The sequence below is a fragment of the Psychrobacter sp. NPDC064578 genome, assembly GCF_044901245.1.
GTDB lineage: Bacteria > Pseudomonadota > Gammaproteobacteria > Pseudomonadales > Moraxellaceae > Psychrobacter > Psychrobacter cibarius_C.
The window spans coordinates 230,686-288,356 of record NZ_JBJDPI010000002.1 but is presented as its reverse complement, the minus strand read 5'-3'; the positions used below and the strand labels follow the sequence as shown (position 1 = coordinate 288,356).

Annotated in this window: 47 protein-coding genes and 3 tRNA genes (2 of these 50 only partly in view); 30 read left to right on the top strand and 20 right to left on the bottom strand. The window is 41.2% G+C overall.

Translation table 11 applies throughout. The features are described 5' to 3' along the window. The 3 genes from ACI2JM_RS03120 to ACI2JM_RS03110 form a co-directional block, all read right to left on the bottom strand. A protein-coding gene (locus ACI2JM_RS03120; protein WP_404642029.1) for a hypothetical protein crosses the window boundary here: on the bottom strand, window positions 1-361 show its 5' portion. The gene continues 2,189 nt to the left of window position 1, outside the view; only the first 361 of its 2,550 coding nucleotides appear in the window; it begins with the start codon at window positions 359-361; its stop codon lies off the left edge, out of view. Window positions 362-479: 118 nt separating this feature from the next. Further along, window positions 480-1,655, bottom strand: a complete 1,176-nt coding sequence (locus tag ACI2JM_RS03115; protein ID WP_404642027.1) for an Arm DNA-binding domain-containing protein — start codon at window positions 1,653-1,655, stop codon at window positions 480-482. A gap of 2 nt (window positions 1,656-1,657) precedes the next feature. Continuing rightward, entirely contained in the window at window positions 1,658-1,873 is a 216-nt protein-coding gene (locus ACI2JM_RS03110) for a hypothetical protein (RefSeq protein WP_404642025.1), read from the bottom strand. A 124-nt stretch (window positions 1,874-1,997) separates the two neighbouring features. On the opposite strand from ACI2JM_RS03110, the gene ACI2JM_RS03105 reads away from it, so the two are divergent. Both ACI2JM_RS03105 and ACI2JM_RS03100 read left to right on the top strand, forming a co-directional pair. Beyond that, on the top strand, window positions 1,998-2,219 hold the full coding sequence (locus tag ACI2JM_RS03105; RefSeq protein ID WP_225735171.1) for a helix-turn-helix transcriptional regulator: 222 nt from the start codon (window positions 1,998-2,000) through the stop codon (window positions 2,217-2,219). A 224-nt stretch (window positions 2,220-2,443) separates the two neighbouring features. After that, window positions 2,444-2,722, top strand: coding sequence for a hypothetical protein (locus ACI2JM_RS03100; RefSeq protein ID WP_404642023.1), 279 nt, complete (start codon window positions 2,444-2,446; stop codon window positions 2,720-2,722). Window positions 2,723-3,205: 483 nt separating this feature from the next. On the opposite strand, the gene ACI2JM_RS03095 is transcribed toward ACI2JM_RS03100, so the two are convergent. From ACI2JM_RS03095 to ACI2JM_RS03080, 4 genes are all read right to left on the bottom strand, one after another. After that, entirely contained in the window at window positions 3,206-5,887 is a 2,682-nt protein-coding gene (locus tag ACI2JM_RS03095) for a DEAD/DEAH box helicase (RefSeq protein ID WP_404642021.1), read from the bottom strand. A 3-nt stretch (window positions 5,888-5,890) separates the two neighbouring features. After that, window positions 5,891-7,432: a site-specific DNA-methyltransferase gene (locus ACI2JM_RS03090; RefSeq protein WP_404642019.1), complete on the bottom strand. Its 1,542-nt coding sequence runs from the start codon at window positions 7,430-7,432 to the stop codon at window positions 5,891-5,893. Window positions 7,433-7,727: 295 nt separating this feature from the next. Then, window positions 7,728-9,236 carry a hypothetical protein gene (locus tag ACI2JM_RS03085; protein WP_404642017.1) on the bottom strand — a complete coding sequence of 503 codons (1,509 nt, stop codon included), beginning with the start codon at window positions 9,234-9,236 and terminating at the stop codon, window positions 7,728-7,730. 34 nt (window positions 9,237-9,270) lie between these two features. Then, window positions 9,271-9,588 carry a hypothetical protein gene (locus ACI2JM_RS03080; RefSeq protein ID WP_404642015.1) on the bottom strand — a complete coding sequence of 106 codons (318 nt, stop codon included), beginning with the start codon at window positions 9,586-9,588 and terminating at the stop codon, window positions 9,271-9,273. Window positions 9,589-9,880: 292 nt separating this feature from the next. Between ACI2JM_RS03080 and ACI2JM_RS03075 the strand changes: the two genes are divergently transcribed. The 4 genes from ACI2JM_RS03075 to ACI2JM_RS03060 are packed head-to-tail and all read left to right on the top strand — an operon-like array spanning window position 9,881 to window position 14,735. Further along, on the top strand, window positions 9,881-10,903 hold the full coding sequence (locus tag ACI2JM_RS03075; protein WP_404642013.1) for a cyclic GMP-AMP synthase DncV-like nucleotidyltransferase: 1,023 nt from the start codon (window positions 9,881-9,883) through the stop codon (window positions 10,901-10,903). Between the two features lie 8 nt (window positions 10,904-10,911). Next, the gene (locus ACI2JM_RS03070; protein WP_404642011.1) at window positions 10,912-12,603 is read left to right on the top strand and encodes a HesA/MoeB/ThiF family protein; all 1,692 of its coding nucleotides are present in this window, start codon (window positions 10,912-10,914) and stop codon (window positions 12,601-12,603) included. Beyond that, a complete protein-coding gene (locus tag ACI2JM_RS03065; RefSeq protein ID WP_404642009.1) occupies window positions 12,588-13,100 on the top strand; it encodes a Mov34/MPN/PAD-1 family protein in 513 nt (170 codons plus the stop codon). The genes ACI2JM_RS03070 and ACI2JM_RS03065 overlap by 16 nt, the downstream gene beginning before the upstream one ends. Window positions 13,101-13,103: 3 nt before the next feature. Continuing rightward, window positions 13,104-14,735, top strand: a complete 1,632-nt coding sequence (locus ACI2JM_RS03060) for an SAVED domain-containing protein (RefSeq protein ID WP_404642007.1) — start codon at window positions 13,104-13,106, stop codon at window positions 14,733-14,735. Window positions 14,736-14,822: 87 nt separating this feature from the next. Here the strand turns inward: ACI2JM_RS03060 and dpaL are convergent, their stop codons facing one another. The 3 genes from dpaL to ACI2JM_RS03045 all read right to left on the bottom strand — a co-directional run bounded on the left by dpaL (window position 14,823) and on the right by ACI2JM_RS03045 (window position 17,180). After that, window positions 14,823-15,998 carry a diaminopropionate ammonia-lyase gene (gene dpaL / locus ACI2JM_RS03055; RefSeq protein WP_404642005.1) on the bottom strand — a complete coding sequence of 392 codons (1,176 nt, stop codon included), beginning with the start codon at window positions 15,996-15,998 and terminating at the stop codon, window positions 14,823-14,825. 62 nt (window positions 15,999-16,060) lie between these two features. Further along, window positions 16,061-16,444, bottom strand: coding sequence for a RidA family protein (locus ACI2JM_RS03050; protein WP_404642003.1), 384 nt, complete (start codon window positions 16,442-16,444; stop codon window positions 16,061-16,063). Window positions 16,445-16,499: 55 nt separating this feature from the next. Next, window positions 16,500-17,180, bottom strand: coding sequence for a transcriptional regulator (locus tag ACI2JM_RS03045; RefSeq protein ID WP_404642001.1), 681 nt, complete (start codon window positions 17,178-17,180; stop codon window positions 16,500-16,502). A gap of 403 nt (window positions 17,181-17,583) precedes the next feature. Here ACI2JM_RS03045 and ACI2JM_RS03040 point away from each other — a divergent pair, with 403 nt between their 5' ends. The 7 genes from ACI2JM_RS03040 (at window position 17,584) to ACI2JM_RS03010 (ending at window position 25,433) form a co-directional block, all read left to right on the top strand. Beyond that, the gene (locus ACI2JM_RS03040; protein WP_404641999.1) at window positions 17,584-18,750 is read left to right on the top strand and encodes a M24 family metallopeptidase; all 1,167 of its coding nucleotides are present in this window, start codon (window positions 17,584-17,586) and stop codon (window positions 18,748-18,750) included. 18 nt (window positions 18,751-18,768) lie between these two features. After that, the gene (locus ACI2JM_RS03035; RefSeq protein ID WP_404641997.1) at window positions 18,769-20,370 is read left to right on the top strand and encodes a BCCT family transporter; all 1,602 of its coding nucleotides are present in this window, start codon (window positions 18,769-18,771) and stop codon (window positions 20,368-20,370) included. A gap of 4 nt (window positions 20,371-20,374) precedes the next feature. Further along, window positions 20,375-21,202, top strand: coding sequence for an aspartate/glutamate racemase family protein (locus tag ACI2JM_RS03030; protein WP_404641995.1), 828 nt, complete (start codon window positions 20,375-20,377; stop codon window positions 21,200-21,202). 71 nt (window positions 21,203-21,273) lie between these two features. Continuing rightward, window positions 21,274-21,855: a TRAP transporter small permease gene (locus ACI2JM_RS03025; RefSeq protein ID WP_404641993.1), complete on the top strand. Its 582-nt coding sequence runs from the start codon at window positions 21,274-21,276 to the stop codon at window positions 21,853-21,855. Next, window positions 21,845-23,122, top strand: a complete 1,278-nt coding sequence (locus tag ACI2JM_RS03020) for a TRAP transporter large permease (protein ID WP_404641991.1) — start codon at window positions 21,845-21,847, stop codon at window positions 23,120-23,122. The genes ACI2JM_RS03025 and ACI2JM_RS03020 overlap by 11 nt, the downstream gene beginning before the upstream one ends. Window positions 23,123-23,149: 27 nt before the next feature. Then, a complete protein-coding gene (gene dctP, locus ACI2JM_RS03015; RefSeq protein WP_404641989.1) occupies window positions 23,150-24,190 on the top strand; it encodes a TRAP transporter substrate-binding protein DctP in 1,041 nt (346 codons plus the stop codon). Between the two features lie 94 nt (window positions 24,191-24,284). After that, window positions 24,285-25,433: a M20 aminoacylase family protein gene (locus ACI2JM_RS03010; protein WP_404641987.1), complete on the top strand. Its 1,149-nt coding sequence runs from the start codon at window positions 24,285-24,287 to the stop codon at window positions 25,431-25,433. 524 nt (window positions 25,434-25,957) lie between these two features. Here ACI2JM_RS03010 and ACI2JM_RS03005 read toward each other — a convergent pair. Next, a tRNA-Asp gene (locus ACI2JM_RS03005) sits at window positions 25,958-26,034 on the bottom strand. Window positions 26,035-26,099: 65 nt separating this feature from the next. Next, window positions 26,100-26,175 (bottom strand) — tRNA-Val (locus ACI2JM_RS03000). A 296-nt stretch (window positions 26,176-26,471) separates the two neighbouring features. On the opposite strand from ACI2JM_RS03000, the gene ACI2JM_RS02995 reads away from it, so the two are divergent. The 7 genes from ACI2JM_RS02995 to ACI2JM_RS02965 all read left to right on the top strand — a co-directional run bounded on the left by ACI2JM_RS02995 (window position 26,472) and on the right by ACI2JM_RS02965 (window position 36,965). Beyond that, the gene (locus ACI2JM_RS02995; RefSeq protein ID WP_404641985.1) at window positions 26,472-28,109 is read left to right on the top strand and encodes a cardiolipin synthase; all 1,638 of its coding nucleotides are present in this window, start codon (window positions 26,472-26,474) and stop codon (window positions 28,107-28,109) included. Window positions 28,110-28,213: 104 nt separating this feature from the next. Next, window positions 28,214-29,671, top strand: coding sequence for a tetratricopeptide repeat protein (locus ACI2JM_RS02990; RefSeq protein ID WP_201553558.1), 1,458 nt, complete (start codon window positions 28,214-28,216; stop codon window positions 29,669-29,671). 222 nt (window positions 29,672-29,893) lie between these two features. Continuing rightward, complete coding sequence (locus ACI2JM_RS02985) at window positions 29,894-31,492, top strand: 3-deoxy-D-manno-octulosonic acid transferase (protein ID WP_238035323.1); 1,599 nt, start codon at window positions 29,894-29,896, stop codon at window positions 31,490-31,492. After that, a complete protein-coding gene (locus ACI2JM_RS02980) occupies window positions 31,489-32,214 on the top strand; it encodes a 16S rRNA (uracil(1498)-N(3))-methyltransferase (RefSeq protein ID WP_404641982.1) in 726 nt (241 codons plus the stop codon). The genes ACI2JM_RS02985 and ACI2JM_RS02980 overlap by 4 nt, the downstream gene beginning before the upstream one ends. Window positions 32,215-32,504: 290 nt before the next feature. After that, the gene (locus ACI2JM_RS02975; RefSeq protein WP_404641980.1) at window positions 32,505-33,629 is read left to right on the top strand and encodes an extracellular solute-binding protein; all 1,125 of its coding nucleotides are present in this window, start codon (window positions 32,505-32,507) and stop codon (window positions 33,627-33,629) included. A gap of 173 nt (window positions 33,630-33,802) precedes the next feature. Next, the gene (locus ACI2JM_RS02970) at window positions 33,803-35,500 is read left to right on the top strand and encodes an ABC transporter permease (RefSeq protein WP_404641978.1); all 1,698 of its coding nucleotides are present in this window, start codon (window positions 33,803-33,805) and stop codon (window positions 35,498-35,500) included. Window positions 35,501-35,612: 112 nt separating this feature from the next. Further along, window positions 35,613-36,965 (top strand): ABC transporter ATP-binding protein, encoded by a 1,353-nt coding sequence (locus ACI2JM_RS02965; RefSeq protein WP_404641976.1) that lies wholly within the window; start codon window positions 35,613-35,615, stop codon window positions 36,963-36,965. A 157-nt stretch (window positions 36,966-37,122) separates the two neighbouring features. On the opposite strand, the gene ACI2JM_RS02960 is transcribed toward ACI2JM_RS02965, so the two are convergent. Then, window positions 37,123-37,995 (bottom strand): methyltransferase domain-containing protein, encoded by an 873-nt coding sequence (locus ACI2JM_RS02960; RefSeq protein ID WP_404641974.1) that lies wholly within the window; start codon window positions 37,993-37,995, stop codon window positions 37,123-37,125. Window positions 37,996-38,318: 323 nt separating this feature from the next. On the opposite strand from ACI2JM_RS02960, the gene ACI2JM_RS02955 reads away from it, so the two are divergent. The 8 genes from ACI2JM_RS02955 to ACI2JM_RS02920 all read left to right on the top strand — a co-directional run bounded on the left by ACI2JM_RS02955 (window position 38,319) and on the right by ACI2JM_RS02920 (window position 48,460). Continuing rightward, entirely contained in the window at window positions 38,319-40,016 is a 1,698-nt protein-coding gene (locus ACI2JM_RS02955; protein WP_404641972.1) for an alpha/beta hydrolase family protein, read from the top strand. Between the two features lie 491 nt (window positions 40,017-40,507). Then, window positions 40,508-43,327, top strand: coding sequence for a DNA gyrase subunit A (gene gyrA, locus ACI2JM_RS02950; RefSeq protein ID WP_404641970.1), 2,820 nt, complete (start codon window positions 40,508-40,510; stop codon window positions 43,325-43,327). Window positions 43,328-43,686: 359 nt separating this feature from the next. Next, the gene (gene rarD, locus ACI2JM_RS02945; RefSeq protein WP_060490672.1) at window positions 43,687-44,757 is read left to right on the top strand and encodes an EamA family transporter RarD; all 1,071 of its coding nucleotides are present in this window, start codon (window positions 43,687-43,689) and stop codon (window positions 44,755-44,757) included. Window positions 44,758-44,998: 241 nt separating this feature from the next. Next, window positions 44,999-45,400 (top strand): hypothetical protein, encoded by a 402-nt coding sequence (locus tag ACI2JM_RS02940; protein WP_404641968.1) that lies wholly within the window; start codon window positions 44,999-45,001, stop codon window positions 45,398-45,400. 84 nt (window positions 45,401-45,484) lie between these two features. Further along, window positions 45,485-46,069 carry a hypothetical protein gene (locus ACI2JM_RS02935; RefSeq protein WP_404641966.1) on the top strand — a complete coding sequence of 195 codons (585 nt, stop codon included), beginning with the start codon at window positions 45,485-45,487 and terminating at the stop codon, window positions 46,067-46,069. A gap of 199 nt (window positions 46,070-46,268) precedes the next feature. Further along, complete coding sequence (locus ACI2JM_RS02930) at window positions 46,269-46,937, top strand: glutathione S-transferase (RefSeq protein WP_045444962.1); 669 nt, start codon at window positions 46,269-46,271, stop codon at window positions 46,935-46,937. Between the two features lie 93 nt (window positions 46,938-47,030). Next, window positions 47,031-47,300, top strand: a complete 270-nt coding sequence (locus tag ACI2JM_RS02925) for a hypothetical protein (RefSeq protein ID WP_404641964.1) — start codon at window positions 47,031-47,033, stop codon at window positions 47,298-47,300. 32 nt (window positions 47,301-47,332) lie between these two features. After that, window positions 47,333-48,460: a ribonuclease Z gene (locus ACI2JM_RS02920; protein ID WP_404641962.1), complete on the top strand. Its 1,128-nt coding sequence runs from the start codon at window positions 47,333-47,335 to the stop codon at window positions 48,458-48,460. Between the two features lie 39 nt (window positions 48,461-48,499). Here ACI2JM_RS02920 and ACI2JM_RS02915 read toward each other — a convergent pair whose 3' ends face one another. Then, the gene (locus ACI2JM_RS02915; protein ID WP_404641960.1) at window positions 48,500-49,462 is read right to left on the bottom strand and encodes an ATP-binding protein; all 963 of its coding nucleotides are present in this window, start codon (window positions 49,460-49,462) and stop codon (window positions 48,500-48,502) included. 69 nt (window positions 49,463-49,531) lie between these two features. On the opposite strand from ACI2JM_RS02915, the gene ACI2JM_RS02910 reads away from it, so the two are divergent. Next, window positions 49,532-50,554 (top strand): serine/threonine-protein kinase, encoded by a 1,023-nt coding sequence (locus ACI2JM_RS02910; protein WP_404641958.1) that lies wholly within the window; start codon window positions 49,532-49,534, stop codon window positions 50,552-50,554. Window positions 50,555-50,640: 86 nt separating this feature from the next. On the opposite strand, the gene ACI2JM_RS02905 is transcribed toward ACI2JM_RS02910, so the two are convergent. The 6 genes from ACI2JM_RS02905 to ACI2JM_RS02880 form a co-directional block, all read right to left on the bottom strand. Continuing rightward, a complete protein-coding gene (locus ACI2JM_RS02905; RefSeq protein ID WP_060490678.1) occupies window positions 50,641-51,066 on the bottom strand; it encodes a hypothetical protein in 426 nt (141 codons plus the stop codon). After that, window positions 51,063-51,593 carry a hypothetical protein gene (locus tag ACI2JM_RS02900; protein WP_060490679.1) on the bottom strand — a complete coding sequence of 177 codons (531 nt, stop codon included), beginning with the start codon at window positions 51,591-51,593 and terminating at the stop codon, window positions 51,063-51,065. Before ACI2JM_RS02900 ends, ACI2JM_RS02905 begins: the two co-directional genes overlap by 4 nt. Before the next feature lie 11 nt (window positions 51,594-51,604). Then, window positions 51,605-52,000 carry an outer membrane protein assembly factor BamE gene (locus ACI2JM_RS02895; RefSeq protein WP_201539591.1) on the bottom strand — a complete coding sequence of 132 codons (396 nt, stop codon included), beginning with the start codon at window positions 51,998-52,000 and terminating at the stop codon, window positions 51,605-51,607. 341 nt (window positions 52,001-52,341) lie between these two features. Continuing rightward, window positions 52,342-52,426: transfer RNA gene (locus ACI2JM_RS02890), tRNA-Leu, on the bottom strand. A gap of 215 nt (window positions 52,427-52,641) precedes the next feature. Next, on the bottom strand, window positions 52,642-54,480 hold the full coding sequence (locus tag ACI2JM_RS02885) for a sigma 54-interacting transcriptional regulator (RefSeq protein ID WP_404641955.1): 1,839 nt from the start codon (window positions 54,478-54,480) through the stop codon (window positions 52,642-52,644). 83 nt (window positions 54,481-54,563) lie between these two features. Beyond that, window positions 54,564-56,006, bottom strand: coding sequence for a nitrogen regulation protein NR(II) (locus ACI2JM_RS02880; protein ID WP_404641953.1), 1,443 nt, complete (start codon window positions 56,004-56,006; stop codon window positions 54,564-54,566). Between the two features lie 135 nt (window positions 56,007-56,141). On the opposite strand from ACI2JM_RS02880, the gene rimO reads away from it, so the two are divergent. Next, window positions 56,142-57,671: the 5' portion of a 30S ribosomal protein S12 methylthiotransferase RimO gene (gene rimO, locus ACI2JM_RS02875; RefSeq protein ID WP_404641951.1), read on the top strand. Its footprint extends 78 nt past the window's final position; only the first 1,530 of its 1,608 coding nucleotides appear in the window; its start codon is at window positions 56,142-56,144; the stop codon falls past the right edge of the window.

The window sequence follows — 57,671 nt, the reverse complement described above, 5'->3', positions numbered from 1 at the left end:
GAATAGTATTTATCTTAGATGAGTCTGCTCGATGGACTAAAAAGGTAATAAGATAAAGATCTTTCAGATAAAGACGACGCTCTTTAAATTTTTCTAAAAACACTTGATGATCGATGCCTTTTTCATATATTTGTGACTTCTTTAACTCCATTAGAGAGCCTTCAACCTCTACTGTTTCTATCCACTCAGCCAATGATCGATATTCATTGTTCAACTCTAATCTAAATTGTTCAGGCAAAGTATCTTTTAAAAATTCTAGCTCAACTATTAAGCTTGCTACCTCTCCAATATTGGCAAAATCAAGGATATTAACCTTTAACCAATTCTTAATATTATTAGAGATATTATTTTTATCAGCCATTATTCTATAACCATTACGAACCATTTCCTTAACTGTAGCTCCATTTATATAAAGCATCCAGTGATAAAATTGAAAAAAGACATCTATTCGGATGTCTTTTTGTTAAACATAGGCTTTTTCATACATTTTGTAATATTCCTCGTGCTATCAGTAGCTTATCTAAAGCACTTCCGTCTTGACGAGTTAGGTTTGGCACATAGCGAGAATACACTGTGAATAGCATTTTTGTGTTGCTATGACCCATTTGAGCAGCAATCCATTCAGGCGACTCACCAGCAGCAAGCCAAAGAGTTGCAGCCGTATGTCTACTTTGGTAAGGATTACGCTTATCAAGCTCTAAGTATCGTAATAACGGATACCAAACTCGCTTTGTCACATTACGATGATTCAAAGGTGTACCCGCTTTTGTGCAGAACACGAACTCACTTAGATGTTTAGTTAGTTTCCGCTGACCAATTAATGCATCATAAACCAGTTGGTTCATCTGAATGATACGATTCGAACCTGAGGTTTTAGTTTCGCCTATGACACCATTGACGACTGCCTGATCAACGATGATTTGTCGGCGTTCAAAATCTATATTTTTCCAAGGCAAGCCATCAATCTCACCTGTACGCATACCTGTAAAAAATCGTACGATATAGTAAGGCTTATAATCTGCTCTCACGTTATTGATAATGAGCATGACCTCATCTAGATCAAAAGGACTGACATTACTTTTAGGCTCACTGAGTGGTTTTATATTCTTCCAAGGGCTGTCAAAATCAAAACGCTCAGAGGCTTCGGTCAGCACCATACGTAATGGCGTCATGATATGATTAATGCGAGACGCTGATAAAGTTCTTCCGTTATTACCATCTTCGACTAACTTGCCTCGAAAAGTCATGATTTTGGCTTTGCTAATGGTATTGAGCGGTACATTACCAAAATGAGGAATTAAGTAAATTCTAAATATATCTTCCACATTACTTATTTGAGAGTCCCGCCATTCCGGCTTTTTTTCCTCTAACCAAACTTTGCTAAAACTATCAAAGCCTGAGCTTGAATCCTTATGACTATTTGTTGACCTCATAAGCTCTAAGCTTTGAAACTGCTCAAGCTTTTTACTTTGCGGAAAATAGTTTTCATAGCGAAAACTACCTAATTGAATCTCTGCTTGCATTTTACTAACAAAATTTTCTAGACGCTTTCGATTAGGCTTAGTGTCTGCAAGTAAAGTTTGCTCTCTACAACGTTGGCCTATGTATCGAAAATCTACATATAGGTTGCCATTACGGCTATTGATACTCGCCATGATTACGCTCCCGCTGCAAATGGAATGTTATCGTCGTAGCCTGTCAGCATTAACTCTTCAATCTTTTGCCATATGAAAAGGATTTTTCTACCTCCAAATGGTTTGATGTAATGAATGCCCTCAATGAATACCGCATCCTTAAGTTGATTGCGTATTGTCTTGCTGTCATATTTAATACGTTGTGACAGCTCTTCGGTTGTTAAATAGGTATAACTCATAGTAAAATCCTTACTAAAGATTAAAGTGTTATTATCTAATAGCTTTATGACCTGCTATAGAACATAATTTACACTAAAAATCATCTTTTGCAAGACATCTTTATCTACAGTAGGTTATTTTATTATGGAGGAGGTTATGGTGAAATGTAATTTATCTAGAATTATGGGTGAAAAAAGACTTAAGATTGCCGATGTGTCTAGAGATACAGATGTCAACAGAGGCACAATCACACGTATGTATAACGAAGAAGCGACCAGAGTGGATCTAGAGGTAGTAGAAAAGCTATGCTTATATTTGGATATTGAAGTGGGCGACCTTTATGAGCTAGTTAAGGAAGAAGAATAAACTTTCCTCCTTTTAAAATTCAAGATAGTGCTGCGCTTATCAGTTATTACACCAAATAATACGCAACAATATAGTTTCTCAAATGAGTTAAATGTTCTATTAAGTAATAAAAAACTCTACAGAAGGTTATTTTGAGTTGCATCAGCTCAAATGTATGTATAATTCAATCTGTAGGAAGTCATTACGACTAACAGAAAGAAATATTAATCTACAGGAGGTTATACATGAAGACATTTATTAAATCGCCGCATGCTTCAATCTGGTTAAGCGCCGAAGCGATATCGCTATCTACCAAGCTTATGGTAAACCTGCAAATACAACAGGGCTCGCAGTTAGCAAAAATGCTAGGCGTTAACCCCCTTTTCTACAATGATGAAGCGGTTAGGATATGGGTTCAACGTGAGCTCAATGAGGGGTTAGCGCTAAATCATTATGCATTAACGAACCTTGAGACCAAATTTTTGGACATTATGAATCACTACGATATTCCTTATTCGTTGTGATCAACGTTAACTATTTGGTTTGGAGATAACCATGAGCTTAAAACTTATTTTTAGCGCCAATGCAGATCAGTCCGACATACAACTATGTGAAGACTATTGGGCATACGGGCATAATGGACGGTATGTAGAGCATATAGAAACGCTCTGTAGACAGTATAGTGTTGATTATCATATTTTGTTTGGTGTATTAGCGGAGTGCCAAGCTTACTTAGATGATGTGCACTGTGAGTACTGTGGACGGCCTTATCAACTTGATGTACCAGCGGATATACCTTATATCAGAAAACAATCATCTTGGTTCTGCGAATCATGTATTAGTTTTTCTGGCGGGCAGCTTACAGTTGGTAGATAGTTATTCGACAAATCAAAAGCCAGATAGTTGAACTATCTGGCTTATTGTTTTTATATTATTCAAATAAGACTTAATAATATAAAGGTATTTATAGATTAAGCATAATACGAAGCACAGGGATTGCATTTAGTTTAATTAATTAAACTAAGTATCTGCTGCCGCACGTCTTGACCTTTATCGTCTTTTTTAACCGCCATTAAGAATAAGCATTGACCTTGGCTATGACTTGCCCAAAGTTCGCCTACCATACGTTTCTCTGCTGAATCATCATTGGTTTCGTAAGGCTTGCCTTTATACTCAACCACCAAGATACGACCGTCCCGCAATTCAACGATAAAATCAGGATAAAAGTTGGTATGTGCCAGTGGTAAGCTGAACGACGCTTCCCCACGTCTGACTAGGTTTCTTACCCAATGCTTCACTTGAGGTAGTAAATCGATAGTCTGAGCACAGTCGAACTCTTCACCTGAAGATTTCATGTCTTCGATTTGCGGATAATAATGTTTGTCAAACGCATAACTACCTGAATAATAAGGTGGTCGTGTTGGATAATTATCTGCTTTAAACTCGTAACTAAAGTCATATGTTGTGAGTACTTCAGCATCGCTTGCGAATAAAGTTTGCTGATATCCTTTAGTCATTGCTTGCTGTCTATAAGCAGATACCAGCTCCTGTATAGAGCGAGCAAGTGGATATTTATTACGTATGAGGGTAGTGAGTGTCAATGACGGTATTTGCAATAATTGGTTGATTACCTTGGTTAAGAAACTCGTCATTTCACGCTGAGTTACATCACTTTGACGGCATTCATGGTCTAGCCAGCCTATAAGCTCATCTTGGGTTACTTCGGTATTAGCTAGGTTTAGGTTTAAAGTTTGTGACTCATGAGCAAGGTTATATTTAACTTTTTTGCCTTCTACATCGACTAGGAAACTTGTCGTCTCTTCAGTAGGCTGGTAGTCGAGCTTGGCTGGGTAATCTAGTAGATTCCAACCTGATACATCCAAGAATACTTCTTTCTCAACCAGTTCAAGCTCACCCTGAACCATGACACACAGTCTTGGTAGCGGGGTAAATTTCACTCCGTTCTCTGCTGGTGACAAAGCTGCATGTACACTGAGGTTATGCCTATCAACTGAAGTCTCAATCTCTTTTTTATTTTCGACCGCCACTTTGGTAATTGCTTTTTTCAATGGCTCTGAGACTTTACCCGTAACTGTGACCACTTGGCGACCATCTATCTCAGATATTTTAATGCTACTGCGTTCTTCTTCTGATAACTCGGTGGTATCTATCGTATCCTGTACCTCAACCATCAGAGAAGGTGGTGTCAACTTAGGTCTCGAGTTTACAGCGTCATCTTTATCTACCTGACCAAATAAATCACCTTGATTGGCATCTTGCTGTCGAAGGAACGTGGCAACTTCTAACTCTTCAAAACCCATTGAGATAAGTTTATCTGTCAGCTCTTTTGCCGCTTGCGCCAAACTTGTGGTTGCCAAATGAGCATAAGCTCTATTTAGATCTTCTATCACGCGGCGTTTTGCATAAGGCATCCGCAATACACGTCCCAATAGCTGCTCAGCATCTTTGCTAGAGGACACCTGTTTAACTGAACAGAACACATAGGCAAATGAGCAATCCCAGCCTTCTTTCAAAGCTTCTATAGTAATGATGTACTCGATAGGACAGTTAGGGTCAAAAAGATCGATACCATCTAGCTCTCGCTGCGTCCCTGTAGCTACTGCAATTTTATCCTCAGTAATATTATGATCTTCAATCAGACACTTTTTAAGTACTTCAACCGTTACTTTGCCGTTCTTATTCTCTGCCTGCAGTAGGACGATAGGACGTATATAGTCGATATCTTTTTGCGCTTTAAGCGCTAATCTATCACGTGTTAATACCGCATCACGTACCGCTTCTTCCCAGCCATTAATATGCTCGGTCAAAATGATAGGTAGCTTGATCATCTCTTCAGCTTTGAGCTGTGCCGCTGAGACATGATATAAAATATTACTACCATTAGTGGTTGAGGTATTAGGAGTGGCAGTAAACTCAATAATAGCCGCAGGATGTACACGTTTCAGGGTGTCAAAGGTTAATGACGTCCTAGCATTATGGGCTTCATCAACGATGACTAGAGGGTTGTATAGCGCCAATAGGTTGGCAAAAGAGTACTTTATCTTACCTATATCATTGACGGTCAAACCATTTTCAGAAACATCGTCTTCGCTGACGGTCTCAAGCTTGTCATAAAAGGGATGCTGACGACTTAATTTGGCAAAATGCGGTTCAAAGTCTTCATGATACTGATAGACCTTGCGATCAGACGTCTTAGCTACTCGTAAATTGGCAATGGTAGAGACGACTATGATTGTTTTATTGCCAATATCTTGCGCACGGATTTGATTGACATCAGCGATATCGTAGACACTGACTTGATTAGCAAAGGCGCAGTTTAAATGGTCGGTATAGTCTGGATTGCTCTTGAGCGCCGAAACGGTCTGCTGCTGAATGGTAGTAGTCGGTACTAGCCATAACACAATAGGGAAATCTTGCGATAGATAATGAGTCGCCGCTGTAGATACTGCATAAGCACCTAGTACAGTCTTGCCGCCACCTGTCGGAATGCGAATACAGACATAAGGCGTATCATCGAAAGAGTAAGCACGATAAGGGGTTTCTACAAAGTTATTATCTTGTAGTGTTTGCTGAAATGCTGTGTCGATGTCACCATCCATACGGCAACGCTGAAAAAAACTCGTAAGGGTATCAAGTGCACCTTGCTGATAGCTCTTTAGTTCAAACATCGCTTATCTTCCTTTCACATCGTATGGTATTTGCTTAAATATAATATTTTCACTTTTGAGGCGGGCTTCTCCCATTCGGCTCGTCTCACCATAGATGACTTTTTTACCATTTTCTGGGTCTTCAGGGTGTGGTGGTAGTATAGACAGCACTTTTGATGTGAGTACGTTGCCACCGTTAGGACGTTTATCGCCTAAAATACCGTTATAAAGTAAGTAATAAGCCACGCCATTGTGCACGCCAAGTAGTGGTGATTTAGCTGACTGCTGTAGCGCTTGCCGAGTATCACCATACCAAATATGCGCCGCAAGCACATCAAAGCTGATGCCTTCTCTTAACGAACCGTTCTCATTAAAGATGACTTCACCTAAGCGGTAGAATTTGAAGCCACTACCACCTTTCCAGTTGACGTCTTCTGAAATACCACCTTGCTCACCATCAGCTACTTCTTTTAAGCGTGGTTGGGCGTGTGTAACTGCATGTTCACCAAGCTCGATGCCGATGAACCTACGATTCATTTTCATAGCAACAGCGGAGGTAGTAGCAGACCCAAGAAATGAATCGAGCACTAAGTCACCTTCGTTTGAAGCGATATGAATTATTCGTTGAATAAGCTTTTCAGGTTTAGGGGTGGAAAACGGCGAATCTGGATTTAACTTCATTACTTCTCTTTTAGCATCTTGATTATGACCTACCTCTTGCCAGAGCCAAACAGACTGAGGTGTCGTTGTATCATCAACTGTACTAAGAAATCTTTTAAAAGCTGGAGTGCTATTTGTACCATCTTTTCCCCACCAGATTGAATTTTCTTTCACATGACGCTGATGAGTTTCATAGTTGTAACGCCAAACAGCAGTCTTAGAGGGCCAAATTTCTTTACCTGTTTCGGGTTGTATGATCGCGTAATATAAATTCGGCCTTTCTTTTGAGCTTTTATTACATTTGTAGTTATCCGCTCTCCATAAACCTCTAGAATCATTATCAGGATTTTTATACGCTTTATTAGACTCAAGATTTCTTTTTAATTTATTAGGAGTCCAGCTTGTTTTTGACTTAGCATAAATAATCACATGATCATGATCTTCACTTAGAGACTTTGCATCATTGGATGCAGCATACTTTTTTTGCCAAATTGAATTTGAAATAAAGTTACTTCTTCCAAAAATCTCATCGCACATTACTTTTAAATAGTGCGCCTCGTTATCATTTAAAGTTATCCAAATAGAGCCATCTTCAGATAACAGTTGATGCAATAGCTCTAAGCGTGGATACATCATCGATAGCCATTTGCTGTGCTCTAAATTATCGTCATAGTGTTCAAAGGCACTTTTAGTATTGTAAGGTGGGTCAATAAAGATGCACTTTACCTTTCCTGAATGCGTAGGAATGAGTGCTTTTAATGCATCGAGGTTGTCGCCTTGAATAAGCATATTGTCAGTATTTGACTCGCCATACGATAATTCTGGCACTAGCTCTACCAAACGATATGGACAGTCACGCGCTGTAGTCAACGCTTGCTCTTTATTCAACCAATTCAATATAGGCATATCGCCTCACTTCCTTCTTTATTTTCAGCCGTAAATGGCTGGCATGTTTAGTGCTTAATATTCTGAGTGGTAATTTATCATACAACCCGCTTGCTCTCACCAGATATCGACCTGTTATACGATATCTTAGGCATTTGCTTTGTCAGAGCTACTTTAAGCTATTGTTGGATATTTTTCAGGTTTGATTTGGATGGATGCGACATTATCTGTCGCACGCAACCTAAAGAAGTTGCATGCATTTTGAGTAAGTATAAAAAAAACTATTCAGAACTATAATTATTTTTCATGAAAGTGGTTAGATGATATTAGATAAAAAAGCTTGTAACTTTTTAGGTAGTGTTAATAGCTTATCATAAGTATTTAGGTTTGCATTTTTTACATATTCAATTAAAACTTCATCAATACGTGTTTCCCAATTTGCAATTCGTCGGTATTTATTTATAGCTTTTTGTTTATCTTTAGATAATACTATTCGCAATGCAAGCTGATAACGCATATCCCAGTATAATAATATAGCTTCTGGGTAGCTTTCATATGAAAAAGAAGTGCCATTAACTTTTGAGTTTTCTAAATCTCGAACACCTGTTTTAAGAACAGCAGTTATCGATGAGGGTATATTTTTACCTCCAAAAACAAATGAGTCTATTTTAATATCATCTATAGCACTATCATGAATGATTACTGCCTTTAATATCTGCTTATTCTGAGCCGGGAGAGCAGTTGTTCCGTTCATATTTCTCGCTAGAATATATTTTTCAATAAAATCTGCTTGCTTATCGACTGATTTGCTAACTGATTTATCATAGCCTAATAAGTAAGGTATGAAATGTTTATCCTCCCATGTCTTACATGTTCTACCTTGAAAAGGTTGCAATTCTAGATGAGTTTCATGAACCAGCTTAGCTAATAATTCATTTGACGACTTGCGTGCTATATACCCTTTCAATGAGATCAAGTTATAGAGTAAAAAGTCTAAACGTTGCGTTAATTGATTGCCAACACTTTCGAAAATAGAATTAAACGCACTCTTTAAGTTGCCATCAGCTATCTTATTCAAGTTAGCCATCTGTCCGCTGTCGTCATAATGCCCGACAGCGTTGTTCATAAGTTCAATGTAATTCCGTGTATGCATAGAGATTTGATCAGCAATAGTTGGCAAATATGTCTCCATTAACCTAGATTGCTCTAAGTACTCTTTCGGCATAGAAAAAGTTAAATGCCCCAATAATTCTGCCAATAGAGCTGTATTCTCATAGCCTCTACCTTCTGCATCACGATATGGATGCGAAGCTCTAAATTCAAACTGCATCTTGAATCGGGTTTCTATGTCTAAAAAGTTAAATAGCTGAATTTTGGACTGTCCTTTAAATTCATATTTGCTTAGCTTATAAAACAAAGTAATTATTTTATAAGCTAAAACTCTTTTTATGTCGTTACTAAGAAAACTCTGAAAGGTCACACCTGTTAGTTTTTTGATGTATTGCTCAATCCTTTTAACTGAATCTTCTGCTGAACCACCATATTGCTCTTCGAGATATTGATAGAGACTCTGTTTATTTAGGTCTTCAATAAGATTTGGATTGCCAATTTCATACTCAGAACTATAGATATCAACTTTTTGATCTTCGTCTAGATAACTATGATAAATCGCTTCTAGTAAGTATGAACTACCGTTAGAGGAGAGTATTCTGCCTCCTTTAACAGTTCTTTGCTGGATTTTTTGAGAATCCGTCATCAAGCTTTTCAATTCATTAAATTTGGATATTCCATTTTCTTTCAGGGCACATTCGATAGCAAAATTCATGTTACTCACCTTCTGCGATTTATTTTTATAAATTTCAAGACAATAGTTGATTTGGTAGCAACTCGTTATTGTTTTGGTCTTCAATCAATGCAGTTGCCTGCGTTTTAGTGATACCTACCTTAGTTTTAGTATCTTCATATATCATTACAAGTGCGTCTACATGTACTTCCGTATATACATTTCCATTTTTACTGTTTTTCGATAGTTGAAGCGCAATCACGTCTTTATCGACATCTTTATCATACATTTTACCTGCGCGCTCTATGGTGATGCCTGCACGTGAGGTGGAAGTGCTTACCTTATCAAGTAGGTCAATCGTGGTGTCTGAAATTTTTTTAATATGAGTTGTCATATTGGTCTCCATTGAAGTTGCAATTGTTGGCAAATGCCAATGGAGTTATATTAAAGAAACTTACCTCTCACCGTAAGGGCAGTTTTTTCTTAATTTTGAGGTCTAGAGCTAGAGTCATGTCAGATATTGGGTAAATGCTACTTGGCTTAATTCAGCGCTCAGTATTTTACAGTGAATTCTATTCTTTACGACACGAGTTGACGCTTTAAACTATTTGTGTCTATCAATTGATATCGTTGCTTGATATATTCTATAACTATCAAAACTTAACAATTATTGAGAGGTAACGTATATGGCAGATTTACAAAAACAGTTCTTAGAATTCCATAATGCTATTAAATTAGGCACTTACGAAGAGAACGACTTTTTACGTAAAAAACGCGACCTAATCATCGATAAGCTTAAGAGTAAATTGGCAGAAAGAAAAGACGATGGTTATCCTCAGTATGAAAGAAGCTTCAACCAAGGAAGCTACGCCTTAAATACGGGTATTAAACCTGTCAGAGCTGGTGATTACGATATTGATGTTGGTGTATTACTGGACTGCCATAAAGAAGACTACAAACCGGTCGAATTAAAAGAGTTAGTCGCAGATTGTATCAAACACAATAATCGGACTGTAGAAGTGAGTCGTTCATGTGTGACAGTGACATATATGAAGGATGGCAAACCAGATTATCATGTTGATTTGCCAATATATGCAAAGTCTAGCAACACATACGATAATACATATTATCTAGCTAAAGGTAGAAAAGGGTTAACTGAAGATAAGCGAGTTTGGCAGGCAGCGGATCCTGAAGGTATCAACTCAATAATAAATGGCTTATATAAAGGTAATGATACCTATGAGGATAACGGTTCTGATCAACGTAAACAGTTTCGTAGATGCGTACGCTACTTAAAGAGATGGCGTCATCATAAATCTGCTGGGATTCATAGCATTGGGCTGACCATGGCAGCATATCATTGGTTAGAGCCCGAAGTAGAAGTTAAAAATGATGGAGATGTTCTATTAAGCTTGGTCAAAACTATCTTGAATAATTTTGATTACTTTGGTCGTCTCAGCATTAATCTGCCTATAACACCCGGTGGTGATTTACTGAAGTCTGTCAGTGATGAAGACATGGCTACTATCAAGGAACGTTTTGAGACACTAAGGGATAATTTACAGTCAGCTGTCGATGAGCCAGATGCGCATGAGGCCAGTACGACATTGAGAAAAAGTTTTGGTGATGACTTTCCAGAAGTAGCGAAAAGCGATAAAGCTAAAAAAAGTAATGAAGCGCCATATGTCAGTACTGGCACATCAGCATAGGTAATGTCATGACAATCAGCCAAAACCTTCAACAAAGCTTTGAGATGCATATTCAATCTCTTGGTGGCAAAAGCATTGAGAGCCATGATAAAAAGGATGGTTTTATAGCTATCGGCTTTGATTTAGATATTCATGGTCAGATAGTTCCTTTATCAGTCAAATATGTTGATCAAAAGCGTTGGCTAGCATTACCTACAGTATCGATTGCTAAGTGTAACTTACCAGCATTAGATCATGTAGGTAACGATGGCTTGATATGTGTTACAGATCATCAAGGTGAGATGTTTGATAGCGGTGAGTTATTTGGTCTTTTTAAATATGCTGTAGATACGGCTATAGACATTCTTACGAACTCTCTTAAGTCGTATCAAGCTAGTAACAGGATTGCTCTATACGAAGAAATTGATGGTTATAACCAGACAATCGTGTCAGATGCACCAGTTATTGTTGCGACACACAATCTAAATCAATCTGATAGTTTATACGCATGGTGTATTAATTGTACGAGACAACGTAATACACCTCAGTTTTATCACATTAAATATTTAGTAGATGGTGCTAGCCAACATCCACCTAGCTCTAGCCCTTATACTGCTATAAAAGTAACTAAGATATCCTTACCTCGTATTGAGGATTTTGTTATTCCTGATCTTTTTGAGTCATTTGATAAAAACTGGTGGAAGCAACAAATATTAAAATTCAGTGAAAATCAGTTGGCTAGCTTGCAGAAAAAAAGTAATTTTAAAATTGTTCTCTTAGAGATACCCACACCCAAAATGCATACATACTTGATCGTTTCCTATTATCAGGATATGACTTCAAATAAGTATCGTAATTTCAAGGTTCAAACTTTACAGCGTGGCTGGCGTGAATACTTACTAAATCGTACTGGTATTGAGTCTCAATTTCTAAGTAAAAAGACCGTTGTGATAGCTGGCTGCGGTTCAGTTGGGTCAAGAATTGCAGAAATACTGGCTGAGTCAGATGTCGATAAATTAATACTGGTCGATTATGATGATATGAAAACCGACAATATTATGCGACATTACCTTGGAGTACAAGATGTCAACCAGTCTAAAGTTAGTGCTCTTAAAAATCGTCTCCAGCAAAACATACCTGAGTTAGAAGTAGTAGCTTACAGGGCTAATATTTTAAACTGGCTCATTAATCAAAATAGTGAACAGCTATCTGAAATTCATTCCATAGTGTTAGCTACTGGTCATCCTCCAACAGAACTAGAGGTGTGCCGCCGCTTATATACTTACAAGGCGAATGTTCATGTTGTATCTGGTTGGCTAGAGGCTTACGGATTGGGCGGTCATATTTTAGGATTCAGAAGCAATAACGATGCTTGTTTGAAGTGTCTTTACTACGATGAAGACAGCGATCATTCAAATTATATAAAGACCAGTTTGTTTAGTAACCCTTCAGGCATAGTTTTATCAAAAAATATTACTGGATGCGCTGGAGCGTTCACAGCATATGGTTCAGTCCATGCTATGAAAACAGCAGTGATTATGGCTGAGTTCGTGATTGAACTTAAAACTGGATTACAATCGTGGTGCGCTACTAATAAATTACCGATTGACTATGGCTTAGAAGCTACTAAGCACCATGAGGCAACTCTACAAAATGGTGGTTATTATTCACAGCCACTAATCTCCGTTAAAGTCGCAGGGTGTTCATGTTGCAGTACCTAAACAACCGCATCGTATGGAAGGAAAATGATAAAGCATACGATGGCGCAATATCAGAGTCTGTAATAGCCGCTTGGTTCGGTTTTAGACAATCGCACGTAAGATCAAAGGAAGCTGGCGGTATATTATTAGGCAGATACTATCCAGATAGTCATACTATACTGGTAGACGACTTAACTACGCCCATGTTCAGAGATAATCGTACTCGCACCACTTTCTTTCGTTCCAAATCTCACAATAAAGCTCTCAAAAAATATTGGAAGGAGACTAATGGTTATGGCGGTCTGCTAGGGTTATGGCATACACACCCTGAGCCAAAACCTAATCCATCTAATACCGACTTAAATGATTTAGCGAGTCAATTTGCTAGCTCTAAATATTTATCGGAACGTATTTTGTATGTCATCGTTGGTACTAGTCATATTGGCTTTTGGATTGCCTACTCTCAAAACTCTAAAATATTTTTAGGCTATTTACCCTTTTATGATAAGGATAATTAAAAAATGACTGCAAATAATCCATCTGCGGGAACTCAGACTTCGCAAGATCAAGCCCTAAATAAGACTATATTTACCGATCTTGACTCGGCCAAACAATATCTCGATCATCTTAGAGAAACAGGATTGCAATGGGATCGTGTTGGCTTTCTTTCAGACGCAAGCTACCATAACTTAATGACACTACTGTTCAATGACGGTGAATTAACAGATGTTTTTAGGTTTTCTCTGACAGATGATGACAATCACTTATTCATTCAATACTTAAGCAACAATTTTGAAATAACGGTGGATTATAAAATCTCTGAAGTTGAAGCTTTTGAAACTAAAAATATAAAGCAGAATAATGATGTTATGTCTTTATGGTCTAATTGTCCGCAAAGCTCATACTCTGTAACTAATGAGTCTCTAAAGTTTTTCGTAGATGATTTAATTTTGAAAAATAATGGTGGTGGTAGAGGGGAAAATTTTGATGTCTATATTAAGCGTAAAGTTATGGATGATAGCCATGGACGATGTATGTTCAGAGGTTGTGGACAACGCTTAGATGTTGATGGATTAACTGGTTACGACGGTAATTACGGTTATTTGGCTCATAACATTGCGTCCTCTACTAAGGGTCCTAGAGGAACGCTATATCTATCACATTTATTATCCAATGCTGCTAGTAATGTTTTACTACTGTGTGACATACATCATCGCTTGGTAGACAGAATTGCAAGCTCATATTATCCAGCGCCATTATTAACTAAAATGCGTGAAGAGCATGTTTATTTGTGCAACAAATTGCTTGATGCTCTAAATTATACGCCAGTTGATATTTTCTTTATTCCTTGGGGTGTAAACAGTCAGCATGTAGAAAAGCCTAATTCGGTAGCAATATCAAAGTCCCTAAGTGTATTTGAACATAGAGCATCAGACTATATTATTAGCGTGAACGCTGGTGCAAGTGAGTCAATGGATAGTGATAATAGTTTTGAAGAGAATGCTTCAAGGTATATCGAAAAATGTGTTAATAAAATTCATGATCAAACTGAAGGGTCTGGCGCAGCAGTATTTGTTTTAGGTCCAACTTTTGCTTTAATAGGTTTTGGTGCGAAGTTTGGTAATAAATCCAAATTAATGCCAATGCTGCGTTACAGAGATGCTAGTAGTTGGATGTGGCCTGGAGTAAATCCTAGGGAAGATGCGTTTATTATTGATGAGCCAGAGATTGACTCAGATCAATCAGTGGTCATTGTTAGCGTTAAACTAACTGCAGATGCTGAAATGATTGATTTAACAATTGACCATCTTAATCAGCAAGCCCAAGACAAGCTTCCAGTAATAAATATATATCCTCCTCAGAGTTACGGATACGGTAATGGCGCAATAGCGCATCCACTTGAGGGTGAGAAACTAGCTAATAGACTTAAGGAGATTTTTACTAACTTGAATCAAATGCATGGTATCAAAACAGTACATCTATTAGTTTGTGCCTCAAATGCGGCCTGTGTATATATTGGTCAAGCTGTAGATAGATTTCAGCCTGAGTTTATAGTCTACGACTATGGAACCGGGATGATGGAGCCTAAACTTAGGATATATAATGATAGCAATACTACGGTCATTGAATGTGTTATAGCGGATTGTGCATAGCACTTGTACATATTAAAGAAACTTAATCTGACTATCGTATAAATTTTAAAGAATGTCAGATTAAGTACGAAATATAATTGATAAAACCTAGTATTTAGCCTCCCATACTACATCTCTATATCTACTTGGATTGGTATCGCCTTCAGTATTAAAAATTAACACAGTTGAATCTTGATTTAACCCCAACTCGTCACGAAGCTTTTTATTTGAAGTATCGCTACATAGCTTATAGAGCAAGCCAAAAGTGATAGCGCCTGATTCACCACTAGTAATAGCAGTATCGCCTGACAAAGGATTGCCTAAAACGCGCATGCCTATTGCTGAAACACTATCATCTACAGAGGCAAAATAGCTGCTGTTGTCTCTTAACACAGGCCAAGTGACGGGATTTGGCTCACCGCAAGCGAGACCTGCCATTATAGTATCTAGTTGACCTGTGACATTGACCATATTTCCGTCAGCGCTATTGCCCGAGCGATAGAGACAGTCCGCAGCGTCAGGTTCGGCGATAATAGTATGAAAACTGTCCACACCAAGCTTATCTACTAAATAGCCTAAAACACCACCTGCCATTGAACCCACACCAGCTTGCAGCATGACATGAGTAATTTTCCCTTCATTCATAGCTTCGGCTTGTTCAATCGCTTCATCAGGCATAGTCATATAACCTTGAGAGATCCACGTTGGGATTTTCTCGTAGCCCTCCCAAGCCGTATCCTGTACTAAAATCCAACCATTTTCTTCTGCAGTTTTGCTAGCTAGGCGTACGGTATCATCGTAATTGACATCCGTAACAATACATTCTGCACCGAGCTTGCGAATACGCTCAACACTGGCTACTGGTGATCCCATGGGCATATAAACGACTGCCTTCTGTCCCATTTTTTGCGCGGCCCACGCCACGCCAGTACCATGATTACCAGCGGTCGCAGTAGTAAATACTAATGGCTCGTCTAACTTTTCAGAAACGGTCTTTAGATCAATCTGTGCTATATCAACATCAAGATGTTCAGCTAACAACTGTCCTAGAGCATAAGAGCCACCAAGTCCCTTATAGGCTTTAAGTCCAAAACGATGCGCCTCATCTTTAATCAAAATTGATTTTACCCCCAGTCTTTTAGCCAACAAAGGCAGTGACACCAAGGGCGTTGGCTGATAGTCGTCAATTTGATGGTGAAAGTCGCGTACTTGGCTCATAAAATCAGCATTGAAAATTTCTGATTTTTTACCGGTATAGAAGTTATTTTTAATAATGTTAATCATACAATTCTCTCAAAAGCATAAAGATAAAGCCATGGCTACGATCAATAGAATTAACTTATAGATTAGTTGATAAAAGCGATGGCTTCTATTTCTATCAACGCATCTTTTGGTAAGCGAGCGGCCTCAAAACAAGTGCGACTTGGTGCAGCCTCAGTACCGAATACTTCAGTATAAACATCGTTGAAAGCAGCAAAGTCTTTCATATCAGATAGCAAGCAAGTAGTTTTTAATACTGAATCTAAAGATGCACCACCTGCTTCAAGCACCGCTTTTAGATTAGCTAATGATTGGCGAGCCTGTTCTTCAATACCTCCTTCTACAAACACCATAGTCTTAGGGTCTAAAGGCAACTGACCTGAAGTAAATACTAATTCTTTAAACGCCATACCTTGAGAGTAAGGGCCGATAGCGGCTGGTGCTGAATCGGTGTGGACTGTGTTTTTCATAATCATCTCTTTTATAGGGTTAATAAAATTATAGGAAGATCAAAAATTCAACTATTTATTCAGATTTAAATTCACGAATGTATTTATAAATAGCATGGCGAGTTATTCCTAAGTGTTCAGATACCATTGCCGTAGCTTCTTTAAATTCAAATATTTCGTTTTCAAGTAATACTTTAGTAATAGCTTTATTTCTGCCTTTTTGATTGACTGAAGGATCATTGTCAACTTCCAAAACAGCATTATCGAGAGCTTGCTCAATCACATCTGTGGCTGAAGAACTAAAATTTTCATTAACGCTAGTATGTAAACTGGCCATATCCGGCATCAATGTTTGAATGATTTCTGGAAAAGGGCAGGATAAGTTCATATTTATACAGAACAATCCAATTGGCTTACCAGCCTCACCCGCTAATACACAAGTCGTTGATTTAAGCAAAGCGCCGCCTTTACTAGTAGTAAAGTAACTTTTTGGTGCTACTTCCCCTGTTTTTTTAAACTGGCTGAGCATTTTTAGCCCTACATCTGTGATAGGTGAATAGACGGTACGGCCAGTATGGTGACCATTGACTATTTTAACGACTGATTGCTCAAAGCTTGCAAATGAATGAATCACTATTTCGCAATGAGGACCTATCAAGTCAGCGATTGTGTCAGCAAGTCGAAAATAAGTTTCTAAGAACTTCGCATCTTCATCTGTGAATTCTGCGTTTAGTGCCGTAAATACTTTTTGTTCCATTTGTAAACCACTATTGTTAACTGAATATGCTGATTATCATGGTCTTACTAAGGTAGAAATGCAAGCTTGAAATCATACTCGCACCACTATAAAACCATAAGTCTGAGAGTAAATCAACCGATAAGTTAACTAAATGTAACTTTGATATATCACTCTTAATCTGTATTTGCTTAATGTAATATTGCTTAATGTGCTTACTGTATAAGAGGTAGGCTAATAAAATTTACATAAAGTAACATAATATTAATTATTTTATCGCGTTATAACAGATAATATATTTAACTATTACAAGTTGTTTATTTATGTATATATAATATAAATAAATATAGAAATCGCATTATCTATCGTTCACTTCTGTGTCCTTTATAGTTTGCATTACCGTGATAACAGGGAAGATGTCATTATGATTAATTATCTCCAACGTGGTTTCGATCACTCTGAATTTGAAAAAAGAACTGCCCGCGCTCAAAAAATCATGCACGATATGAAGCTCGACGCCATGTTCTTTACTACCGAGCCAAACATACGCTACTTCACAGGATTTCTTACCCAGTTTTGGCAGAGCCCAACACGTCCTTGGTTTCTTATTATACCCGCTGAAGGAAAACCTATTGCTATAGTGCCTGAGATCGGTGCTAGTGGTATGGCAGAAACTTGGATTGATAACATTATTACTTGGCCGTCACCGCGTCCTGAAGATGATGGAATAAGCCTTGTCTTTAGTGCATTAAATACTTTGCCTTGTCGTCATGGTCGTGTGGGCGCAACTCTAGGTATTGAGTCCCACTTACGTATGCCAATCAACAATTATCTCAAACTTACCAAAATGGTAAAAAAAGATTTTGTTGATGTATCTTTAGCTGTGCACGAATTGCGACAAATTAAATCTCAAGCTGAGATTGAAAAAACGCGTGAAATTTGCCGCATTACTAATCATGGTTTTGCCAAGCTTCCTTATTATGCTCGTGTCGGTATGACTGAACGTGAAATCTGTAAACAACTTCGTATTGATATGTTGCAAGAAGGCGCAGACGCCTGTCCATATATCATTGCAGGTTCCGGACCTGATGGTTATGACAGTATTATTATGGGCCCGACAGATCGTGTCATTGAAGAAGGCGATGTGCTAATTATTGATACTGGTGCCGTACGCGATGGATACTTCTCTGACTTCGATCGAAACTGGGCTTTTGGGCATGCCAGCGAACAGACAAAAGCTGCTTATCGTGCTACCTATGAGGCCACAACAAAAGGTTTTGAAGCGGCACGACCTGGGGCTACAACTACAGATATTTATAACGCTATGTGGGGAGTATTAGAGGCGAATGGTGCTCTAGGTAATGATGTTGGTCGTCTTGGCCATGGTCTAGGCATTGAGTTGACCGAGCGACCTTCTCATACCGCAACCGACAACACTATTCTTATGCCAGGCATGGTGCTGACTCTTGAGCCCGGTATGGTATATGCACCAGGTAAGTCTATGGTACATGAAGAGAATATTGTGATTACAGAAGATGGCGCAGAGTGGCTAAGCGAGCGTGCTGAGCCTGAACTTATTATAATCAAATAGTCCGCAGGAGAAACGACTATGTCAGTTAAACATGCGGATGCAACACAAGGTAAGCTAATATTTATCAGCACTATGAGCTTTATTATTCTAGTGGTGATAGCAGGGATATTATTCCCAGATCAGCTTTATACCGTAGGTATTGGAACCATGACTTATTTAACCGATACCTTCGGTTGGATATATATGGCGGGCTCCTTCTTTTTTATCATGTCTATGTTCTATCTAGCATTTAGCAAATATGGCAACATCAAGCTCGGCCCTGATGATGCTAAACCTGAATTTAGCACTTTTTCTTGGATAGGTATGCTGTTCTCTGCTGGTATGGGTACGGTTATGTTGTATTGGGGTGTGGCAGAGCCTGTATACCACTATATGGAGCCGTTATCTACTACAGGTATTCTCCCACAGACAGCAGAAGCAGCAGAATTTGCGATGAAGCAAAGCTTTATCCATCAGGGTATTCAGGCATGGTCGGCATTTTCAGTAGTTGGTCTTGCCGTTGGGTACTTAATATACCGTAAAAATGAGAGTGGTCTTATTAGTAATATTCTTATCCCTTGGGGACGTGACAAGGCAAACGGCAATCTAGGTAAGCTAGTCAACTTAATTTGTGTATTCGGCGCCATTGCTGGTATATCGACCTCATTAGGACAAAGTGGGCTGTCATTAGGTGTTAGTTTTTCATATCTGTTTGGCACGCCTGATGCACCGTGGATAGTTTTTTTACTTGTTGGTTTTATTGCTTTAATAACTATCTTATGTACGACAACGGGTCTAGAAAAGGGCATTAAACTGCTCTCCGACTATAACGCTTATTTGCTAATTGGACTTATTCTGTTAGTGGGAATTGTGGGACCGACCACAACCATGATTAATGTCTACTTTGACTCTATAGGTAATTATATTAATGATTTCTTTAAAGATGCGTTGATGTTACCGACATTCGCAGCAGAAGAGGAAGCGCCTTGGATACGTGGCTGGCCAATTTATTATTATGCATGGGCTATCGCTTGGGCACCCTTTGTCGGTCCATTTATTGCTCGAGTCTCCAAAGGACGCACTATACGTGAATTTATCTTAGGCTCTATGATCTTGCCTTGCATTGGTATTTTCTTGTGGGTTGCATTCTTTGGCACTATTGGCATTCAATCTGAGCCAGCGGTACTAGAAGCAGCGGCAGCATCATCAAAAGCGGCCACCTTCATTGTGCTAGAAGATTTTCCAATGGGTAAAGTTATCTCGTTTGGGGTAGTCATTGCACTCTTTACTTGCTTTATTACTTCACTAAACAGCTCTACTTTTACCTTAGCCAGTATGAGTGAAAATGGAACAAACAACCCCAGTAATAAAATGAAAATTATCTGGGTAATTGCTCAATCTGCCATGGCACTTACTTTAATGGTAAGTAGTAAAACGGGTATTGATCTATTACAAAGCATCAGCTTGATATTTGCACTACCGCTTATGTTTGTCCTTTTCTTATGCGTCGCTAGCACCTTCAAAATGCTACGTGCTGAGTTTACTGACGGCTCAACCTCTGATCCGAAACGTGGTGATTCTAATATAAAACAAGAGCCGATCGCCCTTACTGAAAGTACCGTATTAAAAAAGAAACAATAGAGTAGTGAGTTTATCAAGCTACATAACTAAAAGAGCTATTTTTAATAAAGGGGTCATTAATATGCTAACAATAGATGAATTTAGAAAGTTTGAGACCCCTCTTAGTTATATTTGTGCAGAACGCATTGAAAGGGTTCATATAGGTCTTGTCCAGTTGAGCACAGATCACTCATTAGAAATGGATTGGGCCAAGCTTATCGGCTCACAAGCGGCTGTATTTAGTACTCGGGTTTTTTATAGTAGTGAAATGACTCCAAAAGCACTTGATCAAATTGCAACAGGCATTAGTGAGGCATCTGATCTAATTGCAACTGGTTTACCAATGGATGTTATGGCATTTGGTTGCACTTCTGCATCAATTATTATTGGTGAGCAAAAGGTGGCTGAATTATTGACTAAGAATAGAGGCGGTATTCCAACTACCAATCCGTGGACAGCGGCTCAAGCTTCCTTTAAGCATCTCGGTGCTACCAAAGTAGCTGTCTTCTCACCATATACAACAGAAGTGAATTTTCCACTTTATCAACAACTGATCAGTGCAGGTTTTGAAGTGTCTGTATTAGGATCTTTAGGTATAGAAAAAGATACTGAAATTACCACAGTGTCAAAGGAGTCAGTATTTGCGGCACTACATCAACTAATACCTGACTCGGGTGCTGAAGTAGTATTTCTTTCCTGTACGAATCTGAGAGTGCTAGATTACATTGAAGAGATGGAAAGTATTTTTAATTTACCCGTAGTTTGCAGCAATTCAGCATTATTTTGGCATGCTATAAATTTGACTGGTAATCAAGCCAAGTGTCCAGGCTATGGAAGACTGTTAAACATATAAATTAATATTAGTATTTAAAGGAATAAGAAGCCAAGAAACTTGATAGGCCTCTTAATTTAAAAGGAACTTAGATGGGTATATTCAATAAAATCGATGATTTCGTCTCGATGATAACAGAATGGATTCTTGCTGCCAGTATCATATTGATGGCCGTTACTTTAATTGCAAACGTTATAGCTAGAAAAGTCTTTGCTAATAGTATTCCTGCAGCAGATGAGATTGGCGCAACGCTCCTTATTATAGTTACTTTTAGCGGTATTGGTTATGCCGCTAGAAAGGGACGCCATATTCGAATGTCTGCGCTTTTTGATGCTGTGCCTTTTAAAGCGCAAAAAGTGTTAATCATTATTATCTCTATCTTAACCTGTATCACCTATTTATATGTCTGTTACATCGCCTACGAATATATTCAGCATACTAAAATGTTGGGACGTGTGACTTCAGCCCTTGAATTACCAGCATGGATTATACAACTTGTTGTTCCTATCGGTTTTGGTTTAGGTGCTATTCAATATTTTTTGAACGTCATTGTTAATATAAAAGAGCCTCAATTGTATATTGGGACAGAAAAAATAGATGGAGGTGATGGAATGGAATCCGACTTATATACTGTTGATGACAAAACAAACGAAGGAGGCAAAAATGTTAATTAGCCTCTTAGTCGTTATGATTATCCTGCTTCTCATGGGTTTTCCCATGATGATGACTATGTTGTTTTCAACGCTTTTTTACATGATTTTCTTCATGCCTGATGTTGAAGCTTTTACTTCTGTTCAGCAAATGGTTCTTGGCGTACAGAGTCCAGTATTGTTAGCTATTCCAATGTTTATGCTTGCAGCAGACATTATGTGTACAGGACAAACCTCGAAACGGTTGCTTGATTTTGTCGAAAGTTACGTAGGTCACCTTCCTGGTGGCATGGCAACAACAACAGCTTTGACCTGCGCGCTTTTTGGTTCTATTTCTGGATCAACACAGGCTACGGTAGTGGCTGTCGGACGCCCAGTCCGTCAAAGACTCCTTGATAACGGCTATGATGATAGTGAAGTCATGGCTCTGATTATTAACTCTAGTAACTTGGCCTACCTAATTCCTCCCAGTTTAGGAATGATTGTTTATGGGGTTGCTAGTGGTGCTTCTATCGGTGATTTATTTATCGCGGGTATAGGACCTGCGATTCTTATCTTAATAATATTCTCTATCTATAGTGCCTTTTATGCAAAGGCTAAAAAGATCCCAAGCTTAAAAAAGGCTTCAAATAAACAAAGATGGCTAGCAACAAAAAAGTGCCTTCTTGCTTTTGGGTTTCCATTAATCATTATGGGAGGTATTTATACAGGAATATTCAGCCCCACTGAAGCAGCAGCTGCTGCAGTACTCTACGCGATAATCGTAGAAGTAGGTTTTTATAAGAGTATCAAGATTCAAGAGATTTATAACATAGCCTTATCAACGGGAGTGATCACTACTGTTGTTTTCATTCTTGTTGCAGTAGGCGCTGCTTTCTCTTGGATTATTTCTTACGCTAGAGTGCCACAATTAATCGCTGAAGGACTTTTAGGAAACGACCCATCTATCTTCACTATACTTCTGATAGTCAATATTTTCTTTTTCATCGGCTGTATGTTTGTCGAAGCTATTGTTGTTATTCTAATTCTCACACCAATATTTGTACCCATTGCTTCGGCTGCTGGTATAGACCTCGTTCACCTTGGAATTATCGTTACTTTACAAGTCGCTATTGGCTCAGGAACACCGCCATTTGGTACTAGTATTTTTACCTGTAGTGCTATTTTTGATCAACCTTATTTAAAGGTCATAAAAAATGAGACCCCTTACATTGCTATGTTACTAATAGCTTGCGTACTCGTCTCCGCCTTCCCTGGAATATCATTATTTCTAGGAAGCCTCACTCAATAATTTTTTGCAATTAAAGGATTTAATGCAATGAAAAATATGAAGTCATTCCTCGCTCTTGCTCTATCATTACCACTACTTTTCGGCTGTGGTTCTAATGAAAGTGCGTCTACAGACGATCCAAATAAAGTATATACAGTTAAAGTGACTCATGAAGAATACGCAGATACTGTTCCTGATCTTTATGCTAAAGAACTAGCGAAGAGAGTTGAGGAAAAAAGTAATGGTAGAATGAAGTTTGAGATATTTCAGGTGGGCCAGTTAGGAGTAGGAGTGGATTTGGTTGATCACCTTCTAACAGGTGCCACGCAAATGGCTATTATGAGCCCTGGAAATGTTGCAACAATCATACCTGAAGGTCAAATTTTTGCTCTCCATTATCTTCTTCCAACTGATGTAAAAGAATCTTACGATTTTTTAGATGAAAGTAAAGTAGCAAATACTGACTTGCCTGCTATTTATGCAGAAAAAAACCTTAAGCTGATGGATCTCTGGCCTCTAGGTGGCAGTCAATGGCTAACTAAAAAGAATATACAAAGTCCATCTGACTTTGACGGAATGGCTTTTAGAACCATGGATACGCCTCTTATCGTCAAAAACTATGAAGCCTACAATGCAAATCCTACGCCTGTCTCATATACTGATGTATATAGCGGGTTACAATTAAATATGGTTTCTGGTGTGGAGAATCCACTTGGTGCTCTTGTTGATATGAAATGGTATGAGGTTCAAGATTATCTAATCATGTCTAATCACATCATGTACTTGGAGGGTGTATTTGTTAATGATAAGTATTTCAACTCTCTACCTAAAGACCTTCAAGTCATTTTGAAGGAAACTATAGATGAGATGCATGACTACGCTTTTGAGCTTCAGAAAAAAGCCAATGAGGATGCTGGAAAAGTACTTGCTGAAAATGTCAAAGTAGTTAATTTATCTGATGAACAAACGGCAAAATTTAAAGCTGCAGCACTTCCTGTTCGAGATTATTTCAAGAAAAACGCAGGTGAAAGATCTGCCAAAATCCTTGAAGATATGGAGATGGAATTAGAGGCCTTTAATAAGAAATAACTGCAAAGCTCATGATTGAATAGTGATGGTCAAGCTGAATCAAGTGTGGGTTACATTCAATGTAGCCCTTTTTTAAAATTATAAGGAAAAAATTATGACATTCGCAAACAAAGTCATCGAATGGCGTCATCATATACATAAACATCCTGAACTGAGCACCAAAGAGTTCAAAACCGCAGAATTCGTCGCTGATAAACTAGAGGAGTTTGGTTTAGAGGTCCATCGCGGTATTGGTGGGACTGGTGTGGTTGGTATCTTAAACAATGGTACAAGCGAACGCTCAATCGGTCTACGTGCTGATATGGATGCTTTGCAAATCCATGAACAGAACAGCTTTAGTCATGTATCAAAGAATGATGGGGTTATGCATGCTTGTGGTCATGACGGCCATACCGCCATGTTACTTGGTGCTGCTCATATGCTTGCTGAGAGTAAAAGCTTTGATGGAACCATTTACTTTATTTTTCAGCCTGACGAAGAACGTGGTACTGGCGCTAAAGCGATGATTACTGATGGGTTATTCACTCGCTGGAATATGGATGCAGTTTACGGTATGCATAATATACCTGGCGTGGCAAAAGGTAAATTTGTTACGCGTCCAAATGCCCTTATGGCTAGTGAAAGCAGTTTTAAAATCGTCATCAAAGCCACTGGTGGTCATGCGGCACTACCACACATGGGTACTGATCCAATTGTTGTTGGTGCGCAAGTCGTTACTGCACTACAGACGATCGTATCACGCAACTTAAGTGCGATCGATGAAACTGCTGTGATTTCAGTGACTAACTTTGAAACCAATGGCACGGTAAATGTTATACCTTCTACAGTAACTATCACTGGAGATACCCGTAGCTTTACTGATTCAGCACTGCATAAAATTGAAAAAGCCATTGAACGTATTGTAGCCGGTCAATGCATGTCAGCAGGAGTGGATTATGAGTATTATTTTAATAATAGTTACTTATCCACTATAAATACACCAGAGCAGACTATTCACGCAGTAAAAGCTGCAGAAACAGTAGTAGGCGCTGAAAACGTCAATGGTAACTGTGAGCGTTACACTATTAGTGAAGATTTCTCATTTATGTTACGCGAAGTTAGCGGCTGCTATATTTTAATCGGTAATGGCGAAGGCGAATGTGGTGGTACCGCTTTGCATAATCCACTTTACGATTTTAATGACGATATTCTATCTATAGGTATAGATTACTGGGTAACTTTAGTAAATGATCAGCTTAACTAATATTTATAATAACTTGTGTTTCTCGTTTAATAAAAGGGTTAGGACCTAAAGGTTGTAACCCTTTTTTAAATCTAATTATATTTGGAGAATGGGCGGTAACATTTTGCATTGAAATTAACGAAGTGATCATGGGTAAATAGATAGAGAGGCTTCTATCTTTATCTCAAACTTAGTTTGATATTGATATTGATATTGATACTGTAAGCTCCTGAACTTATCGATAAGCATAAAATTTGGGGATTAGTTACCGTCAGCAAATTTTAATAACCTTGGTCACAAAATGGTCACCGTTTGGTCACCGAGTACTTGGTCACCGACTTTCAAAAGATAGAGCTCATGCGCAAAAAATTATCATTCATGCATTGTCAAAGAGTAGACCATTTGATAAAGATGAATAGAGAGAAAGCGTCCAGCCCTTATAAAGAAAGGGTTCAAGAGGAAAACCAAACACAAAAAAACCCCAAGTAAACTAATACATGGGGCGAAACTTGCTTAAACTCGAGAGTCTAAATTCGTTTTAAATATGGCGCAGCGGACGGGACTCGAACCCGCGACCCCCGGCGTGACAGGCCGGTATTCTAACCAACTGAACTACCGCTGCTTAGGTCGTACTTAGTTTATTTAACCACTTAGCCTACTACTTGAGAGTAACGCTATACTAAATAGTGGTGGGTGATGACGGATTCGAACCGCCGACATTCTGCGTGTAAGGCAGACGCTCTACCAACTGAGCTAATCACCCTTCGAACAATTGCTATGCAATTTATTCAACATCAACTGAGCTCTAAGTTTGTCACTAAGCTCTGCTGCTGTGGGTGTGTATTATATAGATTTACACATGGCTGTCAAACAGTTTTTTAACTATTTTGAAAAATAATTGAAAATACTGTCTGAAAGTTATTATTAATAGTAGTCTGAGGCACGTGTTTACTAAGGTTGCTGCCTAAAAACTTATTATGGTTAGTCATTGTTTGATGGTCAAAAACTACTATACTATTGAGGGTGTTTTACGACTCATGCTTTATTTTATGTTGATTGTTGGAGGCGGGCATAGAAAATTCCACTATTGAACAAACTTTTACGACCTGGTCTTGGGGAGACTTCGCAGGCTTGGGTCTGGTATTGCATATTGTTCTCATGATAGTAATGACGCTACGTGTTGTGTCAGTGCAGCGCAATATCGGTGTGTCTATTGCTTGGATTGCTGTGCTCTATACCTTGCCTCTTTTTGGTTTTATCGCTTATATACTATTGGGTGAGCCGATGATAGGGCGGCGCTATCGTCAACGGGTAGACCAAGCAAGCTTATTGATGAATGATATGGCACGGCGTGAGAATTTGGTTTTTGATCAGGGACAAGAGCTGCTGCCAGCCAACTATCGAGGTGTCAGTCAAATAGGCACGCGTTGGACGGGGCTGGGCGTGTTTCCTAATCACAATATGCAGCTATTGACAGATCCTCATACTATTTTTCAGAGATTAATCGAAGATATCAATGCCGCTCAGAGTATTATCTTGATGGAGTTTTATATTGTTTATCCTAAAGGACAAGTACTAGAGGTGATAGAGGCGCTGTCAGCGGCAGCGCAGCGTGGTATTGAGTGTCATATCTTGGCCGATAGCGTGGGCAGCTTTAGTTTTTTTAATAGTAGCGCGCATCGTATTTTAGAAAAAGCAGGTGTTTTTGTCCATCAGTCACTACCAGTGGGTTTGTTTAAAACGCTATTTAAGCGCTCTGACTTGCGCAATCATCGTAAAATTGTGGTGATTGATGAGCACATTGGCTATATCGGTAGCTTTAACTTGGTCGATCCAAGATTTTTTAAACAAAATAAAAACGTTGGACAGTGGATCGATGTGGCGATACGCACGACCAGTCAACACTCTATTAGTATTACGACAGCCATGGCAATCGTGGTGGCCACGGATATTGGTGCGGAAAATAACGACAATTTAGACGCGCTCAATCAGCGCGTCAATGGCTATACTCGTAAACTATATGTGATGAATCCAACCATTAATGATTTAAACAGTCGGGTAAAGGTATTGGCTGGTGAGATCGACTATTATAAGCAGCCAAATATCGGCTCGACATCGATTGTGATACCGAAGATGCCGATGGTAGAAGGGGTGCTGGCGCAGCTGATACCCTCCGCACCGCAAGTGACAGCCCATGTGATTTACAATACATTGGTGACCGTTATTCATCGCGCCAATAAACGCATTCGCATTACCACACCGTATTTTGTACCTGACGAGGCGCTCTCGGGAGCATTAACGATCGCTGCCAAACGTGGGGTTGAGGTGACGCTGATTGTGCCTGAAAAGGTGGATTCGTTTCTTGTACAGCATGCGTCACAAGCCTATTATCAAGAGCTGCTCGAGGCAGGCGTGACGATTGCCTTGTTTAAGGGTGGTCTGTTGCATACCAAAACAGTGGTTATCGATGATGATTATTGTTTATTTGGTACTGTAAACATCGATATGCGCAGTTTTTATCTAAATATGGAGGTGAGCTTGGCCATTTATACACCAGAGATGGTCGCTCAAGTGGCTGATTGTCAAGAAGTCTACTTACAAAGTTGCCGTTTTTTGAGTTTAGAGCAGTGGCAACAGCGCCATGGTGCAGAGCGTTTGTTTGACAATGTGGTACGCTTATTTAGTCCTTTATTGTAGCATTTTCAATTTTAGGGTAAGGTAAACGACTGATGTCAGTTTAGTCCCATGATGACCTTATTTTTATTACTATTAATTTATCCCGATAAAGGATGCGCTTGTCTATGTATGCATCGTCTGCATCACCTCTAACGCCCTTTGACTATATTGCAGCAGGCTATTGGCAAGACTTTTTAGCGGATCGTCCTATCGCTGGTGGCATTGCTTACGAAAGCGAGCTTCGCGATTGTATATTAGATGAGTCATTGGCCAGCTTACAGCGAGTCGATACGCTGCTGTCGCACATACGCCGTGAGATGGTTAAAACTGGTCGATGGCATGAAGAGACATTATTGCTCGATGAACGCTATCGTAACTTTATGGTATTTTTGGCGTTTTATGCAGGGCGAGTATTGGCACAGCAATGGCAAAGTACGCCGCATTGGTATGGACAGTTTGAGCTACATAAGCGCTATCCTGAACTGGCTCTTACAACCGATGATTTTTATCAACATCTGGCGGTTGTCTATTGTCAGTCGGCTGATGCTAATAGCGTTACGTCATTGTTTTTTGCCCTAGAGCCGATAGGATTACGGTTATTTGGTCATATTGATCGGCCGTTTGAGGCGGTACAAGGCGGTCAAGTGGCGAGTGGTCTTTATCAAGCGGTTAGCGCAAGGTTGCCACATGCGTACGACAATCACGTGGCTAATTCGATCATACCAGCCATTAATATCAGCACACCAAATACAAGTGCTAGTGTAGAGCGCATTAAAATGATTGATAGTCAGAAACCGTTAGAAAAACAAAGGTTGAGTCATACGCCATATGATGCGCCAAAATCTCAGAACCTGTCTCAGCAAGAGAGCCACACTAAGCCTGTGCTGTCTAAATCAGAAACAGTACAACCTCATACAACCTCAGAAAATACGGTATTAGAGCAGCCACTACCATCGTTAGTGCCTTCTATTCAAGAATTACCAACGCCCGCGATTTTTACTCAATTGCTCGTAGAGCTGGATAACATAGAAGTCGTTCAAACGGCTGGAAATATTGAGTATCAGCAAGCCCATAAAGTGCTTGAGCAGTTTGAGCAACACATTGCCAAACAAAGTCAGCCACGCACGCAAATGCGCTTTTCAGAGAGTCATTTAACGACAAAAAAGCAAGCGCTATTAACACTACAAGAGGCGGCGCAGGCGGGTAATAGTGCTGCCATGCTACATTTGGCAATGTATGAGTTACTTGGTGAAGGATTAGCGGTTGATAAGCGTGCTGCTACAGCGTCAGGGATTGAATGGGTTAAGCAGGCAGCTAGCAAAAATGACAGTCGTGCGCAGCGCCTACTAAGCAAGATGTATTACCAAGGGGTCGGCGTGGCGCAAGATATAGACACTGGTAAATATTGGCTAGAGCAAGCAGCAAAGAATGGACATGCGGAAGCGGCGAGCGTAGTAGGGCAATGGCAACAGGCGCAAGCGCTGATAACGACACAAAAACAAGAGCAACATAGCATGAAGCGTTATCAGTTGTTATTCGCCGCCTTACTCGTAGTGGCAATATTGATCCTAATTATTGTCTAAAATATTTTATGGCAACACGCTGTAAAGCGTATTGTTAATCGCTAAATTCAGGTAGAATTGGCGCATTTTTTACCGTCACCTTACTATAGTCGATTTAATTTAAAGAGGTAAAAGGCAACCGAGTGCAGATGTATAGGTAATACTGCAAACGAGGTTAATGCCGTCACTCTTTTATAGTGAATTGACTATATTATTTAAGCCATTACTAATCTGGGCAACTTTATGCCATCTTCTCCTATATCCTCTGATTGTGCTTTGGAAGCGACTGACCCAGTATCGTTGCCCAGCCGCACTGTTTATACTGCGCCTTTGTATTATCAGTGCGCCATTGGCTTACTTAAGCCGCTATATCGACTGCAAGTTTGGCAACGCTCACACAACCGCGACAACTATCAACAAGAAGTGGCGCAGCGTTTTGGTAAGCAATATCCACCGCGACCAGTGGCTAAACTGACTAATGCGCAAACTGATAAAGGCGTTATTTGGTGTCATGCGGTGTCATTGGGAGAGACCAATACCGTCGCGCCCTTATTAGATGCATTATTGGCTGATGGCTATCAAATATGGTTAACTAATACCACGCAGACAGGTTTTGCTCGCGGTGCCAGCCGTTTCACCGATGATATTGTTCAAGGTCGGATGAGCCATAGCTACGTACCTGTCGACAGCCCAACTGTGATTGAGGCTTTTTTGGGTCATGTCAAGCCCATCGCTGCTCTGTTTGTCGAAACAGAACTGTGGGCAAATATCCTAACCAAATTATCCGAACACCATATTCCCAGTATCTTGGTCAACGGTCGGCTGTCAGCGTCTTCTTTTAAAAGTTATCAAAAAATTGCTGCGGTCAGTGCCAGTATGATGAAAAATCTGACTTTGATTATCGCCCAAGACAGCGACTCAGCGAAACGCTTTCGACAATTGGGTGCGAATAGCGCGCAAATTCGTGTCGCAGGTTCACTCAAATGGGTGATTAATACGCCTCAAACTGAAGATAAAGCGGCTGATATAGAAGCTGATACAGAAAATAACTATACAGAAAATCCTAGCGTACCAAACCAATATTCTGAATCGGTCAAAGAGTCCACATTAGCAAAAGAGATGAATATCGCTGGTCGACCGATTTGGGTTGCCGCAAGTACCCATAGTGGCGAAGAAGAGACGGCACTATCACTGCATCAACAGCTATTGTCTCATTCTGCGCTCGATGATGCGCTGCTTATCATTGTACCTAGACATCCTGAACGTTTTGATGAAGTAGCAGCGCTCATTCAAGCGTCTGACTTAACAATGGCACGGCGTAGTGCAGAAGATAGCATTCATGTAGACACACAAGTCTATCTGGCTGATAGCATGGGTGAGCTGATGACGTGGTATAAGTTGGCAGATGTGTCACTGGTCGGCGGCTCGTTAGTGGATGTCGGTGGACACAATCCCGTTGAGCCAGCCAGTGTGGCAACGCCTGTGCTCATGGGGCGCTATACGCAGTCTTGTCAAAGCGTGGTGGATAAATTGGCGGAGGTCGGCGCGTTATATCAGCCAAACAATGTTTTCTATCGTCCCGTTACTGTTAGTGCGGCTACTACTAATGATGATACGAATCAACAATCCTCTCGTAAGAAGCCTGCCGCTAAAGAGGATGTAGCGCTCATTTATCAGCAGCTAGTGTCTTGGCTCAGTGATCTTGAGGTAGCGGAACAAGCAGGGCAAGCTGGCGCGCGAATGACGAGACAACAGCAAGCCGTATTGACCCGCCAATTTACCATGATTAAAGAGGTTGTTGAGCAGCATGCTATTCAACAACCAAGCCAAGAGCTGCTATGAATTGTCTATTATTACCCATTGAAAAATTCTCTTCGGATGCGGCATATATTGATGAATTATCACAAATAAATCACGTCAATAAAGTGCTAACAGCAAAAGTTGGTGATACGCTGAAAATCGGTCAAATGGGCGGTCATTTGGGCACTGCTGTGATTGAGAGCATCCGCTCTGATGCTATTGAGTTGCGTGATATTCAGCTCACCACTGCGCCGCCACCAAAGCTAGATTTGACCGTTGTATTAGCACTACCGCGTCCTAAAGTGCTACGCCGCTTAATTATGGATATGACCGCGCTTGGGGTGCGCGATATCATCTTAATCAACAGCTATCGCACGCAAAAAAGCTATTGGCAAAGTCCGATGCTTGAGCGCCTTGATGAATTTGTATTAGAAGGGCTGCAACAAGGAGTTGATACCATAGCGCCTCGTATCACTTTACAAAAACGCTTCAAGCCATTCGTGGAAGATGAGCTGGCAGGTTTGGTAACCAATCGAGCCATCGTGGCGCACCCGTATAGTGAGCTATCCTTTACACAGTATCTACAACAGCAACCATCGTTAGGATTGCCAAGTCTGGTTTGTATCGGTAGCGAGGGCGGCTGGATTGATTATGAAATAGCGTTGCTTGCCACTCAAGGTTGCACGGCAGTCACTATAGGCTCGCGTATCCTGCGTACAGAAGCCGCCGTCAATGTGATTTTAGGTCAATGGTTGCTGTCGTGAATCAGTAGATCGTTGAAAGATAATTGAGATGTGCCATCACTTAGAAAATCTATATACTGCTCCGTGAAGATCTATAAATTTATCCTTAAAAAGAGACAGTTGAGCCAAATTATCCGTGCATTTCTGAGTTAAACAAATGTATTGATAATTAATCTCATTTCTATTAGTATGTTGTTTCAGAGATTATCGCGTGATTGAACCTTATTATTAGAGGTCTTTAGCGCCGTCTTATCTTATTGTCATCTCATCTATTTATCTCACCTTTTCGTAGCATCATTATGGGGAAAACCATGTCATTGAATGCCATTAGCGCTAACCTAACTTCTACTAAGCTTATCTTGCCTGTTGCCGTATTTGGCATGATGTTGGGACTGGCTGGTTGTAGCAATTCATCTACAACAGAAGAGAGCGTGGAGGCGGAGACATCAGCGGCGGCTACTGAGCAACCAGCTGCTACTGATGGTGCTACGAGTGAAGGTGGTCAAACGATTACCATTTATTCTTCGCGAAATGAGCAGCTGATTAAGCCATTGCTAGACCGTTATACCGAACAGACGGGTGTGAAGATTGAGCTGGTCACAGATAGTACAGGTCCGCTCATGGCGCGTTTGCAAGCTGAAGGTCAGAACACGCCAGCCGACATGCTGCTCACGGTTGATGCCGGCAACTTATGGCAAGCCGCTCAGCAAGGCTTGTTACAACCAGTATCCTCTACTGTGTTAGAAGAAAATGTCCCTGCCAAATATCGTGATCCAAAAGGTCAGTGGACAGGGCTATCATTGCGTGCTCGTACGATCTTTTATGACCCAAGTAAAGTCAGTGCCGACCAATTGTCTACTTATGCAGATTTAGCCGATCCAAAATGGAAAGGCAAGTTATGCCTACGTACCTCTAAAAAGGTCTATAACCAGTCACTTGTGGCCAGTATGATGGAGCATTTGGGCGAAGAGAAAACCGAAGAAATCGTCCGTGGTTGGGTCGCTAACTTAGCGACTGACGTGTTCAGTGATGATACCAGTATGCTAGAAGCCATCGCTGCTGGTCAGTGTGAAGTGGGCATTGCCAATAGTTACTACTACGGTCGTCTGCTCGATGAAAAACCTAACTTCCCTGTGAAGATATTTTGGGCAAACCAAGGCACGACTGGTACACACGTAAATATTTCAGGTGCTGGTGTGGTCGCAGGTTCAGACAATCCAGATGGGACGCTTAAACTGATAGAATGGTTGTCTTCTGATGAGGCGCAAGGTCTTTATGCCAGCTCAGACAAAGAATTCCCAGTAAAAGTAGGGGTTGATGAGTCAGAAATGCTCAGATCATGGGGTGAATTCAAAAAAGACGATATCAATGTGCAAAAGTTTGGTGAGTTACAAACCCAAGCCATTCAGTTGATGGACAAAGCAGGCTATAAATAAGGTATTGACAGTCATACCATTCTCAAAAATGACAATGCCTATCAAGGACGAGTATCAAGCTTGATAGGCTAAATGATAGTGTTTATGTTCAAAGCAGACAGTGTTTTTAGCCGTATTTTTGAGTTTGGTATAATGTTATAAGGTCTTTATGCGTATGACACGGTAATAATGATATGATCAAAACGCCAGACGCGTCTGTACGTCAAAACGATACAGTCAATGATAGTGCTAATATCAACAATATGCATAATAATATTGATGGAAAGCAAACTGTCAGCCAAGACCACGCCGTCCGTAAACGTATTATCTCAAAATCAGTCTTAGGACTGATTTCGTCGTTTATGCTTTTGCCAATTTTGATTGTGTTGCTATCTTGGACGCAGCCAATAGCCGATATCTGGACGCACATGGCAGATTATGTGCTGCCGCAAGTGCTTAAAAATACCGCGATTTTATTGCTGATGGTAACGGTCGTGTCTGGCACTATTGGCACCGCGCTTGCTTGGGTAACCAGTATGTACCGCTTCCCTGGACAGCGGTTTTTTTCGTGGGCGCTGATGTTACCGCTGGCGATACCCGCTTATGTATTAGCATTTGTCACCATTGGTATTGTTGATTTTAGTGGACCATTACAGACAGGTTTGCGCGACCTAGGCTTTGATACAGCGATTCCTTCGATCCGTAATGTCTGGGGAGCAGGTTTGGTATTGTCCCTAGCATTTTATCCCTACGTCTATTTGCTGGCGCGTCAAGCGTTCTTATCGCAAGGCAGGCGCGCGATTGAAGCGGGACAGATGCTGGGCTTAAGCCGTAGCCGCGTGTTTTTTCGGTTGGCATTACCACAAGCATTGCCATGGATTATTGGCGGACTATTGCTTGCTAGTATGGAAACCTTGGCAGACTTTGGGGCCGTGTCAGTCTTTAATGTTGATACCTTTACCACGGCTATTTACAAAGCATGGTTTGGCTTCTTTAGTTTGACCACTGCGGCACAATTGGCAGCTTTGCTCATCGGTGTGATCTTTATTGTGGTATTGTTTGAGCAGTATTGGCAAACCAAGCGCGGCAATAACGTGACTCAAGGCAGCAGTCAGCGTTTTGATGCCAGCACGCCTGCGAAATTGGGCATGACATTGCTGTGTACTTTGGTGTTTGCTGGCGCTTTTTTAATCCCATTTTTGCAGCTCATCTACTGGACGGCATTGAATTTTCGCCAAGATTTTGATGCGCGCTATATTGATTTTGTGACCAACAGCCTCATGATTGCTAGCATGACCACGATTTTTATTGCCTTTTTGGCGATTATCATTGCGTGGATTAAGCGGCAGTATCCTGATAAATTGACCAAGCTCATGACTACTTTGGCAAATTTGGGTTATGTGGTGCCGGGTACAGTATTGGCAGTGGGCATCTTTATTCCAATTGCTTGGCTAGACAACCAAATGATTGCCTTTGGGATTACCACGCAGCAAGTATTATCAGGCAGTGTGATTGTGATGCTATTGGCATTATCAACGCGTTTTATGACGGTGAGTTTTCAGCCAGTTGATCGGCAGCTACAGCGACTAACGGTCAATCAAGAAGCGGCTGCCAAATTACTGAGTGACAGTCCTTATCAGCGCTGGCGTCAAGTGATGTTGCCCGTTATTAGTCCAGGAATATTGACTGGACTATTGATGGGGTTTGTTGAAGTCATGAAAGAGATGCCGATTACGTTAATGACGCGTCGCCAAGGCTGGGATACGCTGGCAGTGCGGGTATTTGAGATGACCAGTGAAGGAATGTGGGGACGAGCTGCATTGCCAAGTTTATTGATTGTGCTGGTTGGTCTGCTGCCTGTTTGGATATTATTGCGTCAAAGCGATAAGTAAAGTTAAGGTGTTTTTAGAGTGAATCTGAATTGTCCGATGACGCTCCATTTTATGATTGTTTTCACTGTTTTATCTATGGGTTTTATTTACTAATAGCTAACTGGTACCGTCTATGTACACTGATTCAATGAAAGGCTCAGCAGACTCTAAATCAATCAATGCCAAGTCAATAAAGGCGAAGGCAAGACTGGAGCATATAAAAAAATTACCAGTTGCTCAAGTTAAGACGCCGCCCGCCCAGCCTAGTAAGTTTTTAGAAAAAAGCAGTGCTTTTAGCCAAGATGTTGAGACAGATATTGAGGCAGCTACGGCTACTAATCCTTATTTTAGTGTGCAAGATTTAATCGTTGGTTATGACGATACGATTATCGTCAATGGTTTGTCATTGGAATTGAAGCAAGGCGAGATTGGTTGCTTTTTGGGTTATAGCGGCTGCGGCAAGACCACGGCACTAAGAGCGATTGCAGGGCTGGAACAAAGCCGTGATGGTACGGTTCTCTTAAACAATCAATGTCTTACTGATAAAACTGACCGCAACTCGTATGCAGTCGCACCCGCCAAACGCGGTATGGGCATGGTGTTTCAGGACTATGCGTTATTTGGGCATTTGAGCGTGGCAAAAAACATCGCTTTTGGTCTGAATAAATGGTCTGCTGCTGACAAAAAAGCCCGTGTCGCTGAGATGCTAGAGCTGGTTGAATTGTCTGAGCATGCTGACAAACGTCCAAATGAGCTGTCAGGTGGCCAACAGCAGCGGGTGGCATTAGCCCGTGCATTAGCGCCAAAGCCAAAAATATTGCTACTTGATGAGCCGTTTTCTAATCTAGATGTGGTGCTACGTGAATCATTGGCAATGAATGTCCGTGATATTCTTAAACGCACCAATACCACGGCAATACTGGTCACTCATGATCAAAACGAAGCTTTTGCACTGGCTGATAAAGTGGGGGTGATGCATAAAGGTAAGCTGGTACAGTGGGCAACCCCAAGCGAGCTATATCATGAGCCAATCAGTCCTTTTGTCGCTGAGTTTGTCGGCGAAGGCGCGATGATAGATGGTATCATCAAAGAAGGCCATGTTGAGACGGCATTAGGCGATATCTATCGACGTATGGAGGTGTACGATGAATCAGGGTACCCACAGTATTGCGAGTACGATTATCCTAACGGCACACCGATTAAGGTGTTGGTGCGCCCTGATGATATCATTCATGATGATGAGAGCAACCAAACCGCTTTAGTCGTTGGACGCGTATTTCGCGGTGCCAACTATTTATATCGCTTGCAACTTGACGACGGGCAAACGGTACTGTCTTTAGTCGCCAGTCACCATAATCACGAGATTGGATCGCAGATTGGTATTTTACCTATACTAGAGCATGTCGTGGTATTTGATGAAAAAGACATCAATGCGACGAATTGGTCAGAGTATGATAGGTCAGAGAGAGTTGATGAGACAGAATAGTCGCAGCATTTATAAATGATTAGGGAATTAACCTCGCGATATGCACATAGCATGATATTGACGCTTGGCTGCCTTGTATCTACTTTATACCTATTTTAAACTGCGGCGATTATATTAATTTATGTTTATTTCAAACAACAGAGGCTTGCACTTACGCTTATCGCGTCGCCAATATGTGCAAATAACGTCCTAACCGTTTATATGGCTCTAATTGCGAGTAGCGCAGCTCCATGCGTATCACGGCCTCTGGGTCATTGTGACCACCACGCTTAAGCGGGGCATAATCATGAAAGACGCGCAGACCACTGGTGCGTATGGTCTGATAATGATGCGCAGCCAACCAAGATTCAACTTCTTCTTTGGCGACAGGATGGTTGGGCGTGAGGCTTTTTTTGTTATCCGCCTTATATTCTGTATTATCGAGTAAGTTGAAATTCCCCATGATCAGATTGCGATAATCAAAGCTTGCTGGGTTATAAAAGCATAAAGATAGCGCACCATTATCCGCTAGTTGCTGATCAAAAAAGTCCATCACCGCAGCGGGCTCTGCCAACCATTCAAGCAGCGCATGACACATGATTAAATCAAACTTTTCAATATTTTCTGTACCCAACTTTTCTGGCAGCTCCTGATAAGGGCAAACGTACCATGTGATATTCAGGTCTTCGTCTATCTGCACGGCACTCGCTTTCGCTTTTTCTAGCATATTGGCTGAGATGTCATTGATGACCAATGTATGACCTTGAGCTGCAAGCTCTATTGCAATCTGTGCCAGCCCTGCACCCACATCCAAGATACGTAAAGGTCGCCCAAGGCTTTTACTCATTTGCGCACTATATTCAAAGATATCACGGCGTAGCACCGCCAATCGAATATCGCCTTTTAAGCCACCGTAGACCTTTTTTTCGAAATGATCTGCAATCGCATTGAAGCTACGATCGGTACGTATATCGCCTGATGCGTCGATTGGTTGTGTCAGATCAACCGATTGGTTGTCATGTTCTTTGGTACTTTCACTATAGGTTTGCATAAAGCGCTATCTGTATTAGGGTGGTATTTTGGAACATCGTACAACAAAGACAAAATCTAAGCTAGGATTTGACGCCAATACTAGCTTTACCATAGCGTTAAATATGCTATTAAATACCTGTTTTCCAGTAGCTTTTCACAATATTTTACGGTATAAGTAGTAAGGTTTAAGAAACAATTATTGAGTAAGTTTTAATGAAAATATTTGATAATTCACTGTATTCGATAAAAACCAATCGATAAAAAGAGTCTGCCATACTAAAATTTTTTATTGTCAAGGACTCTCAGCAAACGTCTGATCTACCACCGCTAAGGACAGCAACCATGATCGTATCTAAATCTACTACCGCTATAAATGACAAATCACCTAGCAGTACCCATCAATCACTATCCATTACGACGGGCAAGCCTATGATGCTGCGCTGCCTATTATCGGTCGCCATTGCCAGTAGCTTGCTACTCGTCGGTTGTGGCGATGACAATGACAATGACTTTAATACTGTCATAGGCTCTGACTCTGTGACGTCAGTTAAATCAATCAGCTCATTTAACACCGCGCAAATAAATACCCAGTTCGGTCTTGATGGTACGGCAACCCCTGATGCCAAATGCGATATCAAAATCGAAAAAGTCAGCTATCCGACAGTCGGGGCAGCGGGTGAGCGTACCAACGCGACAGCAGCTTTGATGCTACCAAGTGGCGACAGTGCTGACTGTCAAGGCGATCGACCTATCTTGCTGTATGCCCATGGCACAACTACGGATAAAGGCTACGATTTTAGTCAAGTCGCTAATCCTCAAAATCCAGCCGCTGGTGAGTCGACATTAATCGCTGCCAACTTTGCGGCTCAAGGCTACATCGTCGTTGCACCAAACTATGCTGGTTATGATGAGTCTGATCTCGATTATCATCCTTATTTGGTAGCACAGCAGCAGTCGACCGACATGGTAGATGCTTTAGATAGTGCCCGCACAATCATCGAGCGACAGAAGCGTGCCAATAATACCAATTACGACAACATTGATGATTCAGGCAAGCTATTCATCGCAGGTTACTCGCAAGGCGGCTACGTCACTATGGCAACCGCTAGATTGCTAGAGTCACAAAACAAGCCAATCACTGCCATTGCGCCTTCATCAGGACCTTATGCTTTAGCAGCATTTGGCGATGAAATATTTAGAGGAAACGTCAATATTGGAGCGTCTAGATTTGCGCCATTACTTGGCATTGGTTTACAAGAAAAGTATGGCGATATTTATGGTAAAAAATCAGACATATTCTTGGATAAGTATGCCGATGCCCAGTTACCAAGTGAGACAGCATTTGGCGACTTAGTCGCGGCGGGCAAACTGCCCAATAATGCTCTATTTCAAAAGAACCCTACCGATGCAATATTTACTGGTTTATCACAAGGGAAGTTGTTTTCTGTGCTGGGCGGTTATGATGAAAATGACTATTTGATTAAGACGGATTTTCGCGCAGCTTATGTAGCGGATACCATTAAGCATCCCGATGGGTTAATGACAGAAAACGGCAACAAAATGCCAACTGTAGCCCCTGAGAATAACTTACGTAAAGCACTAAAGGATAATGACTTACGTGGCTATGTGCCGACAATGCCGACACTTATTTGTGGCGGTAACCAAGACCCGACGGTTTATTTTGATACTAATACAGGCTCTATGGTAGAAATATTACAAGCAGCCTCTGACAAAAACTCCGCCAAAAAGCTCAATATTACGGTATTGGATGTCGATAAAGACAATGTTGCCGAGCGTCCAGATAAATCGACCTTTATGATGATTGGAGAGGCATCAATGAACAAATGGAATGCCACTGATATCGTAACCAATGTACAAACAAACTTCAGCAATAGCGTTGAAAAGGTGAAAGCGGATGCGACTGCACAAGGTGGCGTGCCGTTATTGGCTTTTTATACCAACTATCATGGCGGCTTAGTTAGCCCAGCTTGTACGCAAGCCACACGTGAGTTCTTTAATCAGGAATTTAAACCTGCTTAATAGAGGTCATTTTAACCATAAAAAATAGCCTGACTATCGAAAAGACTGTATCCACTGGATGCAGTTTTTTCATGAATATCATTTAATCATTAATAAGAGAAAAATATGAAATCGATAATATTATCACTAATGGCCTGTGTCTTTATCATAGCTCCGATCAGTCAATCAAAACAAGTATGTCGTTAAAGTTGTTTTTACCCTTGTTATTAGAGTGAAAAAAACCGCTAATCAGCTGTTTTGCTTAATTTTAATAACAGCCAGACGCCCCTAAATCAGCAAATTTGTGCTAAAATAGCTTCTTTAATTGAACATTATTTTTAACAAAAACCGTATCACTATTTTCCTATTGTTTTGCACCTTTGACAGTGCTTTTTTAGGGTCACTATTCTGATAGTAGCTGCGCATTGATGCAGCTATATTTTTGTATAACCCATGAGTATCTTGAACAAACGTGTCAACATTAGAAAAACAATGTGAGTGAAGGAGTGTATATGAGCGAATCGGTCAGTCCTATTGGCATCGTAGAGGAACTAAAGCAATCCTATCTGGATTATGCGATGAGCGTGATTGTCTCGCGTGCGCTGCCTGATGTGCGTGATGGGTTCAAACCTGTACACCGCCGTGTGATGTACGCCATGCACGTGCTATCTAACGACTATAATAAGCCATATAAGAAGTCTGCACGTGTCGTCGGCGATGTCATTGGTAAATATCACCCACATGGCGATAGTGCGGTCTATGATGCCATTGTGCGGATGGCGCAGGATTTTAGTTTGCGTTATCCAATGGTTGACGGTCAAGGTAACTTTGGCTCAATCGATGATGATCCTCCGGCTGCCATGCGTTATACCGAAGTACGTATGACCAAGCTGACGCATCAGATGCTTGCTGATTTAGACAAAGACACGGTTGATTGGGAAGACAACTACGATGGTTCTGAGCGTATGCCTAGTGTCATGCCTGCGCGTGTTCCAAACTTACTAATCAATGGTGCGACTGGTATTGCTGTTGGTATGGCGACTAATATGGCGCCGCACAACCTGACAGAAGTGATTAATGCTTGTTTGGCTTATGCCGAAAACCCGCAAGTATCAGCTGAAGAGTTGATGTCACACATCTCAGGTCCTGACTTTCCTACAGGCGGTATCATTTATGGTCGCGCTGGTATTTTAGATGCTTATCGCACGGGTAAAGGTCGTTTGCACATCCGTGGTCGCTATCATATTGAAGCCATGAGTGATACGGGTGTCAACCGCGATCGTGAGCGTATTGTCTTTACCGAAGTACCTTATCAATCTAATAAAGCCAAAATGATTGAGCGTATCGCAGAACTCGTACGTGATAAAAAGATTGAAGGTATTAGCGAGATTCGTGACGAGTCTGACAAAGATGGTATGCGTATCGCCATTGATTTGCGTCGTGGTGAGACAGCTGAAGTCATCGTTAATAACTTGTTCTTGCAAACGCCGCTCGAATCAAGCTTTAGCATCAATATGGTGGCGCTCGATAATGGTCAGCCAAAATTATTAACTTTGCGTCAGCTGATTGCCGCCTTTGTACGTCATCGCCAAGAAGTGGTGACACGCCGTACGATTTATGAGTTAAACAAAGCGCGCGTCCGTGGTCATTTGCTCGAAGGTTTGACCGTTGCATTAGCCAATATCGACGAGATTATTGCAACGATTAAAGCCTCTGCAAACCGCGGTTTGGCACGTGAAAGCTTATTAAATAACACGTGGGGTTCAGGTAGCGTGGTGGCGATGTTGACCGCTGCTGGTAGCCAATCTGTGCGTCCTGACTATATCGAAGGCGAAGATCCTAAAGCACCATTTGGCTTGATTGAGGGCGAAGAACGTTATCGCTTATCACTTGAGCAGGTCAACGCGATTTTAGATATGCAGTTGCATCGTCTAACGGGTCTTGAGCAAGACAAATTGACCGAAGAATATCAGGATTTGCTACGTGAAATCGCTCATTTAGAGTCTATTCTTGGTGATTTTGATAAGCTAATGACCATTATCTCCAATGAGATGATTGAGATTCGTGATAACTTTGGTGATGAGCGCCGTACCGATATTATTGACTCACGTACTGACTTTAACCGTGAAGATTTGATTCCTGAACAGACGGTTGTCATGACAGTCTCACGTACTGGTTATGCAAAAACTCAGCCGATTGACGATTATGTCGCGCAAAAACGTGGCGGTAAAGGTAAGTCTGCAACCGCAATGAAAGAAGATGATGTGATTGATCATTTGGTTGTGACCTCAACGCATGCTACCGTATTGTGCTTCACGGATAGCGGTCGTGTCTTTAGCTTACGTGGTTTTGAAGTGCCGATTGCCAGTCGCGGTGCTCGTGGTCGTCCATTAGTGAATTTAATTGGCTTAAATCCTGATGAAACTGTTACTACGATACTACCGATTCCAAAAATAGTGGAAGAGCTATCGGTAAAAGGTGACGCATTAACAGATGATCTAATAGATGGAGATGATGATTCATTAGACGCTAGCACGCAAGCAGAGCCACCTTTTGTGTTCTTTGCAACTGCCAATGGTACGGTGAAGCGGGTAGAGCTTAAGCAGTTTGCCAATATTCGCTCGAACGGCTTGATTGCGGTTGGACTAGAAGAGGGCGATAAGCTGGTCAGTGCTCGTATCACTAATGGTAGCCAAGAAGTGATGTTGTTTGCATCCAGTGGTAAAGCCATTCGTTTTGATGAAAATGATGCTCGTGTGATGGGTCGTACGGCTAAAGGTGTCCGTGGTATGCGTTTGGCGGCTAATGAGTCTATAAAATCATTGGTTGTGATCGAAGATGATGTACGCGAAATCCTTATTGCTTGTGAAAACGGCTTTGGTAAACGTACCTTTATCGATGAGTTCAATACCCAAAATCGTGGCGGCGGCGGTGTAATTGCCATCAAAACCAGTGAGCGTAATGGTGCGCTAGTAAGAGCCACTAAGGTTGACTCTACAGACGATATTATTTTAATCTCCGACAAAGGTACGTTGGTTCGTACGCCCGTTGAGCATGTCGCTAGCTCTGGTCGTAATACGCAAGGTGTGACGCTGATTCGTCTATCAAAAGACGAGAAGCTGGTCGCTATGGCGCGTGTTGAGCATGAAGAAGGTGACGATGAGCTGATTGATGCCATGAGAGAAGACGGTACATTTGATGTGGCAGGTCAAGAGCAGATAGATATCGATGCGGCGACTGGCAATACAGCAACGAATGACGTTATGGATATTGCTACTGACAATGAATTAGATGTTGACAGTACAGACGGTGAAAACGCAGACGACGAATAAATGTCTCAGTAGTTAGCTTTTTGATCTAGTCTTATATGATTGTTCTATAAAAAGCCTCTGACGTTATCGTCGGAGGCTTTTATTTTTTTCTGTATGTTATCTATTGTTAGAGTCTGCCTTTAGGGTGTGTCATCAATTAGCACATTAGTACGTTTAGTGGTCTTAAAATGGCTAAATTTTGCTAAACATCGTCAGCAATTTTGTCAATATGTTCATATTAACGGCAATTGCTTCCTTGTTTATCTACAATTTTTCTCATTTTAAGCCTCACAATCTAATTGATGACACGCCCTAAGTTTCTGCTGCTCTAATTTTTTATAAATAATGCCCATAAAGTTCTATTTTTTAAGGCTGTTGTTATGCTCTCGACCAATCAAACTTTTCAAGGAACCCTTGCTTCGATATCATCGAGCTTTTTATTTTCGATGATGTTCGTGTTTGGGCTATTTATGCTGCCTTTGACAGGTACGCAGGTAGCCTCATGGCGCGTGCTCATGATGCTGCTAAGTTTGCTATTGTTGGTCAGTTTTACCAAGCAATGGCAACACGTTTTTGATTATCTCAAAACCTTAAAAACTCCGAAAGAGTGGCTGATATTTATTTTGCCCACACCGATTTTGGGTGGTCAAATTTGGCTATTTATGTGGGCACCAGTCAATGGCTTTGGTCTGGATGTCACCTTGGGCTATTTTTTATTACCGCTGGTGATGATTGTACTTGGTCGATTTTTTTATCACGAGCATATGAGTGCGTTGCAGTGGGTGGCCGCGCTATGTGCAGCCTTAGGTATTGGCTATGATATCTTTCAATATGGCTCAGTATCTTGGGTAACGTTGTTTGTGTGCTTGGGCTATCCACCTTATTATCTATTGCGGCGTAAACTGGCTGTGCCGCCTATCACAGGGCTGTTGTCTGATTTGGCTTTGTTAACGCCAGTGGTGCTCATTATGTTGTATTTTAGCGGTGGCTTTAGTACGGCAGCACAGGACATCAAGTTCTGGTATTTATTACCACTGCTAGGAGCCTTTAGTGCACTGGCGATGTCCTTAACCATGATTGCCAGTAGTAAATTACCCGTGTCATTATTTGGGGCATTAAGCTATGTCGAACCTATGCTGCTGTTTGTTTTATCCATCACCGTTCTAAGTCAAAGCCTCGATGAGGGCGGCTCTTTGTTCATGTATGGTATGGTAAGTTTGGCATTACTGGTGATGATTGCTGATAGTATAAAAGGTTATCTTAAGCGCCGCCGTGACAATCATTTGCATGGCTATCGAGAGCCACAAGTGGGTGGGTTTCCGCCGCGTCGTCGTTTCATAGATCAGCGTATTGATGGGGTTTTAACCGCGCATCGTTTTCGCAAGATTCGGCGCTATCAAAAAAAGATGGATAGAATACAGCAAAAAATCGAGCAGTTGAGTGCAAAGTAAGATGCTGAATGGGTAGGTGAACGCTTTAGTGAAGCAGGTGTATTGCTTATCTATTCTGACTTTGACATAATACTGACCATAAGATAAACACGATATATTCCAAGTATTTATCTCAATCTTATATGATTGTGTTGTAGATAACAGAGTTTATAGATCAAAAAGCCTTCGACGTCCGCGTCGGAGGCTTTTGTTTTTTTCTAAAATTGCCAAGGACGTGCGCTCATTTTTCAAGGTTGTCGTTATGCTTACCAAGAATCAAACGTCGCAAGGTACCATCGCCGCAGTGGCAGCAAATTTTTTATATTCATTGCTATTCTTATTTGGTCTATTGATGCAGCCGTTGTCAGGGACGCAAGTCGCTTCTTGGCGCGTACTGATGATGCTATTGAGTCTGGTGCTGCTGATTAGTGTGCTTAAGCAGTGGCAGCATATTTTTGATTATCTAAAAACTCTAAAGACGCCCAAAGAATGGTTTTTATTTATCATACCCACACCAATATTGGGCGCGCAAATCTGGATATTTATGTGGGCACCTGTCAATGATTTGGGACTTGAGGTGACATTGGGTTACTTTTTATATCCAATGATTATGATTATGGTTGGTCGGTTTTTTTATAACGAAGACATGAGCTTGTTACAATAGATTGCCACCATTTGTGCAGGCGCAGGTATTGCTTATGACGTCTTTCAGTACGGCAGTATTTCTTGGGCGACTTTATTTGTTTGCTTGGGTTATCCGCCTTATTATCTACTGCGTCGTAAATTGGCAGTGCCGCCGATTACAGGGCTTATCTCTGACCTTGTGTTATTGACGCCGGTGGTGTTGATTGCTTTATATCTCAATGGCGGGTTTGCGCTGGCGATATCTACCGATAAGTTTTGGTATCTGTTGCCACTATTAGGCATTATCAGTACGGCTGCGATGTCGTTGACCATGGTTGCCAGCCAAAAGCTGCCCGTCTCATTATTTGGCACCTTATGCTACCTTGAGCCGATATTTTTATTCATATTTTCCATCACGATTTTGCATCAAAGTATCGATGAGGGCGGCTCTTTATTTATGTACGGCATGATTTTTGTCGCGTTGTTGATGATGATTGTGGATAGTGCGCTTGGTTATTTGGCACGTAAGCGTGATGGCCGTTTGCATGGTTATAATGAGCCACAAGTAGGTAGCTTCCCGCCACGTCGCCGTCTGAAAAACCGCCGTATTAAAGGTGTATTAACCGCGCATCGTTTCCGTAAAATTAGAAAGTATCAGCAAAAAATACATAAGATGACACGCAAAATTGAAGAGCTGCATTCAAAGTAGCGCCTGCCAGCAAGTCGATATAGATTTGACTTAGCAGGCAGTATTTTTCGTCATTACTCTACACAGTTTCTGTGTTAAAGAGGCATTAATTACGCTATTATCGATAGCATTGCTGCCACGCTTAACAACGTTTACCAATGAAATGCGTGGCACCAACTATACATATTATGACTTATTCACATTATAACTAGGATGGTTTATGTTACACCTTCATCATTTAGCAAATTCGCGCTCATTTCGTATTATTTGGCTGTTAGAAGAGCTTGGCGTCGATTATCAATTGACTTGCTATGAGCGCAATAAAGCATACCGCGCGCCTGACAGTTTAAAAAAAATACATCCGCTCGGTCATGCACCCATGTTAGAAGTAAATGACCGTGTGCTCATCGAATCAGGTTTTATTATCGAATACTTGTTGAAGCATTATGATAGCGAGAAACAGTTCAAGCCTGCGGATGATAATGAAGCGGCGTGGGAGGCTTACACGTTTTGGTTACATTTCGCTGAAGCATCCGTGATGCCGCCATTGGTCATGCGTTTGGTATTTACCAAAGTGGTCGAGCAGTCGCCCATGCTCATCAAGCCTGTGAGCAAAAGCATCCGCAATCAAGTCGAAAAAAATATGATAAGCAAAAGTCTAGATGCTATATTGGCGATGATGGAGCAGCATTTGCAAGACAATCATTGGTTTGCAGGGGCTGAATTTAGTGCCGCTGATATCCAAATGCATCTTGCGGTTGTAGGTGCTAATGCTGGTACAGGATTAGATAGCAGTAAATATGCCAATATCTTAATTTGGCTAAAACGCTGTGAAGAGCGTGATGCCTTTAAGCGTGCAGAAGAAAAGGGTGGTCGTTTGCAGTTCTAAAAGCGGCGCATTTAATCGTTCATAAATGACTGATTTGATATTAAAATGAAGGGTTTTGTTTATTCATAGACAAAACCTTTTTTAGGATAAGAAATGACAGACTTAAATAAATCGCATAACAAGCATACTGATGTTGATACTGGCATTGCTGCTAAGCCCGCGCTTGATACTACTGCTGACAATGTGAACCATCAGCAGGTATCCATTAAAGCATGGTCACAAAAATTGCTCGTGGTTATATTGTGTGTGGCCAGCTTTTATGGCGGCTGGAAATCTTATGAGTCCAATATAGTCAGTGAATGTACGGCCAATGGTGGGCAGATGGTTGCAGCGCAAAAAACCATGATGTGCCAATTGTCATAGCAGATAAGTATCATGTGTAAGAGAGGTAATCTATGTTGAAGCTGACTTTTTTGGGTACCTCTGCTGGTGTGCCAACCAAGCAGCGTAATGTGACTGCACTGGCGATTGAATGTCTGAATCCTCATACCTCTGGTTCACAGCAGGGCAATCAACCACAGAATGCCAATCAAAATAAAAAATCGCGTCCATGGCTACTGATGGATTGCGGTGAAGGCACGCAGCAGCAACTGTTACATACCAAACTGTCTTTGCATCAACTAGCCGCTATCTGTATCACCCATGTGCATGGCGATCATTGTTATGGTCTGCCAGGACTGTTGGCAAGTGCCGCGATGTCAGGACGCCATGAGCCATTGATCCTGATTGCTCCCAAAGCCATCGCGACATTGCTCGAAGCCATTACCTTAACCACGGAATTGTATTTACCCTTTGCTCTCAATTTTGTAGCCATTGAAGAGGTACTGTCTGAGCAAAGTGATACAAACAAGGTAAATATTCGCTTAAGCGACCAACATCAGCTTGATATCGATATCACGACGCTGTCACATCGGGTTGCTTCTCATGCATTTGGTATCACGCAGACTATCCATCATCGCACGCTTGATACGGATAAACTGCTAGCGCAAGGTATTCCTGCAAGCGCGCTATGGGGTAAATTGCAACAAGGTCACGATGTCATCACTGGAGATGGTCAGCAGTTATGTGCAGTAGATTATGTCAATGATGAACTATCACGAACGCGAGTAGTGGTGGCTGGTGATAACGATACGCCAGCGTCTCTCACTGCGGCGTTGGTTGATACGGATTTATTGGTGCATGAAGCGACGTATACGCATGAGGTGTTGACTAAGATTCAAGGCAAAAATCCAGAGTTTGATCCAATGCATAGTAGTGCGCAATCGGTGGCGGGTTTTGTAGAAAATAGTGGCGTAAATAATCTAATTTTGACTCACTTCAGCGCTCGTTATCAAAGCTTTGATAATCCTAATAGCAGCACGCCCAACATGGCGCATATTCGCTTGGATGCCGAAAGTGTTTATCAAGGTAATTTATGGTTGGCAGCCGATTTTGACCAATATATGGTCGATGGTGCCGTTGACTTGGCAGGTATTAACGAAAATAACCGCGTACAATATTTGGGTTCTGCACGCGGTCGTTAAGCACTGAGCGTCATCATAAACATAACTTTTAATGAAGCTTTACAATGGATTGTCTTCAGCTGCTAATCGTGTCTGTCCTATCCAGTAGCGGCTAAACTGATATGCCACACGTCCTGAACGTCCACCGCGCTCTGATGCCCAGCGCAACGCTGCTGCTCTGATGTTATCAGTTAGCGTCTTATTTTTTTCTTCATTATTACTTTCTTTAACGTCATTCGCATTATCTAGATGGCGGTTTGGCGAAAGTGATAAATAATGGCGCACGATGTGTAAATAGGTATTTTGATCCATTGGATGAAAGGACAACCAAAGCCCAAAGCGATCAGACAGCGATACCGTCTCATCAATGGTTTCATAAGGATTGACCTCATCGGTTTGACCGTTATAAATATTGACATTGTCTTTCATTAGCTGAGGCAATAGATGACGGCGATTACTGGTCGCATAGACCAGTAGCTTGTCTTGCTCTGAGTCTAGCGAGCCGTCCAATACGCTTTTTAATGTCCGATAACTTTCATCTTGACCGTTAAACGCCAAGTCATCACAGTACACCACATAATGACAGCCACAATCCGCTGGTAACGCATTAATGGCGGCACGTATCTTATCAAGCACGCGCAGGTCATCACGGGCAATTTCAATAATGCGCAGTCCCTCACTATGATAGGCTTGTAGCAATGCCCGAATCAGTGATGATTTGCCAGCACCACGTGTCCCTGTCATTAAGACATGATTGGCAGGATAGCCCTTTAGAAATTGCCGTGTGTTTTGTACCAGTTTTGCCTTTTGCGTATCGATACCATGCAAATCATCTAAACTTAAAAATAAGTTCACTGCCAATGGCTCCAAATGTCCATTATGACCACCGACCCAGCGATAGGCCAACTGTGCAGGGTCAATCTCGATAGTTGGCGTGACTTGCTCTTGTAGATACTGTCCGAGTAAATCCAATAAATGGTCGGGTAGGGCGTAATTCGTAACAGGCTTAGTGGATTGGGGCATAATACTCAGTCGCTCATAAAAATTAAAATGACGTTCGGCATACTAGCTATATAGAGGTATCACTTTACCATGAAAAATAGTGCCAGTAATTCCTCTAATGCAAAAGCGTGTGCAAAACAAGCATTACAAATGCAAGCGCAGCAAATGTTGCCAACATTGACTACGTTATTCTCAAGCTTGAATTATAGCGAGATTTCGCATCAGCGCATCAGCCAGCAAGCTCAGAATAACGAGAATGACTTTCAAGGCTTGACGCGTGCCCAGCATCCACAATTTGGTCGAGTGATGATTAAATGGCAGTTAACGGCTGCTAGCAATCAAAATTTGGCTGGCTTAACCCATGAAATCGGTGTTCTAAAATCTATCAATAATTTATCAGCCAATCAAAATAGATTTCAAGACAGTCTTTTTGCTATTGCTCCGCCAATGCTCGCTTATGAAACTCTAAGGGTACAGGTACTAGATCAGTTTTCGCAGCTGACGATACTCACCATGCCATATTATCCCAGTGGTAGCTTAGCAACTCAGCTTAATGTTCGAAATCATTCGTTATTAAATTCTCAACGAAAGCATCATTTTATGGTGCAATCTGCGCACCTTATCGCCACTCTACATAGTGCTGGCTGGTTACATAATGATATTAAGCCCAGTAATATTTTGCTAGATGATTTTTTGCCAAATCATGCGGATAATAGCTGTATCAAGGCTGATTTATTGTTAAACGATTTTGCCTTAGCTAAGCCAATTAGTAAATCAATAGAGACTAGTCTTGCTGGTACACCAGCGTATCTTGCCCCTGAACGCTGGCAAAGTAAGAGTCAGAGTGCGACAGTGCAAAGTGATATCTATGCGTTTGGTATTATGATGGTTGAAATACTAACAGGCAAGCGACCGTTTCAGATATGTGCTAACAGTAATGACAAATTAAAAGCATGGGCGATTCAGCATTGCCAACAGCCTATTCCAACCTTACCGTTAGAATATAGTCACTATCAAGGTATCATTAATAAAGCATTGGCAAAGCGGGTGGAGAGAAGGTATCAGAGTATGGAAGAGGTGTTGAAGAGTTTAGAGCAATTACGAATTTACTAAGAGTACAGTTTTATGTGGAAGGAGTTAAATAAAAAACCCACTATTTAGTGAGTTTTTTTTATTTTTAATGGTTAGGATATTATGTTTTACTCTACAGCATTATCTGATAAGAAAAGCGACTTCGATAAAGATGAGAAGAAATCTTGATATATTTTAGGATTCTCAATTGGCTTTAGGTTGTACTGAGCGTTAGCTCTAACGATTACAGACTTGCTAGAAGAAGACGGTCTCGCGGTTACAGTCATTCTAACCTTGTTGCCATTATACAATCTCGTCGCTGAAACAGTACCAAGGTCGGTATCAGCCTTATCAATTACAAAGCTCAAATCCTGTAACGTTGATATGACATTTCTAACAACTACAGTTTTATCACTAGTATCAAAAGATCTAGTTTGCATACTACGTAATTCTACTTGATTGTCAGCGCCTAAAATTCTGGCATCATGAGTTGTAGCGCAACCAGTAATCAAAGTTAGACAAGCTGCGAATAAAGCTATTTTTAATGTATTCATATTTTTTGAGCCTCTAAGAATACTGATTTAGATAGTTTGTTAAAGAATTCAGCATATAGCTCTTCTGTTTTCATTGTTTCGGCTTTGGTTACCTGTCCTTGTGTATTCGTCACAATGCGTTGAAAAGTAGCTCTAGCTAAATAACCATTTTTATTGTTTTTAGACGGTAATGTTACGAAACTAACTTTTATCTGTTGCTGGCTATCAATCGACATGTTTCCGCCACCAAGTACCGCTAGTAATACAGCACCCGCTATCTGCGCATTGTTAGTAGCATCTACAGTTTTAGATGCGGTCACAACACCTGATTTTGTCTCTGTTTCATCTATTGAATATCCCATGTCTTGTAACACAGCTACCCCAGCCGAAAGAAGCTCTACCTCGTTGCTTGTTTCAAAAAATCTCGATTGCATTTGTCGATCTTGTAATGAGGTCTCTGCTACTTGAAATAAGTTTTCTGGTGGAGTGGTTGCACAGCCTGTTATTCCTAAGGCACAAGCAACAAATATATATTTCAGTTTTTTCATTTAGCTGGCCTTTAGAATTTTGAGGAATGGTATGCAAAGTCTCTTACCAAGTTTTGCTCATCAAATTTTATTATGATAGTCAGCGTTCTTTGTGATCTAGACGATGCTCCTGAGCTAGTCTGGCCACCAGCTAAAACAGCAAATACCCAGCCTGTACTTGATGACTGCACGGTATCTGTTGCTACCTTATCGTAAACCCAAACTTCTCTTCTTTTGTCGTCAGTAGAAACCATATTTGGTGAGCCAAGTGCCTGCAACACATCTGCGCCACTCATTCCAACTTTAATCTGTTTTTGAACAACCCCTACAGAGATGTTTCCATTGTTTTGGACTTGGGCAGCATGCTCAGATGCTGAAACACAACCAACCAATGATAGGGCAGCCAACAAGGCAACTATAGTTTTCATTATCTTTCCTTTTGGACTATCAATAAACTTAACTCTTTTATTTAAGTATGATGTTTATAGAATATCTCATACCTAAGCCTGTCAAGGGTAATGTAAACAAAAAGTTAACTAATGTAAACAATTAGTCGTTAGTATTACTAATTAATTATAAATATTGTTTTATTGTAATTATTAGATGGGTGTGGGTTTTTATTCCAAAATACTAATCTGGTATTAAAGAAAAGCGAAGGAGATCTGAATTAGTTTTGAAGTGAGTGTTTGTTTTCCGACAAAATACAGACACAAAAAAACCTGCTAAAAAGCAGGCTTTGATATTTGGTCTAAGATGTACTATCCGAAAATGGTGGGGCTGGAGAGACTCGAACTCTCACACCTTGCGGCGCCAGAACCTAAATCTGGTGCGTCTACCAATTCCGCCACAGCCCCATTTTCCGTTACTCTATCATTATTAGCGTTTAAACTCAAACACAATATAGACAGTTAACTGATTCGGTAGTGCGTCTCAGTGGTTGGTTATTATATAGAGTTTGAAACGTTTGGCAACCCCTATTTGCAATTATTTTTAAATATTTATCATTTATTTTCACTTATTTTTATAAGCTATTGATATGAATGGTATTCATGTTTATGAGTTTGCGCCTTTAATAACGATTATTTTGCCCTTCTGCTGAAGAAATATCTAATTGCTGTAATTTACGTGTCAGGGTATTGCGCCCCCAACCGAGTAAATTAGCAGCAGCGATCTTTTTGCCACCACTATGGTTGAGCGCTGCCGTCAATAAAACGCGTTCAAACTCAGGGGTTGCCGTCTGCAAGATATCGGTTTCTCCTGTTTGTAGAGATTGCTCAGCCCAAGCAGCCAATGCTTGTTGCCAACTTGAACTGTGGGAATGAGGGCGTATTTGCTCATTGTGAGTCATAGCTTGTGTAGGCTGACTTTGCTCTTGATACGCTTCTAAATCAGACGAGATATTTTCAAGCAGCTCTGGTGGCAAATCATCCACCATCACGGTGTCGCCTGTGGCCATCACCGTCAACCAAAGGCAGACATTCTCAAGTTGGCGGACATTGCCACGCCACTCAAAAGCCTGCATGATGTGTAGCGCTGTCGGATGCAGCTGTTTCTCTGCACTGTTCATCTGTTCAGCAGCCCGCTGCATAAAGTAATGGGCTAATGCTGGAATGTCTTCAGGTCGTGTCCGTAATGGCGGCAACGGCAAGCGAATTACATTGAGGCGATAAAACAGATCTTCACGGAATTTGCCTTGTTTGACCAGTTCTTCTAAGTTTTGATGAGTAGCGGCAATGATGCGTACATTCACTTTGACCGGCTGCTGTCCACCGACGCGAAAAAACTCACCATTGGCCAGTACTCGTAGCAGCCGAGTTTGGGTGCTATAAGGCATATCGCCAATTTCATCTAGAAATAATGTCCCACCATCCGCTTGCTCAAAACGACCTTGTCGCGTCGTCGTCGCACCAGTAAACGCCCCTTTTTCGTGACCGAATAATTCAGATTCAATCAAATCATGTGGAATGGCGGCCATATTTAGGGCAATAAAAGGCTGATGGTGACGCGGTGAATGCTGGTGCAACGCACTGGCGACCAATTCCTTACCCGTGCCTGATTCACCAGTAATTAAGACGGTAATAGGTGAGTGCGCTAAGCGCCCAATGGCACGAAACACCGTCTGCATCGCTTGAGATTGTCCAATGATGCCACTTGGATTGTCATTAGCGCTGATGGCAGGTTTAACTTTGATTTTAGGGCTGGATGTTTTATTGGTTTTGCTGACCAGAGTAGCCTTGCTAGCAAGCTTGGGCTTGGTATCAGGTTTTACCTTGATATTTGGTAAAGTATCTGATGAATTTTTGGTAATGGTCTTCGGAGCAGATTCAGCTGTAGAGTTTGCTGCCGCCGCTGCCAGCATATTGGGCTGATAATTAATGGCTTTATAAATCGTGACGACCGCATCATCTAAGTCAAAAGGTTTTGGCAGATATTCAAAAGCACCTGTTTGATAGCTGTTAATAGCAGAAGTGAGGTCGGAATGCGCCGTCATAATGACAATGGGCAGCTTAGGGAAGTGCTCATGTACCCAATCGCTAAAAGACAAACCATCCATCATGGGCATACGAATATCGGTCAATATCACATCGGGCAACTGAGCGGCTGATTCCTGCTGTTGCAAAATATCGTTGAGGCGTGTCCACGCCGCTTGTGCTTGAGTAAAGCTAATAACGTTTAAGCCTGCGTCTTCAAAAGTATCTGCCAACACCAAACGCAGGGCTGCATCGTCATCGATGAGCCATAACGTTGCAGGATTAGTATCAGGTGCATTATTGACCGTTACTTTCGTAGCTTGGTTATCAGGTTCTTGGTTATCAGACTCTCGGTTACTAGATTCTTGATTGTCTGATGTTTGGGCAGAGCCTTGATTGTCGCTGTTAGATGTGGCGTGGTCATTGTATGCAGTCATTTATCAGGCCTAATAAGCAAGTGATTCAGGGTGATTGTTTCATAGGTTAGGTCATGGTTTCTAAGCTTTGGGTGCTGGCTGTTTTAAGCATGGTGCGCTGGCTGATTGAAAGGCAAGTACAGCGTAAAACTGGTGTGTTGATGGTTATGGTCATTTTTAAGGCTGTCGTTCAGGCTTTTTGATTGCTGAGAGCTCACGTCAATCATACCATGGTGATGACTGATGATATCTTGCACGATAGACAATCCTAGCCCCGTTCCTGCGGCACGGCTGGTCACCATTGGGAAAAATATCTGTCCGATCAATGCAGGATCAATGCCTGAACCGTTATCGGCAATATTGATTTGTAGCACTTGCTTGTGCTGTTGCCCAGCAATGGTATGTTGAAAGGCAATTCGGGTTTGAATGTGTAGCGTTGGCTTGTAACTGTTGCTGTCGTTATTACTCGTTTGTGAAGTGACAGGTTGTTGCACCTTAGGCTCGGACAACTCTCTTTGCTGCAGCGTTTGCTCAAACTCAGTCATCGATTCACAGGCATTATTAATCAGATTTAAAAACACTTGTATTAGCTGATCTTTATCAGCGCATAACTCAGGCAATGACAAGTCATAATCGCGCTGTAGCGCCACTTGCGGATATTGATTGACGACCAAAGATAAAACATGCTCCAGTGGCTCATGGATATTTAGCGTTTGCCAATTTGGTAATTGATTGGAGCCAAGGAATTTCCCAATAAGATGGGTTAGACGGTCCGTTTCTGAGATGATGATATCAGTATAATTGCGCAGTTTTTCAGCCGTTTTTTGCAGATGGCTATTCGGGTTTACCATAGGGTTTGTACCAATAATAGCAGGAGGAGCACTATTAAGAGGCGAGGTGTCACTGAATTTGATGAATTGCCGCTGTAATAATTGCGCCGCCCCGCGAATACCGGCCAGCGGATTTTTGATTTCATGAGCGACCGAGCGCAGCATATGACGGGCAACATTATATTGTTGCTGCTGGCGTTGCTCCTCTGATATGCGACTTTGGCGATCCTTACCCCACATCTCAATAATAAAATAAGGTTGCTGCTCATAAATGACAGGGGTCACGCTATAATCAACCGAGAATGATAAATTACCATTTAGCGGTGTGCTGATAAGGTGATCATGATCGATAAAGGGTTGTTGATACTGCTTTGCTTGCTGAAATCGTTCTTTCAAAGAGCACGGTTGTTCATGGATATCTTCACCACTACTTTTATCGACAGTTATATGGTTGTCATGGTTGTCATGGTTATCACTGTCATAATTGCTATCGGCTGATTTCAACGTTTTGGATGCTTTGGATGCTTCGGATGCAAGCAGGGTCAATATAGACTGACCCAGTAAGCGTCCACTACTAATAGCGAGTAGTTGTTCGGCTTGGGCATTTAGCCAAGTGATCGATAAATCATCATTGATCCATAAAATAGCGGTGAACAAATGCTGTGACATAAATGCTAAGTCAGGTGTCGGTTTTACAGTTGTCAAATGGGTTGTCATGGCTATTGCCTAGAATAAAAGAAGACGCGATATAATATTTAACCATAAATCAACACTATAGAGAGGCAAAACTGGCGATTTTTGCAAAAAAAACGTACAATGCGCACAGCCAATTTATCTCTAGCAAGGTCAGCCATGCCCAACACTTCTACCGAGTCGGTTAATACGACTGTTACTACCTCACCGTCAATTTCTACGCCAACAGATTCTATGTTAAAAGACACTGCCACCGTTTTTAATCCTGCCAAACCAAATATAGCACAAGACAATCAGGCAGATGTTAGTCAAGCAAACACTAACCAACCTTACCATCATAAAGCCAATCACAATCAAAACCGTAGCATTGAGCAAAGCAGCGATGTGACTTCAGGTGCTTTATCGACTGAAAATGCGCCAGTGAATGCAGCGCCAAAGATTGGGTTTGTGTCACTAGGTTGCCCAAAAGCACTGGTAGATAGCGAGCGCATTATCACTGAGCTTAGCCGTGATGGTTATCAAGTGGCGAGTGATTACGAAGGTGCAGATCTAGTTGTCGTGAATACTTGCGGTTTTATTGAGTCAGCAGTACAAGAGTCGCTTGATGCCATCGGCGAAGCGATTAGCAAAAACGGTAAAGTCATCGTCACAGGTTGCTTGGGTAAAGAAGCAGATAAAATCCGTGAAATGCATCCCGCTGTATTGGCAGTAACTGGCGCGCATGCTTATGATGAGGTCATTAGAGCCGTTTCGCTGCATGTGCCCAAGCCTGACCGCAGTCAGGACGCTAGTTATGATCCAAAGATAGATTTGATTAATGAGGCGGGTATCAAATTGACGCCAAGCCATTATGCTTATCTAAAAATATCGGAAGGCTGTAACCATCGTTGTACTTTCTGCATCATTCCAAGCTTACGTGGAGACTTGGTTTCACGTCCGATTGATAGCGTGATGAATGAAGCGCTGGCGCTGAAAAATGCTGGCGTGAAAGAATTGCTTATTATTTCGCAAGATACCTCTGCTTATGGTCTAGATTTGAAATATAAGACCAGTTTTTGGAATGGTATGCCGCTGAAGTCGAAGTTTTATGACTTGTGCCAAGCCTTAAATGACTTAGGCATTTGGGTGCGCTTGCATTATGTCTATCCGTATCCGCATGTCGATAAAGTGGTTGAGCTAATGGGCGAGAAAAAGCTACTGCCTTATCTCGATATTCCGTTTCAACATGCCAGCCACCGCATCCTAAAAGCGATGAAACGCCCAGCGCATAGCGAAAACACCTTGGCGCGTATCCATGCATGGCGTGAGATTTGCCCTGATATCGTCATTCGCTCAACCTTCGTTGTTGGCTTCCCTGGCGAGACAGAAGAAGATTTCCAATGCCTGCTTGATTGGTTAGTAGAAGCTCGCCTTGATCGTGTTGGCGCATTTACCTATTCAGAAGTCGAAGGCGCAGTGGCTAATGACCTGCCAAATCATGTGCCAGAAGAGATTAAGCAAGAGCGCTATGAGCGTTTTATGACGCTGCAACAAGACATCTCAGCGCAAAAGCTACAAGAGAAAGTCGGTAAAACCTTAATGGTATTGGTCGATGAGATTGATAGTGAAGAGGGCATTGCGATTTGCCGTAGCTACGCTGATGCACCAGAGATTGATGGTCATGTCTACGTTGATGAGATTACCGCTCAA

What these genes read in the sequence shown, in the direction of transcription:
- ACI2JM_RS03065 (WP_404642009.1), top strand. Translation starts at nt 12,588, where the DNA reads ATGTTGCAGTACCTAAACAACCGCATCGTATGGAAGGAAAATGATAAA.
- ACI2JM_RS03045 (WP_404642001.1), bottom strand. Translation starts at nt 17,180, where the DNA reads ATGGAACAAAAAGTATTTACGGCACTAAACGCAGAATTCACAGATGAA.
- ACI2JM_RS03060 (WP_404642007.1), top strand. Translation starts at nt 13,104, where the DNA reads ATGACTGCAAATAATCCATCTGCGGGAACTCAGACTTCGCAAGATCAA.
- ACI2JM_RS03050 (WP_404642003.1), bottom strand. Translation starts at nt 16,444, where the DNA reads ATGAAAAACACAGTCCACACCGATTCAGCACCAGCCGCTATCGGCCCT.
- ACI2JM_RS03090 (WP_404642019.1), bottom strand. Translation starts at nt 7,432, where the DNA reads ATGCCTATATTGAATTGGTTGAATAAAGAGCAAGCGTTGACTACAGCG.
- ACI2JM_RS02915 (WP_404641960.1), bottom strand. Translation starts at nt 49,462, where the DNA reads ATGCCCCAATCCACTAAGCCTGTTACGAATTACGCCCTACCCGACCAT.
- ACI2JM_RS02905 (WP_060490678.1), bottom strand. Translation starts at nt 51,066, where the DNA reads ATGAATACATTAAAAATAGCTTTATTCGCAGCTTGTCTAACTTTGATT.
- ACI2JM_RS03105 (WP_225735171.1), top strand. Translation starts at nt 1,998, where the DNA reads ATGGAGGAGGTTATGGTGAAATGTAATTTATCTAGAATTATGGGTGAA.
- ACI2JM_RS02900 (WP_060490679.1), bottom strand. Translation starts at nt 51,593, where the DNA reads ATGAAAAAACTGAAATATATATTTGTTGCTTGTGCCTTAGGAATAACA.
- ACI2JM_RS02920 (WP_404641962.1), top strand. Translation starts at nt 47,333, where the DNA reads ATGTTGAAGCTGACTTTTTTGGGTACCTCTGCTGGTGTGCCAACCAAG.
- ACI2JM_RS02895 (WP_201539591.1), bottom strand. Translation starts at nt 52,000, where the DNA reads ATGAAAACTATAGTTGCCTTGTTGGCTGCCCTATCATTGGTTGGTTGT.
- ACI2JM_RS03115 (WP_404642027.1), bottom strand. Translation starts at nt 1,655, where the DNA reads ATGGCGAGTATCAATAGCCGTAATGGCAACCTATATGTAGATTTTCGA.
- ACI2JM_RS03075 (WP_404642013.1), top strand. Translation starts at nt 9,881, where the DNA reads ATGGCAGATTTACAAAAACAGTTCTTAGAATTCCATAATGCTATTAAA.
- ACI2JM_RS02925 (WP_404641964.1), top strand. Translation starts at nt 47,031, where the DNA reads ATGACAGACTTAAATAAATCGCATAACAAGCATACTGATGTTGATACT.
- ACI2JM_RS03110 (WP_404642025.1), bottom strand. Translation starts at nt 1,873, where the DNA reads ATGAGTTATACCTATTTAACAACCGAAGAGCTGTCACAACGTATTAAA.
- ACI2JM_RS02990 (WP_201553558.1), top strand. Translation starts at nt 28,214, where the DNA reads ATGTATGCATCGTCTGCATCACCTCTAACGCCCTTTGACTATATTGCA.
- ACI2JM_RS03085 (WP_404642017.1), bottom strand. Translation starts at nt 9,236, where the DNA reads ATGAATTTTGCTATCGAATGTGCCCTGAAAGAAAATGGAATATCCAAA.
- ACI2JM_RS03010 (WP_404641987.1), top strand. Translation starts at nt 24,285, where the DNA reads ATGACATTCGCAAACAAAGTCATCGAATGGCGTCATCATATACATAAA.
- ACI2JM_RS03095 (WP_404642021.1), bottom strand. Translation starts at nt 5,887, where the DNA reads ATGTTTGAACTAAAGAGCTATCAGCAAGGTGCACTTGATACCCTTACG.
- dpaL (WP_404642005.1), bottom strand. Translation starts at nt 15,998, where the DNA reads ATGATTAACATTATTAAAAATAACTTCTATACCGGTAAAAAATCAGAA.
- ACI2JM_RS03100 (WP_404642023.1), top strand. Translation starts at nt 2,444, where the DNA reads ATGAAGACATTTATTAAATCGCCGCATGCTTCAATCTGGTTAAGCGCC.
- gyrA (WP_404641970.1), top strand. Translation starts at nt 40,508, where the DNA reads ATGAGCGAATCGGTCAGTCCTATTGGCATCGTAGAGGAACTAAAGCAA.
- ACI2JM_RS02910 (WP_404641958.1), top strand. Translation starts at nt 49,532, where the DNA reads ATGAAAAATAGTGCCAGTAATTCCTCTAATGCAAAAGCGTGTGCAAAA.
- ACI2JM_RS02970 (WP_404641978.1), top strand. Translation starts at nt 33,803, where the DNA reads ATGATCAAAACGCCAGACGCGTCTGTACGTCAAAACGATACAGTCAAT.
- ACI2JM_RS03040 (WP_404641999.1), top strand. Translation starts at nt 17,584, where the DNA reads ATGATTAATTATCTCCAACGTGGTTTCGATCACTCTGAATTTGAAAAA.
- ACI2JM_RS02885 (WP_404641955.1), bottom strand. Translation starts at nt 54,480, where the DNA reads ATGACTGCATACAATGACCACGCCACATCTAACAGCGACAATCAAGGC.
- dctP (WP_404641989.1), top strand. Translation starts at nt 23,150, where the DNA reads ATGAAAAATATGAAGTCATTCCTCGCTCTTGCTCTATCATTACCACTA.
- ACI2JM_RS02880 (WP_404641953.1), bottom strand. Translation starts at nt 56,006, where the DNA reads ATGACAACCCATTTGACAACTGTAAAACCGACACCTGACTTAGCATTT.
- ACI2JM_RS02940 (WP_404641968.1), top strand. Translation starts at nt 44,999, where the DNA reads ATGCTTACCAAGAATCAAACGTCGCAAGGTACCATCGCCGCAGTGGCA.
- ACI2JM_RS03070 (WP_404642011.1), top strand. Translation starts at nt 10,912, where the DNA reads ATGACAATCAGCCAAAACCTTCAACAAAGCTTTGAGATGCATATTCAA.
- ACI2JM_RS02930 (WP_045444962.1), top strand. Translation starts at nt 46,269, where the DNA reads ATGTTACACCTTCATCATTTAGCAAATTCGCGCTCATTTCGTATTATT.
- ACI2JM_RS02965 (WP_404641976.1), top strand. Translation starts at nt 35,613, where the DNA reads ATGTACACTGATTCAATGAAAGGCTCAGCAGACTCTAAATCAATCAAT.
- rarD (WP_060490672.1), top strand. Translation starts at nt 43,687, where the DNA reads ATGCTCTCGACCAATCAAACTTTTCAAGGAACCCTTGCTTCGATATCA.
- ACI2JM_RS03035 (WP_404641997.1), top strand. Translation starts at nt 18,769, where the DNA reads ATGTCAGTTAAACATGCGGATGCAACACAAGGTAAGCTAATATTTATC.
- ACI2JM_RS03080 (WP_404642015.1), bottom strand. Translation starts at nt 9,588, where the DNA reads ATGACAACTCATATTAAAAAAATTTCAGACACCACGATTGACCTACTT.
- ACI2JM_RS02980 (WP_404641982.1), top strand. Translation starts at nt 31,489, where the DNA reads ATGAATTGTCTATTATTACCCATTGAAAAATTCTCTTCGGATGCGGCA.
- ACI2JM_RS03020 (WP_404641991.1), top strand. Translation starts at nt 21,845, where the DNA reads ATGTTAATTAGCCTCTTAGTCGTTATGATTATCCTGCTTCTCATGGGT.
- ACI2JM_RS02955 (WP_404641972.1), top strand. Translation starts at nt 38,319, where the DNA reads ATGATCGTATCTAAATCTACTACCGCTATAAATGACAAATCACCTAGC.
- ACI2JM_RS02960 (WP_404641974.1), bottom strand. Translation starts at nt 37,995, where the DNA reads ATGCAAACCTATAGTGAAAGTACCAAAGAACATGACAACCAATCGGTT.
- ACI2JM_RS02975 (WP_404641980.1), top strand. Translation starts at nt 32,505, where the DNA reads ATGTCATTGAATGCCATTAGCGCTAACCTAACTTCTACTAAGCTTATC.
- ACI2JM_RS03025 (WP_404641993.1), top strand. Translation starts at nt 21,274, where the DNA reads ATGGGTATATTCAATAAAATCGATGATTTCGTCTCGATGATAACAGAA.
- ACI2JM_RS02985 (WP_238035323.1), top strand. Translation starts at nt 29,894, where the DNA reads ATGCCATCTTCTCCTATATCCTCTGATTGTGCTTTGGAAGCGACTGAC.